The following is a 57,671-nucleotide window of genomic DNA, read 5'->3' on the forward strand; positions in this document are numbered from 1 at the left end:
TGTGTCACAGAATATGCCTTCGGCAGTCTTATTTCCGCGGAAGGGCTGTGGATCGGAGTAATCAGCTGATCGACAGGGCTCCAGTTTTAAAAGCCTTCTCCACTGTATAAGCAGTATCCATACCAACACCGATAACGAATGTGCCGGCCCGTTGCCCGCTAGTTATGTTGCGGCTGCTTTCTGTCCTTTCCAGACGGCGACTGCACATCAATCAGCCAGTTCCATTCACCTTGCTTGAACATCGACGTCGTTGATATGCCCTGGAAATTGTGAAAGTTGTCACACACCTGACAAAAACCAACTCCAGCAGTGAAAAAAATGACTTTTGCGACATGCGGCGATCACTCCCGGTGCTTATCATCATCGGGCGACATTGCCGCGAAGACGGTGAACAACAGCTTGCCCGGAGTTTGTGTGAGGTATGGCAAATGGGGCATCCAACCAGCTATCCCAATCTGAGGAGTACAACATGGCAAATGAAGAGCAGTCCAACGAAGAGGGTTCCAACAGCTTTCTCGATGGTTTTATGGATCAGGAGAGTTCCGCCCCGCAGCAAAACAACTCGTTGACTGGTGACGATTTCGAAAAGTCGGTTATCGGTAAGAACATCAAGTTCCGCGGTGAGCTGATCGGTAACGAGAGCCTGCATATTGAAGGGACCATCGAAGGCACCGTCATCATGGAGGGCCACAATCTTTCCGTCGGTGCTGGTGGTGAGCTGAATGCCAATATCCACGCGAAAAATATCACTGTCGAAGGGGCCCTGACCGGGGATGCGCTGGCAGAGGAACTGATCGAGATCCGCCGTACGGCAGTTGTGAAAGGCAACCTGACTGCACCGCGCATCCAGCTGGATGATGGTGGTAAGTTCCGCGGCTCCATGGATATGGTAGACACCGACTCGGAAATGAAAGAGCGAATCAACGGCTTCAAGGAAAAATTGGTGCACCCGAGCCTGCCGCCGAGAGAGGGCCAGGAGGCGGCAGCTCCATCGACAGCGAGCGCTTCCTCCAACACCGGCATCTTCGCCGGCTCCAATGAGTATGAAGAAGAGGAAGCGGAAGTCTGATCGCCGAAACGGTAGCGAATTCGTCGAGCAGCACCCGGTGCTGCTCGGTCTCTACTCCATTGGCGATGTGGAATGAGGTATATGCAACATCACTCATTGGGCCTGGCGGCGCTCAGCCGGGAGATCATCCAGCCGGGCTACCGTATCCTGGACCTGGGACCCCTGGCGGTCGGGACCACCCAGGCATTCCTGCAGATGAACTGCCCCTGTTATATCGAGGACCTGGTGGAGTTCTTTACAGAGAACCAGCAGGCGCCGGACCTGAAGCCTGCCCTGGAGCAGCACTTGATTGCCAAGCCGGAGAAGGTCAAGTTCGATGTCGTACTGTGCTGGGATTTGCTCAACTTTCTGAGTGTTGACCTGATCGAGCATCTAATTGGCCTGCTGCAGCCCAACCTGAAGCCCGGAACCCTGTTGCACGCGATGATGTATACCGGCTCCTCGATGCCGGACAGGCCGGCAAAGTTCCGGTTGTTACAGGACTTTACCTACGAGACGACGGACGATCCGGATTATCCGCAGGTGCCCTGCCAGGGACATTCGACAGTTGCACTGATGAAGAGCCTCGGGCGTTTTAATCTCAGTAATTCGTTGCTCCAGCGGCAGGGGATGCGCAAAGACCTGGTCGAATATTTTTTCGAGTACGACGGTGACAGCGCCCACGGCAAGGTCCGGCCGGGAGATGCATCGGATGTTGCGACCTACTTTTCCCGGCAGGATTCCAGTGCGTCACTTCCCCTGCCCGGCCTGTCGACGGCCATGCGCGCCGCGCGAAAGTCTCCGGTCAGTGAGGTGGCAGACTGCGGCCCGAGGAATGGGCGCAATATTGGTGCGTTGGAAAAGCAGGTGGGCGAGCTGTTCCTACTGGATCTGCACGCGGCCATACAGTGGCGTAAGCGCCGCGGAGAAAGCGGTTGCGACGCGATACGCTCGGCGTTCAGTAAATTCGCGGACCTCGAACCCTGTGATGCAATCCTGGCTTGGGACCTGTTGATGTTCTACAGCCCCGAAGAGGCGGAAGTGCTCAGCGAGTTACTGGTATCCAGACTCAAGCCGCAGGGGATGTTGCATGTGATTTTCGGCAAACGGGAGCGGCTGCCCCGGGAGCCGGCGTTGTTCGAGGTCCAGTCGGATGAAAATGTTCGCGTCAGGGAATCGGCGCTTGGTAACGAAGCGCCACACTTCACCAATACGGCGGAAATTATTCGCGTGCTGCCGCGGATGGAACTGATTGACCAGGGGCACGGCAAACTTCCCAGTGGTGCCTTTTACCACGAGCTGACGTTAAAGAAACTCTCCGAGGTATAGTGGATGTCGGGATTGTTACACCAGGTGTTCCTGGCGCTGACACCAGCGCGGGTCACCGACTATTTTCTTGTTCTGATGCTGTCGATCTTCGCCCTGGCGCTGATGCTGCGCTTTACCGGGCGGGGGCGGGAGTTTGTGGAGCAGGGGCCCGGCTTCCTGACCTCGCTGGGCATTCTCGGTACTTTTATCGGCATCATCATCGGTCTGTACGAGTTTTCCCTGGAGGAAATCGATCGCAGTATTGCCGACCTGATGGCCGGCCTGAAGACCGCTTTTATTACCAGTGTGATTGGCCTGGCGTTGTCGCTGCTGCTGCGCGTGTTCACCCGCATGATCCGCCTGCCATCCGACCCGGTGGAGGACACGGCGAGCATCGACGACCTGAACCGCAACCTGATCGAACTGCGCGATTCTTTCGACGGGTTTTCCCGGGACGTGAGTGCGGAACTGGTCGCCGGCCTCGAGCGTGTGGTGTCGGAGTTCAACCAGCGGCTGCAGGTCCAGTTTGGCGACAACCTGCAGGCCTTCTGTTCCCGGCTCGCCGAACTGGGACCGGCGCTGGACTCCGCCGCGCAGGCCTACCGCGACCATGCTCAGCAGGTTGAAACCTGGGGCCAGCGCGCAGAGGAAAGTCAGCGCACCCTGGCGGAACAGCAGGGTATGCTCAGGCAGATGTACGACAGAATTGCCGCACTGCCGCAGCTCTATCGCGGGTTGGACGAATTGCTGGAGCGCCAGGGTCAACAGGCGCAACAGTTGACCCAGTTGCTGCAGAGCCAGGCGGATTCGGCGCAGCAGCTCACGGAACTGGTGCCACAGCTGCCGCAGAATATGGAGCGCCTGTCGCAGGGGCTGGTCGCCGCCCAGGAGGGGGTCGACGAAAACCTGGCTGCCCTCAACCGATTGTTACAGGGACAGACGGAATCCCTGGCGCAGGGCTTTGGCGATTTCTCAGCTGCGCTGGAGAATCTGCAGGCGCTTGATCCCCGGGCGATGGAGCAGCTGGTTTCGGCATCGGCGGAAACGCACCGGGAATCGATGCGCGAGCTGGCGCAGATGCTGGCCACCACTCACCGCGAGATGCTGCAGGCACTGACCGAGGTTATCCGCCGGGAGTTGAAAGATACCGATGTATCCATTCGCCGCCAGTACGAACAGATAGACCGCCTGATGGCCACCCAGGTGGAGCAGGTGCTCGCGGCCATGGGCGAGGCACTGGCGACTGTCGGCGGCAGTTTTACACGCGACTACCAGCAACTGCTGGCACAGGTAAAGCGGCTTCGGGAGCGGACAGCGGAATATGCGGAATAGTCTCACCCTGTCGCGCAACCCGCCGGAAGAGGGGGAGTGGCTCAGTGTCTCCGACCTGATGGCCGGATTGATGATGGTGTTCCTGTGTATCTCCATCGTGATGATGCGCTCTATGATCGAGGAGCGAGAAAAAATTCGCGCGATGGCGCAGTCGTTTCGGGATAACCAGCTGGCTATCTACCAGTCGCTGGTGGAGGAGTTCGAAGACGACCTTCCCCGCTGGGGGGCGACCATCGACCGCGACCAGTTGACGATCGCCTTCAACGACTCGGACGCGATGTTCCAGACCGGGGATGCAGAACTGGACCCGGAGGCGCAACGGGTGATGCGGAACTTTTTCCCGCGGTATATCGCCGCGCTGCAACCCTATCTGGGATCCATCCGCGCCATCCATATCGAGGGGCATACCAGTTCCGAATGGGGTGCGGGCGGTAGCGAAAAGGAGAATTACTTCAATAACCTGCGCCTGTCGCAGAACCGTTCGCGCGAGGTTTTGCGTTTTGTGCACGGATTGGTCCCGGCGCAGGAAGTGCCCGGCATGCTGCAGCTGGTGGCGGCGGTCGGTTACTCATCGGCGCGGCCGGTGTTGCGGGCCGACGGCAGAGAGGATCCGGAAAAATCCAAGCGGGTCGCTTTCCGGGTGATCACCAATGCCGAGGCGCAGATTCATCGAATACTAGAGGAGGCCCTATAGTGGCACTTTGGAAACAGGCTCTGGCAAAACTGCGTGGGTCGGGGGATGAGGTGCCGGCCGCGGGAGATACCGGTGCGACCGAAGAGGCCGCCACCGGGGAGCCGGCCGCGGTTGAACACGAAAGTGACGAGAGCGCCGGGGCACCGGTCGCGGATGTGTTGGCGCGTGAACTGGAAGCGGGTATCCAGGTTAGTATCGGTGACCTGCAGACTTGCCGTGCGGGCTGGCGTTATCGCGGTCATCCGGTCATGCTGTTCGGTCCCGATGCCCCGGAGCTGAACGACCCGAAAAGGCGCCGGGCATTTGCCTCCCGGGTGCATCTGCATCCCTGCAGTTCCGCGCTGGAGGAAGAACAGCGCGGTGCCTGGATTGCGAGCAGCGACCTGGCAACCATCAACGCATCCCACGACGGAGGGCCCTTCACCTTCTGTGGAGACTGCCTGCAGGCTGCTGCGGGGCAGGGCGCCAGTACCCCGGGTTTCGATTTCCTGTCCCATGTCCGCAATTGCGGTGACAGCTACTTTGCCAAGAAGCCGCAGTACTGGCAGGCAGGGGCCGAAAGCCGGCCGTTGCAGGGGCCGGCCGACGGGAGCCGGGGCAGTTGTCCGAAGTGCGGATGCGCCGCGGAAGCGTCGCACTGGCAGTTGAATGCCGATGATGCTCGGCTGTTGTCCTTGCCCGAGGGAATCTGCCTGTTGTGCGCCGAGCGGCAGGTGCAGGGGTGTCTGTATATCAGTGAGGCCGAGTTGCTCGACGCCGCGCGTGCGCGCTATGGCGACCTGCTGCAGAAGGCGGCGAAAGCGCCCGCACCCTCCTGGAAACTGGCGGAAGCCATGCTGCCCCTCGGCTGGCAGCCGCTGCTGCGTCGCCTGCAGCGGATGCTGCCACCCCCCGAGCTGTTTTATTCCTGTGGCCATTCGGCCCGGGTGGCGATACTCGCCTGGCCGGATCGGGCCAGGGGGGTGATCGAGCACCGCGGCGAAACGGAGTCGGAGGGCGATGGCGACTGGCGTTTCTGGACCCGCACCCAGATCGAATCGGAGTTGGGTTTCAGATTGCGTTGAGTGACGGGGTGCCGCTTCGTTTTTTAAACCGGCAATAAAAAATGCCCCGCGGATGCGGTACTGCCGGTCAGTTAAGCCACATTGTCGCCGCAAAGGCCCTGATGCCGGGTGCAGCCTTGCGAGACTGTCTGCGAGAGGGACCTCGCAGACAAGCCTACAGGGATGTATATACGGCGTGTCTCGCAAGGCTGCACCCCGGTAGCAGGGCCGCCCCGAAGCCAGCCAAAGCCCCGTACAATCTCATCTACCAAGCATTCAGTTGCTTAACTGACCGGCATTACCGTGGATGCGGGGCATTTTCGTCTAGGCTCCGGCGGCGTTTGCCGACAGCTGCCTGCGACCGCGCAGCCACAGCCAGCCGGCGGCCAGCAGGATCGCAGCCTGTACGCCGATGCCCTCCCAGGTGGAGTAGATGCCCAACCAGTCGAACGCAAAGCTGACCGGTATTGGTGAGTGGCTGATCAGCGCCGCTTCCTGCAGGGCGGCGACCGCCTTGCCGGCCAGCACGAAAGACAGTGCCAGCAGGACTACAGTGGTGACCGAGAAGAACCTGCCGATCGGCAGGCGCGCCGAATAGCGCACCATCGCCCAGCCCAGTGCCGCCAGCAACACCGCCGCCGCGGCGACACCGCCCCACAAGGCACTGTACTGGCCGCCGGAAGTCTGGGTCAGCAGCGCCTGGTAGAACAGGATGGTCTCGAAAATCTCGCGGTAGACGGCGATAAAGGCAAGGCCGGCGATGCCCCACAGGGTGCCGGTGGTCAGGCTGCGGTCAACGTTTTTCTGGATATATTTCTGCCATTCCTGTGCGTGGGTCTTGCTGTGCATCCAGTAACCCACGTAGAAGAGCACCGCCGCGGCCGCGGCGGCGGCCACACCCTCCATCACCTCGCGGCTGGCGCCGCTGATATTGATCAGCTTCTGTGCGGCCACCCAGGTGGCAAAGCCGGCGACGAAAGCGGCGATCCAGCCGATGTGGACATACTTCAGCGCATCGCCGCGCCGGGATTTGATCAGGATGGTGGTCAGTGCAATCACCACCAGCAAGGCCTCCAGCCCTTCGCGCAGCAGGATGATCAGGCTGGCGACAAACAGCGAGGTGTCGGAGAGACTGGAGCCCTCGATCAGGGCCTGGGCCTCGTCCAGCCGTTCCAGAACCGAAGTGACTTGTTGCTCCACCTGCTGCGGGTCGCTGTCCGCGTTCAGCCGGGCCCTCAGGTTCAGCAGGTCGGTCTCGATGGAGCGGCGCAGGCTGGCATCGCGGGAATCGAGGGTGCTCTCCGCCAGCTCGAAGCCGTCCAGGTAGGCGCTGATCGCCAGGGTGCGCGCACTGTTGTAGTCGCCCTGCTGGTAGGCCTCGAGGGATTTCTGCAGCTGGCTGCGGGCCGTATCGATCGGCCGGTCCCCGCCCCGGGCGGCTTTGTCGAACAGCGGGGAGGGATCGGCGCGCAGCGCGGCGATGGATTCCAGCGGGGCCTCCGGGTTGTTCTCGCGTAGCACCTGCGGGCTGTACATCACCAGGTCCTGCAGTTGCAGGTCGGTGCCCTTTGCCGCCGCCGTGTCGGCTTCGAAGGCCATGCCGCCGACGTAGAACGCCAGGGACCAGCGCTGCTGCTCGGACAGTTGGTCGAATGCGACCATGGAGGTGCCATCGAGCCCCTCGCTGATAGCATCGTAGAGCCCCAGCAGGGAGCGGTTCTCGGCGCGCTCGCGATCGTGGAAGTTGATCGGCGGCGGGTCCAGGCTGGCGGCCAGCGCGCCGTCGCCCATGCCGCTGGCGCCGTGGCAGGCGGCGCAGTGCTGCTGATACAGGGCCTCGCTCTCGGCACTGTCCAGCAGTTGCCGCGGCAGCGACAGGGCCGGGGACAGGGACAGCAGGCCGTGGCGCAGTCTGGCGGTGTGGGCCTTGACCCGCGCCAGGTTGGCCCTGTCGGCAATCGATGCCTGCAGGGCCTCGGCCTCGGCGCGGATCGCGTCGGCCTCCGGCGAGCCTTGCAGACGCGCGCTGTTGTCCGCGATCAGTCGCGAGAACTCCTGCATTTCGGCGTATTCGTCGCCGTTGACGACCTCGCCACCGCGCACCGCCTCCGAATAGTCCACGCCGATATATTCGGCCATCTGCATCATCTGGCGCAGCTCCTGTTCACTGAGACCGCCCTGCTGCGCCTGGGCGCCGGCTGCCAGCAGGGTGGAGAAAAGGGTGAACAACAGGTAGCGGGTAAGTTGACGCATGGAAAGGCTGTCCCTTCTTGGGTGTGCAAATCAGGGGCGTCATAATATTGATAATTATTCTCGTAATAAACTCATTCGGGGTGATTGGCTCCCTTAATTAACACTTGTTTACGCTTGATTTTTAGTGGTGCACAATTAAATTGTGCAAAATTGATTAGGTAAACCCCTAGGAGCTGTTTCGATGAGCGATCTTTATTCCATTCCGGTAAAAACCCAGGACGGCCGCGAGACGACCCTGGAGGAGTACCGCGGCAAGGTGCTGCTGGCGGTCAATACAGCCAGCAAGTGTGGATTTACTCCGCAGTACAAGGGGCTGGAGGCGCTGCACGAGAAGTACCGGGACCGCGGCCTGGTGATCCTCGGATTCCCCTGCAACCAGTTCGGCAAGCAGGAGCCGGGCAGTGACGACGAAATCAGGGAGTTCTGCGAACTCAATTTTGGGGTCAGCTTCCCGCTTTTCGCCAAGCTGGATGTCAACGGGCCGGACGCGCACCCGCTGTTTGTCGAACTCAAGCGGCAGGCGCCGGGTATCCTGGGCACCGAGGGTATCAAGTGGAATTTCACCAAATTCCTGGTCAACCGCGATGGCCAGGTGGTCGAGCGCTTTGCGCCCAAGGACAAGCCGGAAGACCTGGCGGCCGAGATCGAGTCCCTGCTGTGAGCCGCGAGAGCGCACTGCCCTGCGGGGACGGCGATCCGCTGGCGCTGAACCGCCAGCTGTGTTTTGCACTCTACGCCGCGTCCCGCGCCATGACCCGCGCCTACCAGCCGATGCTGCGGGAACTGGATATCACCTATCCCCAGTACCTGGTGCTGCTGGTGTTGTGGGAGGCGGAGCAATCCGGCGCTGCGGGGGACGTCGGCGTCGGTGCCCTGGGCCGGCAGTTGATGCTGGATTCGGGCACCCTGACGCCGCTGCTCAAGCGGATGGAGGGCAGCGGCCTGTTGACCCGCCGGCGCGACAGCCGCGACGAGCGCATCACCCTGGTGGCGTTGACCGAGGCCGGCCGCCGGTTGCGCCCGCGCGCCCGGGACTGGGTCGAGTCGCAACTGGATGGTTCGGGAGTCAGCCGCGCCGATGTGGAGCAGCTGCGTGCCGGCCTGTGGCGCTTGCTGGAAGAGATTGGACCTGTTGGCCAGTGATTTAGGATGGTTTTTTCGTGTTTGTTGTTTTTTATCCGCTTTTTTAATTTTTTATCTCTGCATCAGGCTTTATTTAGGATGTTTGTTGATGTCGGCCGTGAACGCTCGTATAGTTGCCTGAACTGACATTCAATTCCGATCCGACTGCTATGCACACCGCATGCCCCTCACATTGCCTCCCAGATCATCTGGAGTCCCGCGCGCTAGCTTCCTCGCTACGACTGCCGCGCTGCGGCACATAATTTTATTTCCGTTCCCTCCCACAGAATTCCACACTTATTTGGCAACCGGCGCGTAGACAGCGATTCGAGCGCTGTTTAGCCTCGAGCCAGAGCTAGGAGACAGGCCAGAAATGAGTACAAATAACGATAAATTAGTCATTTTCGATACAACCCTGCGCGACGGTGAGCAGAGCCCCGGCGCCTCCATGACCAAAGAGGAAAAGATCCACATCGCCAGGATGCTCGAGCGCATGCGCGTCGATGTGATCGAAGCCGGTTTCGCCATCGCCAGCCAGGGCGATTTCGAGGCGGTGCAGGCGGTCGCGGAGACGGTGAAAGACTCCACCGTGTGCAGCCTGGCCCGCGCCGTGGGGCCGGATATCATCCGCGCCGCCGAGGCACTGAAGAAGGCCGAGGCCCCGCGCATTCACACCTTTATCGCCACCTCGCCGATCCACATGAAATACAAGCTGCAGATGGAGCCGGATAAGGTGTTTCAGCAGGCGGTGGACGCGGTCAGCCACGCGCGCCAGTACACCGACGATGTGGAGTTCTCCCTCGAGGACGGCAGCCGTTCCGAGCCGGAGTTCATGTATCGCATCATTGAGGCGGTCATCAATGCCGGCGCCAGCACCATCAATATTCCCGACACGGTCGGCTACGGCGAGCCGGAAGAATACGGCGCCATGTTCCGGCGCGTGATCGAGAATGTGCCCAACTCCGACAAGGCCATTTTCTCCACCCACTGCCACAACGACCTGGGCCTGGCGGTGGCCAATTCCCTGGCCGCGGTGATGAACGGCGTGCGCCAGGTGGAGTGCACCATCAACGGCCTCGGCGAGCGCGCCGGCAACGCCTCGCTGGAGGAAATCGTCATGGCCGTGCGCACCCGCCAGGACCTGTATCCGGTGGATACCCGCATCGATACCACCCATATCGTGCCCACCTCGCGCTTGGTTTCCTCGATCACCGGTTTCCCGGTGCAGCCGAACAAGGCCATTGTCGGCGCCAATGCCTTTGCGCACGAGTCCGGTATTCACCAGGACGGCGTGCTCAAGCACCGCGAGACCTACGAGATCATGCGCGCGGAAGACGTGGGTTGGGGCAACAACCGGCTGGTACTGGGCAAGCATTCCGGTCGCGCCGCGGTGAAAGCGCGCTACGAGGAACTGGGCTACACCTTCGAGGACGCCGGCGAGTTCCAGGTGGTATTCCAGCGCTTCAAGGACCTGGCGGACAAGAAACACGAGATCTTCGACGAGGACCTGCAGTCAATTGTCGCCGGCGCCGAGGAGCCGGTGGAGCACTACCGCCTGGCCACCCTGCACGTGCAGAGCCGCAGCGGCCAGCGCCCGCAGGCACAGCTGCAACTGCTGATCGACGGCAGTGAGGTGTCCGCGGAATCCGAAGGTAGCGGTCCGGTGGATGCCATCTTCAAGGCGATCGAGTCGGTGGCCAGCAGCCAGGCCGACCTGAAACTCTACTCGGTCAACGCCGTCACCCAGGGCACCGAGGCCCAGGGCAGCGTCACCGTGCGCCTGGAGCGCGACGGGCGGCTGGTCAACGGCGTCGGTGCGGACACGGATATTCTGGTCGCATCCGCACAAGCCTACCTGGATGCTTTAAACTTGCTCGCCGGTGGCAGCAAGAACAAGGCGCAGGGCGTCTGAACGGAGGAATCGAGTGAACGAGTTGCAGCGCGCGGAATACCTGTCGGCACTGGGGATCCCCAGCTATATGCCGCGCTTCGTGCTGCCGCTCGCGCCCGAGCCGCGCCAGGCGGAACTGCCGGTTGAGCGGGACTCGGGACTCGGGACTCGGGACTCGGGGCGAGAGGTCTCGGCGGCAGGACCTGGATCGAAACCCGAAGTGTCAACGTCGCCCGTCACCAGACTTGCAGATGCCGGGATACTGGATGTGGCAACCACCGAGTCCCGGGTCCCGAGTCCCGAGTCCCGGAATCCTGTCGAACCGCACAAACCCGCTGTCTCCGCTGCGATACAACCGAAGCCCGTTCCCGTTGCACCCTTTGTACTCAGTGGCTGGTGGCTGGGCGGCGAACTGCTGGCGGTGGACAGCCGCGAACCCGGTGCGGCGCTGCCGGTGGAATCCCTGCTCAACAATATTGCCCGCGCGCTGAACTGGCACGAGCTGCCGCGAGAGCAGGACCGCATGCGCTGGCCGCTGGCGGAGAACCGCTTCGGCCCGGCCGCGTCCGCCGACCAGGCGCGGGATACCTGTACCAGCTGGCTGGAGGCCGCCAGCGCGCGCCGGCCGGTCAAATCCATCTGGTTGATGGGGCGGCAGGCGCAGGATTTCTGTGCGCCGGTCGCGATGACTGAAGCCGTTCACGACTGGAACGGTATCCGCGTGATCGCCATGCCCAGCCTCTCCGAACTGCTGCAGCAACCGGAGCGCAAGCGGGAGCTCTGGCAGCTGCTGCGCCGGACCTACCCCGAACAGACCCGCGCCCGGTGAGCTTCGCCGGTATCCCCGGCGCCGTATTGCGACCGGCCTGCGACACCGACTGCACAGCGCTGGCCAGACTGGCGCGCAGCGCCCACACCCACCCCTGGACCGAAAAACAATACCGGCACAGTCTGCAGGCCGGCCACGGTTGCTGGCTGCTGACCGGCGACGGCGGCGAGGTGATCGCCTGCTGCGTGATGTCGCAGTTGTTCGACGAGGCGGAGATTCTCGATGTGGCAGTCGCCCCGGCCTGGCGGCGCCGCGGCGTTGCCCGGGCGCTGTTGCGGCGGGTGGTGGCCGAACTTCCCGCGGACATCGTTCGCGTGTTGCTGGATGTCCGTAGTTCCAATTGGCCGGCGCGGACGCTCTATCGCTCGCTGGGTTTTACCGAGGACGGTGTACGCAGGAATTACTATCCGGCGGAGCAGGGCGCGCGCGAGGATGCGGTGCTGATGAGCCTGCTTCTGCCGCGTCACCTGTAGTCCTGTTAGTTCTGTCTAGAATGGGCAAAGCGCAGCGTGCCCATCAACCATGAATGATGGGCCTACCTACCCTATAGATAGAGGCTCGTCAGGTAGCCGCCGCCCCAATTTCCCCACCGCGCTGCCGCCATTTATCCCACAGCCAGATGGCCAGCATCGTCACTCCCGCCAGCGGCAGCAATACCGCCAGTGAGATCAGCGTCCACTTCAGCCCTGTCGGCACGTCGCCCTGTACCGCTCTCACCCCGGCCGCGCGCGACCGGCGGCGCCACCACATCAGGCAGCCGGTGGTCGCCAGGGCCACCAGCACCAGCAGTGCCGCCAGGTTCAGCATCTGGTTGGCGCTGCCGAACAGGCGCCCCTCGTGCAGCGCCACACCGATGGCGGTGGCGCGGCCGACGGCGCCCATGTCCGGCCAGCGGATCTCGCGCAGCAGTTCGCCGGAATACTGGTCGATAAAGAAATAGGCCGTGTCCTGCGCCTCGCCGCCGCGGCGCAGCGGGAATACGGTAAAGCTGCCGCGCGGCCCCCACGGGTAGTCGATGCGGTAGGCGTGGTTGAACTCCAGCCCGCCGACTATTGCCATAACGCCATTCAGGTCCAGGCGCGCCCGCCCCCGTGGCTCGCCGGACTGCGGGCGCGACTGGAACACCGCTTCCGGCAGCGCCTCGCCGGCGATCTCGCCCCCCTGTTTCAGCAGTCCGCCCCAGACCACCGACCACGGCAGGCCGGTGGCAATGATCACCAGTATCCACAGCCCCAGTAGCGCCCCGGGTATCGCATGCAGGTCGCGCAGCGCGGCGTTGCCGGAACGCGGAATCAGCGTGCCGCGCAGCCGCCGGCTGCGCGGCCACCAGAGATAGAGTCCGGATACCGCCATCAGTATGGTCCAGCAGGCCACCAGTTCCACGATCACCTCGCCGGTGACACCCGCCATCAATCCGCCGTGAATTTTTTTGGCCACCGTCGTCAGTCGCAGGCTTTCGTCGACAATCCCCAGTACTCGTCCCTCGCCGGGATGCAGAAATATCGTCAGTGTTTTGCCATTTTGTCTATCGACCAGGAACTGCGCGCTCTCGCCCGGGGAGCGGGCCGGTTGGTAGTGGCGAATGCGGGATTGCGGGTAACTGCTTTCGATCTGTGTCGCCAGCGCGGTGTGATCCACGGCACCGCTGTATGGCTGCTGCAGGTAGAGAAGGTCCGCGTACTGAAGGTCTTCTATTTGCGGTTCCAGCAAATAGATGCCGCCGGTGATCACCATCACCAGCAACAGCGGCGCAATCGCAATACCGGCGCGGGAGTGCCAGCGCCAGATGCGGCGGAAGCCTTGATTCCTGTCGCCACCGCTCGCTGTTTTTTGTGAATCTTTTCTTGTCATTGTGCCTGTCTGCATCCGGGCCGGCGGACCCAGTATAGGAAAATTGCCGCGACAAACAGATGCGACAATTTGTCGCAAACCCCGTGCGCACCCTCTCTTTATACTGCTTTCTATTTATGGAAAGGCGATAAAAAAGGGAGACACCGATGCCCAGCAGAAAATCCAGGTGCGGCAAATGTCGCGTAGCGATACCGCTGTCCCTGTTCGCACTGGCCTGCAGCCAGGCCTGTGGTGCTGAAACCGGGAAACTGGAGACCGTCGAAGTGACCGGCAGCAGCCGGGGATTGGAAAAGGACTCGGCGGAGGTCGCACTGACGCCCGGCGGTGTGAGCCTGGTGGATATCGACAGGGCGCGGGAGGGGAGTCTGTCGAACGTGGCGGACATGCTGCGCTATGTGCCCGGTGTCTGGAGCGCCAGCGCCACCGGCAACGACAATGTCTTCCTGTCCAGCCGCGGATCCAACCTGGACGCGGTGGACTACGACATGAACGGTATCAAACTGCTGCAGGACGGCCTGCCGGTCACCGCCGCGGACGGCAACAACCACAACCGCATGATCGACCCGCTGAGCGCGCGCTATGCCATTTTCGCGCGCGGCGCCAACGCGCAGAAATACGGTGCCAGTACCCTGGGCGGGGCGGTGAACTTCGTTTCTCCCAACGGGCGCGACCTGGCGCCACTGACACTTGCACTGAACGGCGGCAGCCACGGCCTGCTGCAGGCCCGCGCGACACTGGCGGCCAGTGGCGAGACACTCGATGGCCTGGTGACACTGGAGAGCAAGGGCCGGGATGGCTACCGCGAGCACGACCTGCAGTCGCGCCGGGGGCTCTACGCGAATATCGGCGTTCAACTCGGCGAGGGTGTGGATACGCGCTTTTATATCACCGCGGTACAAAACGACCAGGAGCTGGCCGGCGCCCTGTCGCGGGACCATATCGCCGCGGACCCGGACCAGGCCGGCCCCAATGCGATCAGCGGCCACTTTCAGCACGATGTGAATACCGCGCGAATTGCCAACAAGACGGCGTGGCAGATCGATGAAAACCGCAGCCTGGAACTGGGCGTGGCCTACGAAAACCAGGATCTGTACCACCCGATCGTGGACAAGGTCATGGCGCCCATTGACGGCGAACTGGTGGAGGTGTTCAGCCTGCTGATCGATACCCGGCAGAGAGACGCCAGTGCCATGCTGCGCTACCGCCACCGCGCTGGCGATCACGACTGGCTGCTGGGCCTCAACTACGGCGACAACGCGGTGACCGGTGGCAATTACCGCAACGACGGCGGCGAGCGCAACGGCAAAAGCAATGATATCGACAACGCGGCCCGCACACTGGAAGCCTTCGCCATGGATCGCTGGCAACTGAACGAACGCTGGACCGCCATCGCCGGCGCACAACTTGTATCCGCCGGGCGCGAGATCCGCGACCGGAACCTGTCCAGCGGATTGCTGCGCAACCCAGAGGCCGACTATGCCTCGGTCAACCCCCGTCTCGGTTTCGTCTACAGCCTGGACGGCGGCGGCAGCCTGTTCGCCAACCTGAGCCGCATTTTCGAGGCGCCCACCAATTACCAGTTGGAAGACGAGGTGAGTGCCAGCGACGAAACGCTGGAGGCCATGTCCGGGCAGGTGCTCGAAATCGGCAGCCGCGGCGAGGGCGAATTCGGAGGTGGCAACTGGCGCTGGGATCTGTCCGCCTACTACGCGCAGGTTCGCGATGAGATTCTTTCGGTGGATGATCCCGACGCGCCGGGTACCAGCCTCAGCAGTAATATCGACCGCAGCCTGCACGCCGGTGTGGAGGCACTGGTGTCGGCCGGGTTTTCTCTCGCGGACGGCGGGCACAGTCTCAACCCGCTGCTGAGCCTGACCCTGAACCGCTTCCACTTCGACGGCGATCCGCTCTACGGCGACAACCGGCTGCCGGCTGCGCCGAAGCAGGTGGCGCGGGCGGAATTAATGTACCGGCACAGCAGCGGCTTCTACGCCGGACCGACACTGGATTACGTCGGTGAGCGCTACGCGGATTTTGCCAACCGCTACAGCGTGGATTCCTACCGTATCTGGGGTCTGCGCGCCGGTATGGTCGCGTCCGGGTGGCGCGCTTTCGCGGAGATCAGAAACCTGGGCGACAAATCCTACATAGCCCGTCACGGTGTGCGCGACAGGGCCGTCGCCGATGCGGCCATTCTGCATCCGGGCGAACCGCTGTCGGCTTACGCCGGTGTGGAGTGGCAGTTCTAGCCCGGATATTTCACCAGGCCGCTGATATGGCTGTCACTGTCCCCTCGGTCTTTTCTGCAACTTCCGCTGCAGCGTGCGCCGGTGCATCCCCAGTGCCCGCGCCGTCGCGGAAATATTGCCATCGTTTTCTGTCAGCACCCGCTGTATATGTTCCCACGCCAGCCGCCCCACCGAGGGTGGCTGTTGCGCAATCTCCGGTAGATCGCCCTGCGCTTTTTCCCCGGCCAGCGCCGCCGCCAACTGCTCGCCGCCAGCGGGCTTGCAAAGATAGTCGTCCGCCCCCAGTTTGATGGCGGCCACCGCCGTGGAAATACTCGAGTAACCTGTCAGCAGTACAATGCGCGCTGAGGGGTTGATACGGCGTACGCTCCCGATCAGCTCCAGCCCGCTGTCGTTGTGGATTTTCAGGTCCAGCAGCGCGCAATCGAAAGGCCGGCTGTCGATCAGGCTGTTGGCCTCCTCGACGCTGGCCGCGCCGTGGGTATTGAAATTGCGCCGACCCAGGGCGCGGCAGAGTATATCGCGGGCGCTCTGGTCGTCGTCGACGACCAGCAGTTCCTTCTTGTTCACCGGGTTCTGGTTCAAGTCGTCGCCTCCAGTTGGCCGGGCAGCGAATCGGCATCGACGCGATGCAGTGGAATACGGATACTGGCGATGGTACCGCGGGCTTCCGGCCCGCGCGACTCAAAGGTCAGGGTGCCGCCCTGTTGCGACAGGGCCGCCTCGGACAGTATCAGGCCGATACCGAATCCACGTTTCCCGTCGGCAGTGCCGGATTCCAGCCCCGGGCCGCTGTCGATGATCTGTATCTGCAACCGCTCCGCGTCCCAGTCGGCAATTACCTGCACCGGCTGGCTGCCGGCACCGGCGGCCCCACTGGCATCGAGGGCATTGTTCAGCAGGTTGATCAGTGCCTGTTCCAGGGTGTGTGGCAGCGGCGCAGCCATCTGTGGCGGCCCCTGTTTGCGCAGGCTGAAGCGGGCCCCCGGACGCAGCAGTTGCCAGCGCTCGAGACTGCGGTCGAGGAACGCCACCACCGGTTGCGCGCCGCTGTGGCCCTCCGGATCGCGGGCGCGGACCTTGAGCTGTTCCAGCGCCTGTTTGCACTGGCCCACCTGGCGTTGCAGCAGCGCCAGGTCTTCGTCGCCCTCCGGTGACAGGCCGCCGCGCGCCTGCAGCTCCTCCACCAGCAGGCCCATGGTCTGCAGGGGCGTGGCCAGTTCGTGGGCGGTGCCGGCGGCCAGGGTGGCCAGCGACAGTATCTGCTCGCGCCGCGCCTGCTCCTGGCGCAGCTGGTGCAGGTGGCGGTCGCGCTGGTGCAGCGACGCGGCCATGCTGTTGACGAACCCCGCAATCAGCAGCGCGGAGAAGGCGAAAGTGGCCCACATGCCCAGCAGGTGGTGGTAGAAGTCCCGGTTGCCGGGGTGGCCGCCGTGGCTGGTGCCGGGAAAAAACAGGATCAGCCCGGTGTAGATGGCGATGCTCAGGCCCGCCATCAGCCAGCTGTAGTTGCGCGGCAGGGTGGCCGCGGCGATCGACAGCGGCACCAGCAGGTAGGTGACAAAGGGATTGGCGGCGCCGCCGCTGACCGCCAGCAGCGGCGGCAGCCAGAGCCAATCCATGAGAAGATGGCCGAAGAATTCCCACTGGTGCAGCGGTTGCCGTTTGCGGCTGCGCCAGCCACTGATCAGCGCCGTGCAGGCGCCCAGCAGCAGGAACAGCGGTGCCGAGGCCGTGATGGCGCCGGTCAGCAGCCCCGCGAGCAGAAAACCGGACAGAGCAATGGCCCGCAGTGCCGTCAGGCGGCGCAGGTTGGTGATGGCGGTCCGGTGCAACGGGCTCATGGGCAACATATCCGGATGCAGATCTGGTGGGTCATACGGAAAGTCCGAGCGGCTTATAACCGTTTTTTAATTGAGAGTTACATGGCTTTAACCACGAATTCACCGCGGCTTACCGAAGGCCCCGTAGCGGCGCACCTGCGCCGGCTGGCGCTGCCCATGGTGTGGGGCATTCTCGCCACCATGTCGTTCAACGTGGTGGACACCTATTTTGTCGCGCAACTGGGCAGTGCGCCACTGGCGGCGATGAGTTTTACCTTCCCGGTCGTGATGGTGATCAACAGTTTCGCCATCGGCCTGGGCGCCGGCACCTCGTCGGCGGTGGCGCGGGCCTACGGCGCCGGCGACCTGGACAGGGTACGGCGGCTGGTGACCGATGCGTCGCTGCTGGCGCTGCTGGTGGCGCTGGCGATCAGCGCGATCGGTCTCGTCACCATTGAGCCACTGTTCCACCTGCTGGGCGCCTCTGCGGAAATGCTGCCGCTGATCGCCGACTATATGGTCCCCTGGTATCTGGGGGCGGTATTCGCGGTGGTGCCGATGGTGGCACTGTCATCGCTGCGCGCCATCGGCAACAGTGCATTGACCGGGCGCATCATGGTGGCGGTGGCTTTTTTCAATCTGATACTGGATCCGCTGCTGATCTTCGGCCTGCTTGGGTTTCCGCGCCTGGAGTTGCAGGGCGCGGCCCTGTCCACGGTGATCGCGCGCGGGGTCAGCTTTGTCGCCGCACTTTATTTCCTGATCCGCCGCGAGCACCTGATGGCACCGCCCCGCCTGTCCAGGCTGTTGGATTCCTGGCGCACGGTGCTGGCGGTGGGGCTGCCGGCAACCGCCACCAATGTGATCATTCCAATGGCCGGCGGCGTAGTGGTGGCGCTGGTGGCGGTGCACGGCGCCGACGCGGTGGCCGGCCTGGGGGTGGCGCTGCGTATCGAGCCGCTGGCGCTGATCGTGTTCTATGCGCTGTCGTCGGTGGTGGGGCCGTTTATCGGCCAGAACGCCGGTGCCGGCGAGACCGGGCGGATGCAGCAGACTGTCAGTGTGTTGGCCCGTTTCTGTATCGGTTTCGGTGCGGCGCTGGCGGTGCTGTTGTATTTCGCCGGCCCGGCGCTGGTGCGCCTGTTCAGCGACTCGCCCGAAGTGCTGACGGTGGCCATCGCCTACCTGACGCTGGTGCCGTTCAGTTACGCCGGCTACGGTTTCGTGATGTCCGCCAATGCCGCTTTCAATGGCCTGGGGCGGCCACTACCGGCCACGCTGATTTCCTTCCTGCGGGTGCTGGGTATCTATCTGCCGCTGGCCTGGGTGGGGAATCAGTTGTGGGGCATTACCGGCCTGTTTGCGGCCACCGCGGCGGCCAACCTGCTGCTGGGGGCACTGGCCTGGTGGTGGTTGCGGCGGGATATCGGCGGACGCGCCGCCCGCTCCGCCGGTTTGCAGCAGGCGTAGCCCGGATGGAGCGCAGCGGAATCCGGGACCGTGTCGGCTTCCCGGATTCCGGCGCTGCGCGCCTGCATCCGGGCTACGTCAGATTGCCTGGGTGTTCTCCTCCAGCCACGCCTGCGTCTTCTCGTTCACCAGCGGCATCAGCGTCTCCCGCACCCGCTGGTGGTAGCGGTTCAGCCAGGACTTTTCCTGTTCCGTCAGCAGTTCCCGCTTGATCAGCCGGCGATCTATCGGTGCCAGTGTCAGTTCCTCGAACTCCATAAAGCCGCTGTGCCGCTCGCTCTCCTTCACGAACACCAGGTTCTCGATGCGGATGCCGTACTGCCCGGTGAGGTAGAAGCCCGGCTCGTTGGAGAGGATCATGCCCGGCTGCAGCGCCACGCCGCTGGCGGCCTTGCCAATGCGCTGCGGGCCCTCGTGCACGCTGAGAAAACTGCCGACGCCGTGGCCGGTGCCGTGGGCGTAGTCCAGGCCGGCATCCCACAGGGATTTGCGCGCAAAGGCGTCGATCTGTTCGCCGCAGGTGCCCTTGGGAAAGCGCAGGGTGGCGATGCCGATATGGCCCTTGAGGACGCGGGTAAAGTGATCGCGGGCGTGTTCCGGGAATTCGCCCAGGGGCACGGTGCGGGTCACGTCGGTGGTGCCGTCCGGGTACTGGCCGCCGGAGTCGATCAGGTAAATGCCTTCGGCCCTCATCGGCAGGCTGGATTCGCGGCTGACGCGGTAGTGCACGATGGCGCCGTTGGGGCCGTAGCCGGAAATGGCATCGAAGCTGTCGTCCCGGAAGCCCTCGCGCTGTTCGCGCTTGTCCCTGAGCAACTGCACCGCCTCCAGTTCGCCGAAGCCGTTATCGGGAGCGCCCGCGGCGACTGCGTCCGGCAGTTCGGCCAGGAACTCGCACAGGGCGGCGCCGTCGCGCTCGTGGGCGGCGCGGCTGCCGGCCAGTTCCACCGCATTCTTGCAGGCCTTGGCGGCAGTGATCGGATCCCGGTCGGCCAGCAGCTCGATCTCCTGTGCCCGCAACCGCTGCAGTGTCCAGCAATTGGCGATACGCGGGTCGACCCAGATTCTGGAGACATGGTGGCGCTTGGCGGCGTCGAACAGCGCCTCCTGGTTGTTGACGATATCCACCTCACTGTTCAGGTGTTCGATCAGTGCTTCGCCCACGGCCTCTTTGGCCAGGTACAGCGTCGCGGTGCCGTCGCGGTAGAGCAGGGCGCTGGCCAGCGCCACCGGCAGGTGCGGCACGTCTTCGCCGCGGATATTGAACAGCCAGGCGCAGACCTCGGGGTTGGGCAGCCACAGGGCGTCGGCGCGCCGGTCCGCCAGCAGCGCGGCGATGCGCTGGCGCTTCTGCGCCGAGTGTTCGCCGGTAAAGGTGTGGGGGTGCGGCCGCGCAGCGCCACAGGGGCTGGCCGGGCGATCGGTCCAGACGGCGTCGATCGGGTTTTGCTCCAGCGGGCGCAGGGCGATATCCCGCTCGCCCAGGCGTTTTTCCAGCAGCGCCAGGCCCGGTTCCGTGTGCAGGCGCGGGTCGTAGCCCAGGGCCTGGCCCCGCTTCAACTGCTCGCACAGCCAGTCGGCGATGGCATTTGGATCCAGTGTCTCCAGGTCGATCGGCTGGTCGCCGAGCTGCTGCTGGGCCTGCAACGTGTAGCGGCCATCCACGAACAGCGCCGCGTGCTCCGCGCCTACCGCCGCCATGCCGGCGGAGCCGGTAAAGCCGGTGAGCCAGGCCAGGCGCTCGTCGGCGGCGGGCACATACTCGTTCTGGTACTCATCGCCGCGGGGCACCAGGAAGCCCTGTACCTGCTGGCGCGCCAGCTCCTCCCGCAGGGCCTGCAATCTCTCCCGACTCATGGTCCACTTCTCCTTTAAAACGTCTTCCAGCCCGCACGGCGCCGTAGGGTGCGCCGTGCGCACCGCTAAAATCGGCAGTCTACCAGCCCCCGGAGCGGTCTGCCGCCGTGTATAATGCGCGCCTGTTTTTTGCACCAGGCCGAGTTTTCAAATCTAGATTATGGCTCAGAGTTCCTCCCCGGCGGGTGTCGCCGGCCGCCGCACCTTCGCGATCATCTCCCACCCGGACGCCGGCAAGACCACCGTGACCGAAAAGCTGCTGCTGTTCGGGAACGCGATCCAGCTGGCCGGCTCGGTCAAGGGCAAGAAGGGTCCGCACGCGCGCTCCGACTGGATGAGCATGGAGCAGGAGCGGGGTATCTCCGTGACCTCGTCCGTGATGCAGTTTCCCTACAAAGACCGCACGGTCAACCTGCTGGACACACCGGGCCACGAGGACTTCTCCGAGGACACCTACCGCGTACTGACCGCGGTGGATTCCGCGCTGATGGTCATCGACGGCGCCAAGGGCGTCGAGGACCGCACCATCAAGCTGATGAACGTCTGCCGCCTGCGCACGACGCCGATCCTGTCGTTTATCAACAAGCTGGACCGGGATATCCGCGACCCGATCGAGGTGATGGACGAGATCGAGGAAGTACTGGATATCCAGGCCGCGCCGATCAACTGGCCACTGGGATCGGGCCAGCACTTCAAGGGCGTCTACAACCTCTACACCGATACCATTCATGTGTTCAGGCAGGGGCAGGGCCACACCATCCCCGAAGATACCCGGATCCAGGGCCTGGATTCCGCCGAGGCGACCGAACTGCTGGGCGAGGACGCCGATGATCTCCGCGAGGAAATCGAGCTGGTGCGCGGCGCCACCCACGAGTTCAACCTGGAAGACTACCTGGCCGGCAGGCTGACGCCGGTGTTTTTCGGCACCGCGCTGGGCAATTTCGGCGTACGCGAAATGCTGGATGGTTTCGTCGAATGGGCGCCGGGCCCGCAGCCGCGGCAAACCAACGAGCGCACCGTCGAGCCCACCGAGGACAGGTTCTCAGGCTTCGTATTCAAGATCCAGGCAAACATGGATCCGAAACACCGCGACCGCATCGCCTTTATGCGCGTCTGCTCCGGTACCTACAACCGCGGCATGAAAATGAAGCATGTGCGCCTGGGCAAGGACATCAAGATCGCCGATGCGGTGACCTTTATGGCCGGCGACCGCACCCATGTGGAGGAGGCCATCGCCGGCGATATCATCGGCCTGCACAACCACGGCACCATCCAGATCGGCGATACCTTTACCGAGGGCGAAAAACTCAAGTTCACCGGCATCCCCAACTTCGCGCCGGAGCTGTTCCGCCGCATCCGCCTGAAGGACCCGCTGAAGCTGAAGCAGCTGCAGAAGGGCCTGCAGCAGCTTTCCGAAGAGGGTTCTACCCAGGTGTTCTTCCCGCTGGACAACAACGATATCGTCGTTGGCGCCGTGGGGGTGTTGCAGTTCGAAGTGGTGGCCTATCGCCTGAAAGACGAATACAAGGTGGAAGCCATTTACGAAAACGTGAATGTACAGACTGCCCGCTGGGTGGACAGCGATAACGCCAGGGAACTGGACAACTTCAAGCGCAAGGCCAGCACCAACCTGGCCCTGGACGGCGCCGGCCACCTGACCTACCTGGCACCGACACGGGTCAACCTGCAACTGGCGGAAGAGCGCTACCCGGAAATCGAGTTCTTCGCCACCCGGGAGCATTGAAATACGGGACTCGGGACTCGGGACTCGGGACTCGGGACTCGGGACTCGGGACTCGGAACTCGGAACTCGGATGCGCCGTGCGCACCGCCCAACAGGCACACTCCACGGCGCTACAGGCACAAGCCGCCAATACAGAATCGAGAGAAGCATCGACGTGAGCATTCCAAAAAACCTGCCCGAAGAAATGCCGCGCATCGGCAACTGGTTCACCAAAAGTATCGGCCTGTTGATCGTAAAAATGCTCGGTTGGCGCATCGAGGGTGAATTCCCGCCCGAGAAGAAGTTGATGGTGGCGCTGGCCCCGCACACATCCAATTGGGATTTTGTGGTGGCCATGCCGTTTATCATGGCGCTGCGGTTGAAGGCTTCCTGGCTGATGAAACAGGAAGCCTTTTTCTTTCCGTTCAAAAACCTGTTCAAATGGCTCGGTGGCATCCCCACCGACCGCTCGGCCGCCGGCGGCATGGCCAAGCAGGTAGCCAGCCAGTTCCGCGAAAACGAAAAGATGTGGGTGGCGATCACCCCGGAAGGCACGCGCAAACGCAACGACAGATGGAAAAATGGTTTCCTGCGTATCGCCTATGCGGCCAACGTGCCCATCCTGCTGGTGGCCTGGGATTTCCCCAACAAGCGTATTCGCGTGGATTCGCTCTACCGGCCCACTGGTGACCTGGAAACCGATATGCGCGAGATCCGCAGGCGTTTCAACCGCTACCAGGGGCGCTGTCCGGAAAACCAGAGCGTGTTCGAGGAGTAAACAACGATACCGTGGCTGCACTGACCGGCGACCTGACCCCGACCATCTACCTGATCCTGACAGTGGTCGCGTTTGCCGCGGGCTTTATCAGTGCCATCGCCGGCGGTGGTGGCATCATTACTCTGCCGGCACTGTTGTGGGCCGGTATTCCACCGCTGGATGCACTGGGCACCAACAAATTCCAGAGCGTGTTCGGCACCCTGTCCTCGGCGATCAATTTCTTCCAGAAGGGCTATCTGGACCTGCGCCAGCTGTGGCCGGGGCTCGTTGCCGCCGTCTGTGGTTCCGCCCTTGGTACCTGGAGCGTAACCCGGCTGGGCGGTGAGCAGCTCGATACGCTGCTGCCGGTGTTGCTGATCGGTATCGCGCTCTATTTTGCCTTTTCCCCGCGCATCGCCGATGTGGATGCAAAACCGCGGATGCCCCACGGGCTGTTCAATCTGGTGGTTGGTGGCGGTATCGGCTTTTACGGCGGCTTCTTCGGGCCGGGGATGGGCTCCATCTACGCACTGGCATTTGCCGCGCTGCTCGGGTACAACATGCGCAGGGCCACGGCCCATACCAAGCCGCTGGTGCTGGCAACCAACGCCACCTCGATGTTCATCTTCATGGCCGGCGGCCACCTGCTGCTGGGGCTGGCCGTCAGCATGTCTGCAGCCCAGTTTGTCGGCGCGCGGCTGGGTTCGAACCTGGTGATCGCCCGCGGCGCACGCCTGATCAGGCCGATCATCATCATTGCCACCATTGCCGTGGCGGTGAAGCTGTTGATTGATCGAGGCTGAAGGCTGGTATTGAAGAGTTCTTTCTGGTGAGCCGAAGACTTTTTCTAGTGAGCTGAGGGCTCTCTCTGACGAGCTGAGGGCTCTTCTGGGTGAGCTGAAGGCTCTTGGAGCATTGATTCGTGACGGTGCTGATTACGCTGCTGCTTTCCTTTTGTTTCTTCGCCCTGATAATCTGGGCGTTGATACATATGCGCACGCCGCGCTTCCGCATGGACCGCGAGCAGTTTGTCCGCGGGCTCGAGGATGTGATCACCGGCCAGGCAGACGACAACGAATGGCGCGTGCTGACCGGCTACCCGATGCGCCACGACCCGGAACTGGAGCGCCTGCGCCTCGAGTGCCTGGAGATCGAAGAGGCGGAATACACCGGCGGTTCGCCCTACCTCTTCACCCGCGCGGGCATCGAGCGCCTGCGCACTGTGCGGGAGCAGTTGCTGCCGCAGGACAATGACAAGACAGATGGGCACCGCTAGAAAGCAGGCGCCCACACAACACAAAAGAGCTTAGAGGGACACACAATGTTCAGACCACTGCAGACCCTGACCGGTGGCTTGATCGCGGCGTTGGCCGTGACTGCCGCCTACGCCAAACCGCTGAGCCAGGAGGATCTCTCCGTGGCGGAAGTGCTGCGCGACCGCGCCCTGGAATCCTCCGATGCCTACAGCATCGTCGAATCCCTGACCGTGGAAGTCGGCCCGCGCCCCACCGGTTCCGACGGCGACCGCCGGGCCGTGGCCTGGGCACAGGAGAAGATGAAGGAACTGGGCTTTGATCGCGTCTACACCGAGCAGATCGAAGTGCCGCGCTGGGACCGCGGCCACGCCCACGCACGGGTGGTGGCACCTTTCCCGCAGCCGCTGGTGGTCAGCTCCCTCGGCTACAGCGTCGGAACGCCGGAAGGCGGGGTCACCGCCGAGATCGTCGAATTCTCCGATGTGGAGGAACTGATCGAGGCGCCGGCCGGAAAAGTGAAAGGCAAGATTGCATTTATCAACAAACGCATGGAGCGGGCCCGTACCGGTGAGGGCTACGGCCCGGCGGTGCAGGGCCGCAGCCGCGGCATGGCCGCCGCCGCGGAAAAGGGCGCCACGGCACTGATGATCCGCTCTGTGGGTACCGACTCCGACCGCTTCGCCCACACCGGCATGATGCGTATCGAAGGAGTCGAGGACCCGGTACCGGCCCTGGCCCTGTCCGCGCCGGACGCCAACCTGCTGGAAGCCATGCTCGAGCGCGGCAAGCCGGTCGAAGTGCGCCTGGATGTGCACAACCAGCGCCTGGCCGACGGCCCGTCCTTCAATGTGATCGGCGAGATTACCGGCCGCGAAAAGCCCGAGGAGGCCCTGATCATCGGTGCCCACCTGGATTCCTGGGATGAAGGCACCGGCGCACTGGACGACGGCGCCGGCGTCGGCATCGTGCTCGAAACCGCGCGCATGATCGCCGAACTGCCACAGCGCCCGCGCCGCACCCTGCGCGTGGTTTTATTCGGAGCCGAGGAAATCGGCCTGGTGGGTGCCAAGCAGTATGTCGAGGCGCACCGCAGCGAGCTGGACAACATTGTCGCCGTTTCCGAGTCCGACTTCGGTGCCGGCAAGATCTGGCGTTTCGACACCCGCCTGCCGGAAACCAAGTTCGACATCGCCGACCAGATGATGCAGGTCCTCGCCCCGCTGGGCATTGAGCGCGGCAACAACGAATCCCATGGCGGCCCCGACGGCAGCGTCTTCGTCGCCCAGGGCGTACCCGCCTTCGGCCTCTACCAGGACGGCACCGACTACTTCGACTACCACCACACTGCCAATGACACCCTGGACAAGGTGAAGCCGGAAAACCTGAAACAGAACGTGGCTGCCTGGGTGGTGATGTCATTCCTGACGGTGGAGATGGAGGGGGATCTGGGGCGAGTGCCGACTGAGCACTGAGGCCTCTCCGTTTTCCGACGGCGGCCGTTCCTATCAGCAGCCAATCCACCGGGACCCCGCCAACTGGCGGGGTTTTCCGTTGCTGGAAAAATCATGATAAAGACCCCTGAAAAAGAGGTGCCAAACTACTTTGTTTGCGGCGGTGGATACTGGGACAGCCTCAATCAAGAGTTTGAGCCGTATGCGAGAGAAGCCTCTCGTACGGCTCTTGGGGAGCTGGGGCGGCAACGGCTTCCGGCTATTCGACGAATCACTTAGGTTTCAGAGATTTATGAATAATAAACTGATCTTTATAATGACCGTCTCCGTGGCTGCGTCCGGGTTGGGGTGTGCGAGCCAAGAAGACCTGCTGTATGCCGATCTCTGGTCGGGCAGACCAAGTACAAGTGTGCTTGGTAACAGTAAAGATATCCAAGATTCAGGAAAAACGCCTAGAGATAGAATGTTAGAGCAAAGAGAAATTGACGAAGAGCGAAAGGGCAGAACATTAAAAGATGGATTTATTGATAGTTTGATTCTTGGGAAGGATGAGAAAATTAACTTTTAAAATACAGGAAGTATGCCTTAAGTTGGGGCGTTTCAAAAAAATATAAAGGTAACTTTGTTATTCGGTGTCGACCATTATGGAGCACAGAATCCGCCCTTGAAATAATTGTCAGAATATTCAAGAAGATAGCTAATTCTATCCACCCGAATATACCTCTGTCTCCCGTTTGTATAAAAACACGAACAGCGTCTACATTGCTAAATATTTGAATAAAATATGAATAAAAGAAAAGCAAGGGTTGTCATTATTAGCCTCTATGGATCCTGTTTAATTGCCTGTCTGGCTGAAGTTTTGGCCATATTCAATGGCTGGGGGAATCTCAGTGGTTTTCGTGCTGTGTGGACAGTTGTTTTTTTTCTCCTGTTCTGGCATTGGATTTACTATGAGTCGGATTCCCAAGAGTTTGACAGGCCTTATAATTTTGGATTGTCAATAAATACCTTCTGGTTCATATATGTTCCTTGGTATTTTATTTCAACTAGAGGTGGCAAGGGAGTCTTAACCATGCTTGGTTTTTTGTTGTTATTTTGGTTGCCTTTTATAGTTGGCTTGTTTCGGTAGTGTCGGAAGATGTGGGTGTATGCACAATAAGCATGATGCATGCTAGTGGTCCATGCGGAAAGTTGTGTAACTGTTCGCGTCGCCAAAGCGTCCAGCTCTGCGTTGGAGAAAGCTTGAAATAGAACCACTATTCCTGCGCTTTCTCGCCTTGATCTGAACACTTTGGCTGTGCTCCTTAGTCACCAAACTTTCCGCATGGACCACTAGGGTGGTAATTTAATCATCTTTATGGCTTTTGAAATTTTTTAAGAGGTTGGCAAGAGTTTCATTTTCCTTGTGAATTTAAGTATCTCACTACAGTCAAATGATTTGTCTGAGTAAAGAGGCAAACTCTTTATAGCTGTCCAGAAAGTCGGATATCCATTTTGACGGGGCGGGAAATAAGAGGTTCGAAAAGGTGCTGCCATTCATAACTGACAAGGGGGGTTCAATAAAATTTATTGAATATGGAAAGAGCTGAAATAATTAAGCCTGGTTTTTCTACAGCAGATGTAGGTTGTCCTCAAATTGAAATGGTTGAAAGTAAGCTGGTTCTCAGATTTAAAGATTGGAAAGGTAATGAAGTGATGGTTATTTTTCCTGAAGTGGTTGCATTTAAGTGGCATATGATAGAGAGGCTTATTCCTGGCGAGGATTTCGACGGAAGTCATTTGATTGTAGATTCTGAATGGCTGATGGAGCATTTAAGGCAAGAGAAGATAGGTTCTCAGGAAGGCTGCGAGCATTATAAGTTCAATTTTAATGATAGTGGACAACTTGAAGTAATTAGTCATTCCTTCATAGTCAAAAATTAATGCTGGGTGTCACGTATGATGGTTTGACATTGCTCTGTCCTGCCTGAATTCGGTTCACGATTGAAAGGGTACGTTTTTGCGAATTCTGCATGCGCAGGATGAATAACAGTTATATCGTAATAGTGGATTCCAAAAAATTTATGGAAAAGTTGATCAGTATATTGAGTCGAGCGAGTGAGCAGCTTGAGGAGGGCTGGCTATATCTTCCCAAAGACGAAGCTTGGAGCCTGGATACTCTTGGCCTGATGATAGATATTGAGGCGCTTGAGGATGGCGATATGGATGAGAACGATGTGCCGGTTTTCGCTAAGGAAAACGGACTTATGTTCACGCTCGAAGCCGGCGTCATTGAGAGCATAGTCCTGTATGCTGAAGGTCTGGGGTATGAGTCTTCGGACATATTCCTGCTTGAGTCTTTTCTCTATTATTATAAATACGATGCATTTCTTTCTGCTCCACAAAAGGAAAGTCGGAGATAGCTGCTCTGATTTTTATGAGTATTCATGAATAGGGCGAGCAGAAAGATTCTGATAAGGTCCTTGTTTCTGAATATTATGATATTTTACGGTTTGCGTTCATATGAAAGAATTCGACTTTCCGAAAAATACCCTGTTCTATATCAAGGAGTTTGACATCCCATTGGCCTATATCCCTGGCGAAGGCTGGTTCAATTTTTTTGGCGGAAAGCCCAGGAAATATGATGTCAGGGGGTTGAAAGTTGACAACAACTGGCCGGCGGAATCGTTTCGTGAATGGGCCGGAGTCCTGGACGATTCAATGAAGTAGTATTATCCAAAGTATGCAGTTGACCCGGGGCGTGGGTTGGTGTCATACCTGACAGTGAAAATTTTTGATGGGATTTAGAGGCAAGGAGATAGGGCGATCAATGGACATCCGCCGAGTACAACCAGAAGACTTCGACAGGATCTGGCCGATATTTCGCGAAATCGCCCGGGAAGGAGAAACCTATGCCTATCCGGTTGATATAAACCGGGATCAGGCTTGCCACCTGTGGATGGATGTACCAAGGCAAACCTATGTGTTCGAACACGATGGCGAGGTGCTGGGAACCTACTATATCAAATCCAATCAGCAGGGGCCCGGTGCCCATGTCTGCAACTGCGGTTATATGGTCTCTTCGTCCGCCAGGGGCAGGGGGGTTGCAAGTGCAATGTGTGCACATTCCCTGCAGGTGGCCAGGGAGCTGGGCTATAAGGCCATGCAGTTCAATTTTGTCGCGTCCAGTAACGAGGGAGCGATAAATCTTTGGAAAAAGCTCGGCTTTGCTGTCGTTGGGCGACTGCCAAAAGCCTTTGATCATCCCGCCATGGGGTACATCGATGCCCTGATTATGTACAAGTGGCTGGAAGCTTTGTGAATCCCTGGAGTATAAAAAGGACTGGAGAAAAATATTTCGGCGGCCATTATTTCCCTGGCAGCCGCACCTGAAAGGGATCGTCATATCCCTGGATGAATATCGCGTATTTCCCGCCAGTATCCCTTCACGACTGACGATCCTGCACTATCGTTTTCTCTGTCTTGTTCTCTCTTGACTCGGATGTTTCAAGCGACAAACCAGAGGATCCAGCGCCGTGAAAAAAGACGACCAGAACCGCACAACGAACGATGCCGGTATCCCGGTAGCCAGTGATGAATTCTCCCTGACGGTGGGACCGGACGGCCCGATCATCCTGCAGGATCACTACCTGATCGAGCAGATGGCCAACTTCAATCGCGAGCGGATTCCGGAGCGGCAGCCCCATGCGAAGGGCTCCGGGGCCTTCGGCCATTTCGAAGTGACGAGGGATGTCAGTGCCTATACCAAGGCCGCGGTATTCCAGCCGGGCACCAAGACAGACACTCTGATCCGCTTTTCAACCGTCGCCGGCGAACGCGGGAGCCCCGATACCTGGCGCGATCCGCGCGGCTTCGCATTGAAGTTCTACACCAGCGAAGGCAACTATGACATGGTGGGGAACAATACGCCGGTATTTTTCATACGGGACCCGATGAAGTTCCAGCACTTTATCCGCTCCCAGAAGCGCCGTGCGGACAACGGCCTGCGCGATCACGATATGCAGTGGGACTTCTGGACTCTGTCGCCGGAATCGGCACACCAGGTCACCTGGTTGATGGGGGATCGCGGTATTCCGAAAAGCTACCGCCATATGAACGGCTATTCCAGCCACACCTATATGTGGGTCAACAGGGACGGCGAGCGGTTCTGGATCAAGTATCACTTCAAGACGGACCAGGGGGTCGAGTGCCTGACGCAGGAAGAGGCCGACCGGCTGGCGGGCGAGGATTCGGATGTGCACCGCCGGGATCTGTTCGACGCCATCGCCAGGGGCGACCATCCCTCCTGGACCCTGAACGTGCAGATAATGCCGTTCGAGGAGGCGAAGGATTACCGTTTCAATCCCTTCGACCTGACCAAGGTCTGGCCCCACGATGATTACCCGTTGCAGGAAGTCGGGCGGTTGACGCTGGACCGCAATCCGACCGACTTCCATACGGAAATTGAGCAGGCCGCCTTTGAGCCGAACAACGTGGTGCCCGGTATCAATTTCAGTCCCGACAAAATGCTGCAGGCACGCGTCTTTTCCTACGCCGATGCGCACCGGGCGCGGATGGGCGTGAATTACAAGCAGATACCGGTCAACCGGCCCAAGTGCCCGGTACACAGCTACAGCAAGGATGGCGCCATGCGGGTGGAGAATGTCTCCGACCCCGTGTACGCCCCCAACTCCAAGGGCGGCCCTGCGGCCAATCATACCTACACCGAGAAATGGGAGGCCAGTGGCGAGTTCGTACACGCGGCCTATACACCGCACAGGGAGGACGATGACTTTGTCCAGCCCGGCACGCTGGTGCGCGAGGTCATGGACGATGCGGCGCGGGACCGGCTGGTATCGAACGTGGTCGGTCACCTGAAAGACGGTGTGTCCGACGAAGTCCTGAAACGCGCTTTCGAGTACTGGCGCAATGTGGACAAGAACATCGGTGACCGGATCGAGAAAGGCGTCAAGGGCAACTGAATTCCGCCTTTGAGCGTTCGGGGGACATTCAGCCGGAAAGCGCTTCGGGGACCGCCGGTGATTTGAGCCGGCGCGCAGCGGTGTAATCGACCACTTCGGTGGTGGCCAGCAGCAGGTGGTAGAGGGTGCTGGCCGGTGCCATGCCCCGGATCACCCGGTTGCCGGCGTCCAGTTGATCGATATACAGGCCCGGCACCTCGTCGGAAAAATAGTATTCGAACAGGGTTTCGATGGCCCGCGCCGCCCGCTGTTCGGCCAGTGGATCGCCCTCGGCCGCGCGACACAGGCTGGCCTTGACCAGTTCCGTCAGCGGCCAGCAGCGTTTGCTCGTTTTCAGCGGCTGGCCGCCAGTCGTCACTGCGTCGAACAGCAGGCCCGTGTGGGCTTCCCGACCCATTGCCAGCGCGTTGTCGTAGAGTGGGCGGGTATAGCGGGCCACCGGTGCGCCGCTGCGACGGCTGTAGTGATACAGCAGCCAGACCCATTCCAGCATATGTCCCGGCTCCACTGCCTGCCCCTCGGCTTCGGTCAGCGGCGTCCAGTCCCGGTGGAAGTATTCCAGCAGCACGCCCCTGCGGCTGTCGTAAAAGCAGTTTTCAAACAGCGTAAAAATTTCGCCGGCTCTCGCCAGCCAGCGGCCGCTGCGGGTGGCATCGTAGAGGGCAAGAAAGGCTTCCAGCAGGTGCATGTGCGGATTCTGCCGGCGGCAGGGTGCATCGTAATCGCCCTCCAGCCAGCCGCCCTGTGGCCCCTTGATATGGGTGTCCAGGTGTTGGATCAGGTGCTCCGCCTCGCGCAGGGCCGCAGCCTGCCCGAAAGCACGGAAGCGCCAGGCGCAGGCGAGCAGGAAAAAGGCGATGTCGTAGACATCCTGGCGGGCATCGACGATTTCGTTCCGGCTGTCCAGGATATGCACGTAACCTTCCGGCGCGCTCGGGTGGCGGGCGTAGCGGGCAACGTATTGCTCCAGTTGCGCGACGCGCTGCTCGCCGCCGTCGATCCAGCCGCGTAGGCTGGCACAGGCCAGCACAAACATCTGCCGTGCCTGCACCCGCACCCGCCTGTCGCAGCCGGTGTCCGCGCGACCGAACTCATTCAGTTGTTCATAGGCGCTGCCGGTGGCGGTGTCGAAGCCGTTGTCCAGCCACAGCGGCAGGGCGGATCGGGTCATCCACTCTTGCAGGCGGTCGGACCACAGGCTGAGCTCTTCGAGCATCTGGTCGTTTCTGGCGGAAAGTAACATGTTTGTAACCGGTTACACTTGATGCACTTGAGTGGGTTGTCCATCGGTCTTTACAGGGATTATTGTGCAGTGCAGTGTAACCGGTTACAAGATGAGTTTTTGCAAATCAGTGTATTCGGGCGTGGATGTCTTCCATTCGGGACCTGGGGGAGCGGTTGCGGCCGGGCTGCACCACCGGAGCGGGTCAGCGCGGCGGTGCCGGGGTGCTCCTGCGCACCACAAACTCGTAGGGCAGCACGGTTTCCGTCTGCCGCAGTTCCTTGCCCTCGATCAGTTCCAGCAGCGTGTTGAAGCTCGTGCGGCCCAGTTCCTCTGCCGGCTGGGCAATGGTGGTCAGCGGCGGGTCGCTGTAGCGGGCGAACTCGATATCGTCGAAACCGGTGATGGACATCTCCTCCGGCACGCGGATGCCGGCGGACTTGAGCCCCTGGATACAGCCGATCGCCATCTCGTCGTTCATGGAGAAAATGGCCGTGGGGCGCTCTTTCATGCGCGCGAAATGGCTGGCGGCCATCAGCCCCGAGCCCATGGTGAAGTCGCCGTTCACCAGCAGGTCCGGATCGAAGCCGATACCGGTGGCCTCCAGGCTCTGGCGGTAACCCCGCAGGCGGTCGTTGGAGTGGGGATTGTCCGGCAGGCCGGCGAGCACACCGATACGGCGGTGGCCCTGGGAAATCAGGTAGTCCACGATCTCCCGCGCGGCGCCGGCATTGTCGATACGCACCGACGGATAGGGTGTGTTCTCGCAACCACAGGCGGAAACCATCGGAATGCCGTTGTGGGGCTCCAGGGATTTGCCCGGGGTATGCGGGCGCAGTTGCAGGATGCCGTCCGCCTGGCGGGTTTCCACCAGGCGCGTGTACTCCTGTTCGCGGGAGCTGGAATCGCGCGTATCGCCGAGTAGCACGCCGTAACCTTTCTGTTGCGCGGCGTCCTCGATGCCGCGGATCACGGTCGCGAAGAACAGGTTGGAGAGGTTGGGAACCAGCACGACGATGGAATAGGCGCGGATAGCGCGGAAATTGCGCGCCATCATGTTGGGGCGGTAGCCGACTTCCTTGATCGCCGCGTACACCTTCTTCAGCGCCGCTTCCGACACCTTTTCCGGGGTGCTGATGGCCCGGGACACGGTGGCGATAGAGACCCCGGCTACTCGGGAGACTTCCCTGATGTTCGACATGCTGCTGAATCACCGCTGACTGGACTGGCCCGCTGGCTGCCCCGGAACTCTGGCAAAGATCCGGGTTAGCGGCCCCTGAAGCCGGAAAAAGTTACCGGAATTCGGGCGAAACCGCCAGTGCGCCAGCGGCCGGCTTCCCGCAGGTTGCCGCGCGTTGGGCGAGCGCGGGCAATCCGCGGCTGTGTATGCTGCGCGGACTGCGGCGGATCCCGGCTCCGCGGGGGCCGCTGGCATCCGCCGATCGGGCGGGGCTGGTAAATTGATTTGTAACCGGTTACATTTGGCCTTGTGCGGTACTGTTATCCGGCCGGACGCTATCGCGGCAGCCGGCTCCCGCGTGCCGATACCGACAAGAACGCAAACAGAATAAGAGCACCCGCTCGAGTGGTGCCCGATAACAAGAGAGAATTGCGATGAGTCTCGCCCCCGTGGATCTGCTGGTCATCGGTGTCTACCTGCTCGCCTCGCTGGTGATTGGCATCTGGGTCTCGCGCAAGGCGTCCGCGAATATCCAGAGTTACTTTCTCGGCGGCAACCGGCTGCCCTGGTACTACCTGGGGTTGTCCAATGCCTCCGGCCAGTTCGACATCTCCGGCACCATGTGGATGGTGTACCTGCTGTTTATCTACGGCCTAAAAAGCGTCTATATCCCGTGGCTGTGGCCGGCCTTCAACCAGGTTTTCCTGATGGTTTTCCTGTCCCTGTGGCTGCGCCGCTCGGGCGTGATGACCGGCGCGGCCTGGATCCGCTTCCGCTTTGGCGAGGGGCGCGGGGCCGAACTCTCGCACCTGATCATCGTCGCCTTCGCGCTGCTGGTGGTGCTGGGCTACCTGGCCTACGGCTTTGTCGGCATCGGCAAGTTCGCGGCCGCCTTCATGCCCTGGCAGCTGTCCGCGGATACCCACACCAACGAAATCATTTACGGCCTGATCCTGACCGCCATCACCGCCGTGTATGTGGTGAAGGGCGGCATGTTCGGCGTGGTGCTGACGGAGGTCATGCAGTTTGTGGTGATGACCATTGCCTGTATCGCCATCGGCCTGATCGCGATGGTCCAGGTGTCGCCGGAGATGCTGGCGGCGGCGGTGCCGGAGGGCTGGTTCAGTATGGGAATCAGCCACACCCTCGACCTGGACTGGAGCGGCCTCCTGGAGACGGCCAACCGGCGCATCGCCGACGATGGCTGGTCGCTGTTTTCGGTGTTCTTCATGCTGGTATTGTTGAAGGGCATCCTGCAGAGCCTGGCCGGCCCGGCGCCCAACTACGATATGCAGCGCATCCTGTCCGCGCGCACACCGGCGGAGGCGGCAAAAATGAGTGGCCTGGTGAGCCTGGTCATGCTGTTCCCGCGCTACATGATGATCACCGGCCTCACCGTTCTGGCGCTGGTCTTCTTTACCGACGAGCTGCGCGCGATGGGCGACGCGGCGGACTTCGAACAGATACTGCCGTTTGCGCTGGCCAATTATGTCCCCGAGGGATTGCTGGGGCTGGTCATGGCCGGCCTGCTGGCGACCTTCATGTCCTCCTTTGCCGCCACCACCAACTCCGCGCCGGCCTATGTGGTCAACGATATCTACAAGCGCTATTTCAATCGCGACGCCGAACAGAAAACCTATGTGCGGATGAGTTACCTGGTGTCGGTGCTGTTCGTGCTGCTGGGCACCGGTATCGGCCTGTTTGCGCCGTCGCTGAACGACATCATCCTGTGGATCGTGGGCGCGCTCTATGGCGGCTATACCGCGGCCAATATTCTCAAGTGGTACTGGTGGCGGATGAACGGCTTCGGCTACTTCTACGGCATGCTCGCCGGCCTGCTCGCGGCGGTGCCATTGATGTTTACCGAGCTGTCGCCGCTGTACGCCTTCCCGGCCCTGTTTGCGCTCTGCATGGCCGCCTGTATCGCCGGTTCGTTGCTGACCGAGGCGGACGACATGGAAACCCTGAAGGCGTTCTATTTCAAGACGCGGCCCTGGGGATTCTGGGCGCCGGTGTACGAGGCGCTCAGGCGGGAGCAACCGCAATTGCAACGCAACCCGGATTGCGTGCGGGACCTGGTCAACTGCGTTGTGGGGATCGTCTGGCACACAGCCCTGACTGCCGCGCCTATCTTTCTGGTCATCCAGAAATGGACGGCGTTCTCCATCGCCATGGCCACAGTCGCACTGACCAGCGCATTCCTCTGGAAAAACTGGTACCGGCGGCTGCGCAGCGACCCGGATGCCGACACCGATACTGGCGGCGGCGAAATCCATGGCGGTGCCAGCGGGCAGCGGCCCCCGGTAACCGCGAGTTGATAGCGCTGAAAAACCGATAATTTCTGACAGGTTATTTATGACAACCCACCTCGATAAAGTGCGCGCCCTGTTGGCGCACCAGGAACAGCTGCTCGGCAGGGAAAATATACCGGCCGGGGATGACAACGGCATTTTCCGGCGCTGGCGGAATCCGGTCGTCACCCGCGAACATGTGCCGGTGCACTGGCGCTACGATCTGCACGAGCCCAGCAATCCGCACCTGATGGAGCGCCTCGGTATCAACGCCACCTTCAATGCCGGCGCGATCAAACTGGATGGCAGCTACCTGCTCGCGGTACGCGTGGAAGGCGTGGACAGGAAATCGTTTTTCGCTATTGCCGAAAGTGACAGCGGCGTGGATGGCTTTCGCTTCCGGGACAAACCGGTGCAGATGCCGGAAACCGGGGATCCGGATACCAATGTCTACGATATGCGCCTCACCCGGCACGAAGACGGCTGGATCTACGGTCTCTTCTGCACCGAGCGCAAGGATCTCAGTCAACCGGGAGATGCCACTGCCGCCGTCGCCCAGTGCGGCATCGCCCGCACCCGCGACCTGGAAAACTGGCAGCGGTTGCCGGACCTGGTGACCCACAGCGGCCAGCAGCGCAACGTGGTGCTGCACCCGGAATTCGTCGACGGGAAATACGCGCTCTACACGCGGCCCCAGGACGGTTTTATCAGCGTCGGCAGCGGCGGAGGCATCGGCTGGGGGCTGACCGACTCGATGGAAGGGGCCGAGGTACTCGATGAAACCCTGGTGGATTCCAGGCAATACCACACCATCAGCGAGGTCAAGAACGGCCAGGGCCCGGCGCCGATCAAGACCGGAAAGGGCTGGCTGCACCTGGCACACGGCGTGCGCAACACCGCCGCCGGCCTGCGCTACGTGCTCTACCTGTTCATGACGCACCCGGAGCGGCCCTGGGAGGTGATCCACCGCCCCGCTGGCCACTTTATCGCACCGCAGGGCGGCGAGCGCGTGGGGGATGTCTCCAACGTGGTATTCAGTAACGGCTGGATCGAAGACGGGGGCCGCGTGTTTATCTACTACGCCTCCTCGGACACCCGCCTGCATGTGGCCACCACGACCGTGGATCAGCTGCTGGACTACTGTCTGCACACCCCGGAGGACGGGTTGCGCTCGGCCAGTTCGGTGGCCAGCAGGATCGAGCTGATCGAGCGCAACGCTGCGGTACTCAGGGATCTCTGAGTGGCGACTATGGAGGATGTATTGATTCAATCGAGCGGGGAGGAAGCGGAGAGCGGCCTCGAGCACCTGTTACCGGAATTCGACAGCCATCTTCTGTCCATTGCCGGGTGGTGGAAAGACCACGCGGTGGATCGCGAGCGCGGCGGCTTCCATGGCGAGGTCAGTGTGCACAATGTGCCGCGCGCGCAGGCGGACAAGGGCGTGGTGCTGAATGCGCGTATCCTGTGGTTCTTCAGCGAAGTGAGCCTGTACCTGGAGCGCAACGGGCGCGATGCGACTGATTACCGCGCGCTGGCGGAGCGCGCCTGCAACTACCTGCTGGACCATTTCGACGATCGCGAACACGGCGGCGCTTTCTGGGCGCTGGATTACCGCGGTCGGATGACAGAGAGCAGGAAGCAGACCTACGCCCAGGCATTCTGCATCTATGCGCTGGCGGGCTATCACCGCCTGACCGGCTGCGGGCGCGCGCTGGAAAAGGCCATGGCGTACTTCCACCTGGTGGAGACACACTGTGTCGATCGCGAGCGCGGCGGTTACCTGGAAGCGGTGGCCAGAGACTGGTCCGCGGTTTCCGACTATCGCCTGAGTGAGAAGGATCTCAACGCACCCAAGACCATGAACAATCACCTGCATGTGCTGGAGGCCCTGACGGGACTCTGCCGTGTGCACCCGGTCGGCGAAGTCAGGGCGGCGCTGCACAACAGCATTGTCTGGTTCTGCGAAAAAATCATCGATGCACAGAGCGGCCACCTGCGCCTGTTCCTGGATGCCGACTGGCGGGATATCTCCCCGGGCTATTCCTACGGCCACGATATCGAGGGGAGCTGGCTGCTGATGGAGGCGCTGGAAATGCTCGGCGACCGCCAGCTGTTACGGCAATACGAACCCCTGGCGCGGGCCCTGGGAGAATCCTGCCTGCGGGAGGGCGTCGGCAGCATGGGCCAGTTGCTGGACCACTTCGATTTTGAAATCCGCTCGCGCTGTGTCGACGCCGAGTGGTGGGTGCAGGCAGAGGCGTTGGTGGGATTCCTGAATCTCTGGCAGATGACCGGTGACGGCCGCTACCGCACCGCTTTCGAAAATGTATGGAAATTTATCAAGGCCTTCCAGGTGGATCGGGAGGGCGGCGAGTGGCTCTACCATGCCTCGCTGGTGACCGCAGTCCGCGCCGACCAGCGCTACAAACTCGGTTTCTGGAAGGGGCCCTATCACAACGGTCGCGCAATGATGGAAGCGTATCGGCGAATCGAACGTTTGCAAATGAAAAAAGAGAAACAGCCGGGGAGGGCAGAGAGCCGTGAACCATTGGATTAACCTGGCCGGGCTCAGCCTGGCACTGATCGCGGCGGGGGCCGGCGCTTCAACCGATGGACTGCCGGATCACTGCCGGGTGCCGGAGTTGCCCGGCAGTGAGCATCGCGCGCCGGATTTCGATGGCTTCGAGCATTTTATCACCCGCGACGGCTACCGCTTGATGGATGGCGGGCAGCCATTGCGCTTTATCGGCCTGCACGCCACCGAGTTGCACCGGATCGAGGACGATGTCGCCTCGGCCTCCAGCACCCTCGGCAAGGCCGATCATTTCCGCTGGCCGACCGCGCGCGAGCAGGACAACTGGATCCGCTCGCTGGTCTACAGCGGCCACACGGCCACCCGGATTTACACCCTGTCAGTGGACGATATCGCGCTGCCGCAATCGGTGCGTGCGAACATGCCGGCGCATATCGTGCGGGATCCGGACAGCGGCGAGATACGGTTGGATGAGACCGCAATGCGGGTGTTCGACCGTATGGTGTACCTGGCGGGCAGGCACGGCCTGCGATTGATCGTGCCGGTCATCGATCACTGGAGCTGGTGGGGCGGCCGGCGCGAACTGGCGAAAATGGTCGGCGAGGCGGACCGGGTCACACAGGAATCCGGCCCGCTGTACGATGTCGACAGCAAAACCTATGCGGCCTACCGGCGTATCGTCGAACAGTTGCTGACCCGGAAAAATACCTGCACCGGCCGCGAATACCGCAAGGAAAAAGCCATCATGGCCTGGGAGACCGGCAACGAGCTGCGCGGCACCAACCGGGAATTCCTGGCCAGGACCGCGGCGCTGATCAAACGGCTGGCGCCGGACCAGCTGCTGATCGACGGCGACCAGCAGGCGGACAACACCAATCCGGCGGACGTGGCGACGGTGGAAAACGGCGAGTTTCTCGGCCTGCTGGATCCGAATGTGGATATCCAGTCCAACCACTACTACGGCAGCTATATGTCGCCGGACGTGGTGCGACGCCAGGCGACGCTGGCGAAAAAATTCAACAAGCCGCTGTTTATCGGCGAATACGGCCTGGAAAAAATGGCCGCTATCCGCGCGGTAACCGAGGCCTGGGTGAGCGAGCCGGCGGTGGCCGGCGGCCTGGTGTGGGGATTCCGCGGCCGGCGGGAGACCGGTGGCTTCTACTGGCACCGGGAATTCAACGGCCATATGAGTTATCACCTGCCCGGGTTCCCGGCCAACCGGGACAACCAGGAGGCGCCGGTGATCGGCCTGATTCGCGAGATGCAGGCGCGGATTACCGGCGACGCGCGCGCGAAACATTTCGCCGCGCACTGGCCCGAGCCGGCGGCGCCACTGTTGCACCCGGTGGGGCCGAACGGTGAGATCAACTGGATGGGAGCGCCCACCGGGCAGAGTTATCGGCTGTATCGCTCTGACGATGGCGGCGAAAGCTGGGCGCTGCTGGAGCGGGAACTGACCGACGGTCGCAATGGCTGGAATCCGGCGGAAATGGATCTGTACCGGGACGAGGCGGTGCCGGAGGACGGTTGCTATCGCTATCGGCTGGTGGCGGTCAACGAAGCGGGCAAATCGCCGCCGTCCAATATGCAAAGCTATTGCGGCAATTAAGCGGATCCAGTTTTGGGACACGGCACAAAGCTGATTTTGCCTGTGGGAGCCTGCAGGCAAAATCAGATTCGTAGGATGGGCAAAGCGCAGTGTGCCCATCGCTGCGGACTGATGGGCACGTCGCTGCGCTCCTTTGCCCATCCTACAAGGCTGCCTGCAGGCGAAAATCCGCAAGGCCGTGTCAATTATCGCCGAGCGCACCCAGCGTCTGCGCATGTGCCTGGATAATCCCGAGCGTTTCCGTATCGGTATCGAATACTGAATTGAGACCCTGCGGTTCCTGTGGTGGGTCGCCGATAAAGTCGTCGCCCGGGCGCCACAGATAATCTTCGCTGTCGCTGCGGCCGTAGCCGCCGAAAGTCCAGATATTGGAGCCCACCAGCGGGCCGCCGTTGCGGCTGTTGTGCTCGATCACGCCGTAGACTTCCCGCAGGAACGAATCCCGGTAATCGGTACTGCTCTGCGGCGAGAAGCTGCCGCCGTCGCGTTCAACCCCGAATTCCTCCAGCACCAGCGGTTTGTCCAGTTCGCCGGCGACCTCGATATGCTGTTGCAGGTAGTCGCGGGATTTCTCCAGCGCATCGGGAAAGGTTTTCTCCGGATTGTGGATATCGAACCAGCCCCAGTTTTTTATCCACAGGTGGACGGTCAGGTAGTCGATGGCCGGCGTGTCATGGGCGCGGATATAGAGGGACCTGCGCTCCTGGCTGCCAAACACGCCCTCGCTGCCGCTGCTGACCAGCTGCTTCGGTGCCATCGCCCCGATCGCTGCGGCGGAGTCGTGCACCCAGTCGATATAGTCCCGGGCGTGCTGCGGCCGGAAGGTGGCGCCGCCGGGCCTGGGTTCATTGGCCAGTTGCCAGGCCATGATGGTGGGGTCGTCGCGGTAGTGCAGGCCGCTGATGGTATTTTCCCGCTCGGTCAGTGTGCGCACGGCGGAGAGGTACTGATCCTGGCAGGGGTCGCAGCGGTAGAAATCCGACGCGCTATCCATATAGGCATCCCAGCGGCCGCTCTCGTCCGGGTCGATGATTTCGGTATCCGTGTGCCAGGCCAGGTACTGTGTCATGCCGCCGGACCACTGCCAGAAGTTGGTGAGGTAGAGAACCGCCTTCATGTCGCGCTTGCGCAACTCGACCAGCAGCCGGTCCAGCCCCTGCTGTAATGGTTCATCGAACTTGCCCGGTGCGCGGATCACTGCCGGCGAGACGCTGCGGGACTGGGTGCTGTCTTCCGACAGCGCCAGCACGCGCAGGTTGACGATGCCGCGGTCGCGCAACAGGTCCAGTTCGCGCGCCAGGCGTTCGGGATCCGTGGCCGCCAGGTAGCCGCCGTGCCAGTAGTTGGCGCCGGCGTAGCGGTAGGTGTCGCCATCCAGTGTGAACTGGCCGTCCTCCACCCGGACGAACCCCGCTGGCGACGCCAGCAGTTTGCCGGCCAGCAGCAGGCCGGTGGCGAAAGCCAAGAGCTGTTTTATTTTCATTTATTTTCTCCATCACTGGCAGTAACGATTTGTCGGTCTTCTCCCGGTCGCGGGCGCATCGCTGTCGAATCGGCCCTTTCCGCGAGCGGTCGCGCCCATTGAAGCAGATATTTGTAACCGGTTACATTATTTGGCGCCTAATTCATGATTCTTGTTGGTGCCCGCCGCTTTTGCAATTGCACTGATGCGGTGCCTGTAATAAAGTCGAAATGGAACCGGTTACATAAAGCCCTGTTTTACTCGCTGTTGTTACCCGCGACGGGTGAATCGGGTCGGTTTCGGGCCGTTTCCGGCGCCGGATTTCCCATCGGGGGAAATATGCGCCGGGCAGGCTGCAGGCCTGCCGCAGTCGGCGTCAAAATGTAACCGGTTACAATGCGCAATAGCAGGGACGCGCCCGATGCGCACGCGATGATGAGTTACCCCAGTGCCCGCTGCTGGTGCACTGCCAAAAGCAAGATAATAAAGAGGGGAATCAATATGTCGGCCGAGAAATATCTGTCTTCCCGGGCGCTTGACCGCGCCTTTACCTGCACCGCTGCCCGTATCTTTGCCCGCAAGGCTCTGGCAACGGCGGTCTCCGCCTGCGGCCTGGCGGCGGGCGGCGCGCTGGCACAGCAGCCGGGCGCCATGGAGGAGGTGGTGGTGCAGGGCATCCGCCTGTCCCAGGAGACCGCCATCAGTACCAAGCGCAATGCGGATTCGATCGTCGATTCGATCGTCGCCGAGGATATCGGCAAGCTGCCGGACGCGACCATCTCCGACTCGCTGCAGCGCATCACCGGTATCCAGGTGCGCCGCTCGGCGGGCGAGGGCAGCGCCATCAATGTGCGCGGTATGCCGCAGGTGCTGACCACGCTGAACGGCGAATCCTACCTGGGTGCCGGTTCCGTCACCACGGTGCAGCCGAACTTCAACGATATCCCGGCGCCGCTGTTTGCCGGTGCGGATGTGCACAAGTCGCCGACGGCGTCGCAGCTTTCCGGCGGTATTACCGGCGTGGTCGACCTGCGCACCCACCGGCCGATGGATTTCGAGCGCGGCGTGACCACCGCCGCCAGTGTGGAGGCACAGACCGGCCGCGATTCGCAGGAGAGTGACAGCGCCCTGTCCGGCCTGCTGGCCTGGCGCGGCGAGCGGGTCGGTGCGCTGCTGTCCGCCTCGCTGTCGAATGTCAACCTGGCCAACTACTACATGGGCCTGGCCGGCGGCGGTTCCCATGCCGGCTGGTCCGGCATGCCGTCGGAGGCCGGCGACTGGGGCTATGACGTCAACGGCGACGGCGACACGGACGACAGCTTTATCGCCTACCAGGGCCACACCGCCTACAACCAGTTTACCGAGCGCGAGCGCTTCGGCCTGAACGGCTCCCTGCAGGCGGACCTGGGCGAAGGCCTGGATCTGGTGGTGGACTATTTCTACACCGACATGGACGAATTCGATCGCCGCGCCGGCATCTCCATTTCCGACAAGTGGCAGCAGTGGGGCTGGGCCACGCCGCAGCTATCCTCGCCCGGCACCGACACCATCAACACGGTACAGGTCTACCGGGCCGATGGCCGCCGCCTGAAATCCTATTCCGAGATGCGCGGCACCAGGTCCGAGTCCAGCAACCTGAATGTCGAGCTGAACTACGACAACGGCGGCGCCTTTACCGGCGGCGCACGCCTGATCTACGGCGAGGCGGAGCAGGGCAACCTGAACAGCTATGTCGATGTGGACATGGCGGATGGCAGCCAGTGGGGTGTGGACATGCCCAACTATCCGGGCGGCGCCCAGCCCAGTAATCCCGGCGGCTATTCCGATCCCGTCCAGTCCATCGTCGTCGATTACCGCGGGAACACGCCCCACTGGAGCGGTGTGCCGGGGCTGGTATCCGACCTGGACGGCTACGCCATCGGGGCCCTGTCGTCGGAAAACAATTACGACCGCGAAGGCGATTTGACCGTGGCCCGTTTCGACGGCGCCTATGAATTTGCCGGCGGCGGTTTTTTCCAGTCGCTGGATGCGGGCCTGCGCTACTCGGACCGCAACGCGGAGAACGAGCAGTATCACCTGCTGGCACCGATCGGCGACGACGGCTGCCCGGTGCGCTGGAAGGCAACCGACGTGGTATTGAGTGGTAGCCAATGCTCCGCCGGCGATGGCAGCGGCAACTACTACACCGCCGGCCGGCCGATTCCGCTGTCGTCCTTCGGCGACGACGTGCAGTGGGTGACCGACTTCGGCGGTGTCAGCGGTATTCCCGGTGTCTACGCGCTGGACCCGTCGGCGATGGACGATGTGCTCGCTTTCCAGGATTCCCTCTATCCGGGCAACCGCCGCGGCGTGGTGCCCGGCCAGAGCTACGCCGTCAACCTGCAGGAGACTTCCACCTACCTGCAGGCCAACTTCGCCGCCGAAATCGGCGTACCGGTCAGTGGCAATTTCGGCCTGCGCGCGGTGCGCACGGATCTCGAGGTAACCCAGCATGTGGTTGGCAGCGCACGCGACTACGGCGCGCCGGAAGTGGACGGCGGCCCGCTGGTGAGCGAGCGCTCCTTTACCGACGTACTGCCGAGCCTGAACCTGGCGTTTGACCTGCGCGACGACCTCAAGCTGCGCGCCGCCTATGCCAAGACGCTGTCGCCGCTGAACCTGGAGCAGTGGGGCGGTGGCCTGGCCCCGTCCTACGCGCTCAATTCCGAGACCGGTATTTTCGAGGTGATCGGGGCCAGCTCCAACGGCAACCCGGAGCTGGATCCCTGGCGGGCGGACAATTTCGATTTGTCGATGGAGTGGTACAACGGCAATTCCGGCATGGTCAGCGTGGGGCTTTTCCTGGTGGAAGTGGAGAGCTTTATCGAGAGCGGTTCCATTGCCATGGAGTTGCCGGACCAGGACGGCGTGGTGCGCCGCACCACCGACGTACAGACCAATGTGCAGGGCGACGGCGGCGAGCTCAGTGGTATCGAGGTGGCGGCCAAGCAGGCGTTCGACTTCCTGCCGGGCCTGTGGGCCAATTTCGGGGTCGACGCCAACTTCACCTATTCCCCCAGCGATTCCGGCAACGAGGATCTCGACGGCGAGGAGCTGCCGTTTATCGACAACTCCGAGCGGCTGGCCAACTTTGTCGGCTGGTACCAGGGCGAGCGGTTGCAGGCGCGCGTCGCCTACAACTACCGCAGCGAACGGGTAGTGGCGTTCAACCAGGTGTGGGGCACCGAGGGCCTGACCCTGATGCAGGAACCCACCGCCTATGTGGATGCCTCGTTGAGCTACGACGTGACCGGCGATGTCACCGTCTATCTCAACGGCTCCAATCTCACGGGGGAGACGGAAGAGTACTACCTCCAGTGGGAAAATCAGAAGGCGTGGCAGAGCGTCTACGAACCGCGCTATACGCTGGGTGTTCGCGCGCGCTTCTGATTGTACTGTCCGGCCATGCCTTCTATGGCCGCATCTCTTCTTCCATTGTTGATTGGCCTCCGGCAAAGACCGAAAAGGAGAAAAATAAAATGCTATCCCCGATCTACCGGCGGAAAATCCGCGGACTTGTCGCCCTCATCCTGTTCTGCTTTTCCCTGCCCGGGTACGCGGAAAAATTTCCGGGTATCGCCGATACGCCGCAGATGGGCTGGAACAGCTGGAATCATTTCGGCTGCAATATCGACGAGCAGATCATCCGCGATATGGCGGATGCAATGGTCGAGAGCGGCATGAAGGCGGCCGGCTACGAATACATCAATATCGACGACTGCTGGCACGGCGAGCGCGACGAACAGGGATTTATCCAGCCGCACGCCGCGCATTTCCCCTCGGGCATGAAAGCCCTGGCCGACTATGTGCACGGCAAGGGGCTGAAACTGGGTATCTACTCCGACGCCGGCGCCACCACCTGTGCCGGTCGCCCCGGCAGCCGCGGTCACGAATACCAGGATGCACTGACCTACGCCCGCTGGGGCATCGACTACGTCAAGTACGACTGGTGCGATACCGACAACATCAATCCCGAGGGTGCCTATACCACCATGCGCGACGCCATCCATGCCGCCGGGCGGCCGATGGTCCTGAGTATCTGCGAGTGGGGCGACAACCAGCCCTGGGAGTGGGCGCGGGAGATCGGCCACTCCTGGCGCACCACCGGCGACATCTATCCCTGCTGGAACTGCGAACTCGGGCACGGCTCCTGGTCTTCGTGGGGCGTGCTGCCGATCCTCGACAAACAGGCGGGCCTGCGCCAGTACGCCGGGCCCGGCCACTGGAACGATATGGATATGCTGGAGGTGGGCAACGGCATGACGGTGCAGGAGGATATCGCCCACTTCTCCATCTGGGCCATGCTGGCCTCACCGCTGATCGCCGGCAACGACCTGCGCACCATGAGCCGGCAGACGCGGGATATCCTCACCAACGAAGCCGTCATTGCAGTGAACCAGGACGGGCTCGGTATCCAGGCGATGAAGTTTATCGACGAGGGGGATTTCGAGATCTGGGTAAAACCGCTGGCGGAGGGCGACTGGGCCTTTATGTTCCTGAACCGCGCGGACAGCGAAACCCGCTATCGCTACGATTGGAAGGCGCACCGGGTGGAGGACGATATCAGCGATCACGCGCTGGATTTCGGTAGCGAGGCCTACGCCTGGCGGGCCCTGTGGACGGAAGCGCGCGGCGATACCCGCTCGCCGCTGGCGCTCGAGGTACCCGCCCACGGCGTCCGGCTGCTGCGCCTGACGGCCCTGTAGCTCGCCCATTGCCCGATCCGGCCCACGGCCGGATCGGGGCAGCGCGTCGGACTCTGCCCCTAAATCTGCCCCGAAAGTCCATCAAAACCCGCGCTTTTCCCGCCCTCTGGTCCCGCCGGCCGCCATATCATTCTTGAAAATAGGAATGGTTATCAATAATATTCCCTCCTGTTTGACCGGCACCCCGGTGCCAATCCACCCAGTTACCCCGGATAACAAGATATGCCCTCCCTTAAAGACCGCGCGGAAGTCTCCTTCACCTCCTCCGTCCTCAGTGCCGCCATCAGGATCGCCGGCCTCGGCCTGGCCGGACTCTTCGCCGGCGGCGCCCTGGCACAGGCGCAATCGGCCGAGGACGACGGGGACCTGGAACAGGTGGTGGTCACCGCGGACGGCTCCCAGGTGGTACTGCCGGATGCCTATGCCGGCGGGCAGGTGGCCCGCGGCGGCCGCGCCGGGATCCTGGGTAACCTGGACATGATGGATTCGCCGTTTTCCAGCACCAGCTACACCAGCGACCTGATCCTCGACCAGCAGGCGGTCAGCGTGGCCGATGTGCTGCAGAACGACCCGGTGGTGCGCGTGGCCAAGGGCTTCGGTAACTTCCAGGAGCTGTACATGATCCGCGGCTTCCCGGTGTATTCCGACGATATGACCTACAACGGTGTCTACGGCATACTGCCGCGCCAGTTCGTGGCCAGCCAGTTCCTCGAGCGGGTGGAAGTCTTCCGCGGTGCCAGCGCCTTCCTGAACGGTGCCGCGCCGGGCGGCAGCGGCCTGGGCGGCGGTGTCAACCTGGTGCCCAAGCGCGCGCCGGAAGAGGCGCTGACGCGGCTCACCGCCGGTGTCGAGAGCGGCGGCAACACCTACGCCGCGCTGGATGCCGCGCGTCGTTTCGGTACCGACAATAATTCCGGCGTGCGCGTCAACCTGGTACAGCGCGGCGGCGAGACCGCCATCGACGGCCAGGAGCGCGAGCTGAGCGCCCTCGCCCTGGGCTACGACTACAGCGGCGAGCGCCTGCGCCTGTCCGCCGACCTGGGTTTCCAGGACCACCGCATCGATGCGCCGCGCCCGAGCGTCACACCGGTGGCGGGGATTCCGGCGGCGCCGTCGGCGGACACCAACTTCGCCCAGCCCTGGACCTACACCGATGAGAAACAGCTGTTCGGCGTGGTGCGCGCCGAGTACGACCTGACCGATACCACCACCGCCTGGATTGCCGCCGGCATGCGCGACGGTGAGGAGGACAATGTCCTGGCCAATCCGGATGCGCTGGCCGACGGCAGCACCACAGCCAACCGTTTCGACAATGTGCGCGAGGACGAGGTCCTGTCCGGCGAAACGGGTATCCGTACCGAATTCAGCACCGGCGGCGTCGGCCATACGGTTTCCCTGTCCACCGCGTATTTCTCGTCGGAATCCGCTAACGCCTGGGGTATGTCCTCGGGCGGCGTTCTCAGCGACCTGTACAACCCCGTCACCGCCGCGCTGCCGGAATTCGAGTGGACCGGCGGTGATATGTCCTCGCCGCTGGTAACCAGTACCGCGGATATCTCCAGTGTGGCGCTGTCCGACATGCTTTCCCTGCTGGACGACCACCTGCTGGTGACCCTGGGGGTGCGCCAGCAGGAGATCCACACACGCTCCTACGACAACGACAGCGGTGACTTCGTCTCCGGTTACAAAGACGACGCCATGACGCCGGTGGCGGCGGTGGTATTCCGGCCCAGCGATGAAATCTCCCTGTACGCCAACTACATCGAAGGCCTGATGCCCGGCGAAGTGGCGCCGGAACAGGTGAATGGCGAATTGGTTGAAAACGATGGCGAAGTACTGGAACCCTATACCAGCGAGCAGATGGAGGCCGGTGTGAAGTACGACGGCGGCAATTTCGGCGCTACAGCCAGCCTGTACTCCACCACCAAGCCGACGAGCTATGTGCACAACGGTGTGTTCGACACCTACGGCGAACAGCGCAATCGCGGCCTGGAACTGACCCTCTACGGCCAGCCGCTGGAGAGCCTGCGTCTGATCGGCGGTGCGACTTTCCAGAATGCGGAAATGACCCGTACCCAGGGTGGCATCAATCGGGGTAAGGATGCGGTGGGTTCGCCGGAGCTGCAGGTCAACCTCAACGCCGAGTGGGACCTGGCCGCCGTGCCCGGCCTGACCCTGGAGGCGCGTGGCCTGCACACCGGCTCCCAGTACGCCGACGCCGCCAACACCATCGAGCTGCAAAGCTGGAGCCGCTTCGACCTGGGCGCCCGCTATACCACCGAACTCGGCGGCCGCGACATGACCCTGCGGGGACGGGTGGAGAATGTCGCGGACGACGACAACTGGGTGTCCGTGGGCGGCTTCCCGGGCTCCAACTACCTGGTGCTGGGCGAGCCGCGCACCTTCCTGCTGTCGGCCACGTTCGAGCTCTGATTGAGATGGCGCTGTTGCCCGCAGTTATCCTGAGCGCCGCCGGCCTGCTGTGTCTCTACGGCAGCTGGCGCAAACAGCCGCTGTTCCGGCCCTGGGGGGCCTGGGGCGGCTGGGTGCTGCTGTTCGCCTCCGGCTGGGCCTGGAGCCTGGCCGCCGCCAGTGTCGAGCTGGGTATCGTATACGCGCTGCTGGCTCCCACCGCCTGCGCCTGGCTACTGGTGCTGCACAATCGCCAGACCCGCAGCCGCCGCGCGTCGGCCGTGGCCGAGGGTCGGATTTCGTTGCCGGCGCTGCCGGTGGTGGCCAGGCATCTGCTGCTGTTTCTCGGCACGGTGCCGCTGGCCGGTGCGGCCGCGGCCTACGGCAGTACCGCGCTGGCGACCTTCCTGCCCTGGCAACTGGGCAATGCGCTGGTACTGGCGATGCTGGTCATGCCGGTTGTCTGGGGGGCGGGGGCCTACTGGCTCTGCGCCGACCCGAAGCCCTTGCGCCCGACCCTGGGTCTGGCCACACTGCTCGCTTTCGGCGCGCTGGTCCTCAATCTGTAACCCCGTTTATCCCGCTATGAAAATCGGCCTCTCCCCATCGCTGGTCAGGAACTCCCTGTCCGGCCACGCCTGGCTCGGTCTGCTGACCGGCTTCCTGATGTACCTGATCTGCGTGTCCGGCAGCCTGGTGGTGTTTGCACCGCAACTGAAACGCTGGGAGCAGCCGGCCGCCACCGAGTTCGAGTCGCTGTCCCCGGCCGCGGCGGAGCGCGCCTACCGGGAGCTGCTGGAAAACTCTCCGGACGTGTCCGGCGATATCCTGATGATGCTGCCGCGCGAGCAGTTGCCGCGCGCGTCGCTGGTGTCGCGGGCGGGTGTCTGGGCACTGAACGAGGATGGCAGCCGCGGCGGTGCCGTCGCCTCGCCCTGGACCAACCTGATGGTCGGCCTGCACGACGCGCTGCACCTGCCATCCAATATCGGCCTGGTGGTGGTCAGCGCCGTCGGCGCGCTGCTGTGCGGCCTGATCGTGTCCGGTTTTCTCGCCCACCCGCGGATTTTCCGCGATGCATTCAATTTCCGCCTGGGCGGTTCGCGGCACCTGGAGCAGGCGGATATCCACAACCGCCTCAGTGTCTGGGGAGCGCCTTTTCACCTGGTGATCGCCGTGACCGGTGCCTGGTTCGGCATGGCGACACTGATGTACACGCTGTTCGGCAACAGTTTTTTCGATGGCGACCGCGAAGTGGCCATCCAGGCGATTCACGGCCGGGCGCCGGAACTGGAACAGCAGGTGGCACCGGTGGACGTGAAGCGGGCACTGGAGCAGATGCGGACCATCGCCCCGGACGCGCGCCCGATCTACTTCAATATCGAGGGCGCCAACTCGCCGCGGCAGTACCTGCTTCTCGGCGCGCAGCACGACGACCGGCTGATCTACGTCGAGCAGTACCGCTTCGACCAGCAGGGCAACTACCTGGGCAATGTGGGTTACACCGACGGCGAGCCCGGCCAGCGCGCCATCTTCTCCACCTACCGCCTGCATTTCGGCCACTTCGGCGGCCTGCCGGTGATGGTGCTCTACGGGATTTTCGGCCTGGCACTGGCGGTGGTATCTGTCAGCGGCATCAATATCTGGCTGGCGCGGCGGCGCAAGCGCGACGCCATCAACCTTCTCTGGAGCGGCCTGGTCTGGGGTACACCGCTGGCCGTGGCCGTGTCGGCCGCGACCACCGTGTTGACCGGCACTGCCGCGGTATCGGGCTTCTGGATGCCGCTGCTGTGCGCCGCCGGCCTGGCCCGCTGGCTGGGCGACGAGGAGCGCAGCAAAGCCTGGCTGCAGGGCCTCACCGCAGTCGCGCTGGCGGCGTTGGCGCTGGCGCATATGGCGGTGCACAAAACCGCCGCCTTCGCCGGTGTACCGCTGGCCGTGAATACTGTCGCACTGCTGTCGGCGGTTCTGTTCCTGTGGCTGGCCAGGCGCAGCGGTTCAAGGCAGAGTCGCGATTGCCGAGCCGGCCTGGCTCTGCACCGATAGAGTTATTCGTAACGCCACTCCCCACTCTCGTCCACCAGCGTCTTGCCGTTCTGCTCCACCAGCAGGCGACCGGAATCGAGCACCGTGTAGGTGGTGTTGCCGTTTTTGAATTCGTAGCCGAGAAACTGGCAGGGCGTGACGCCGTCGGCACACATCCGGGAGAGGGTTTTGCCCTTCAGGCGCAGTTGATTGCCGGATTTATGGGACTTGGAATGATAGCTGACGTCATCGCAGGTCACGTTGCCCTCACCGCAGTTCTGCTGGATCTCGATCGTATAGTTTTCCGTGACCAGCGTATCGGCAAATACGGGGATGGCCAGCAGGAAAGTGGTGGTGATGGCGAGGATTCTGGAACCGGGCATGAAGCCTCCTGGATATCATTGGCAGCTTGGGGGTGATCGGTAGATTCTAGAGTCCCGGTGGCAATTGGCCAATTGGTGCTGGCATTTGAACTGTATCGCGAAAAGTCGCTTGGCCCCGGGGTAAGCGGTGTGAGTGCCAATATCGCTGTGTTACCATCCGCGCCGCGTTTTTTATGTACAGGGAGTAACCGATGCTGGACCGTCTTTTCATGAAATACCTGAGCAAAACAGGGATCAAACTCTACTGGGCCGGTCAGCTTGTTCTCGATGCCATCTTTATCTACTACCTGTTCGGTATTGCCGGCTATTCGATGGACGAAGACTCGACGCGGAATATCCTTATCGGGGGTGTACTCGCGGTAGCCGTTGCCTGGGGGCTGGTATGCCTGTTGTTCTGGAGGAAGAAGAACCAGGCTCCCGCAGATGGCGCCGAAGAAGAGGCGCCCCGGCAGGCCGGCTGACAGCCCGGCCGTTTTTCCCTCCGTTCATTGTTGTGCTGAATCGCTGATTGTGGCCAGGGTCTGGCGGGAGATTGCGGATCCCCGCAAGCACCGGGACTTCATGTCCGTGTCGAATCCCGGCGGTGTCCCCGTTGCGAAGCGTCGCGATAATCTCGTCGTGCAATGGGTATACCTGGCGGAAATCGACGGGACCCTGCTGCAGTTTTCCGGTCTCGACCAGGTCAGGGAATGCCGGGCCTATTTCGAGCGTAAAACCCACCCCTCGACCCGCTATCGGGCGGCGCCGGTCGAACACTGCTGGCATCACTGGTATTGCCGGCTGCCCGCCGGTATAAAATCGTTGCGCAAACGGAAGAGGGTGTTGAAAGCCCTGGATGAAATCCTGCGTAAATGGAGTAGAGAATAATGTTTGCTATACGAACTCCGGGAATCCGCTGTGTGGGGCTGGTAGCGCTATTCTGTTGCCCGCCGGCGCTCGCGGAGGACGCGAACAATTTCTGCAGCGCGCAACAGCAGTGGTTGCATCGGGAGCTCGTCGGCGGGCCCTATTTCGACGACTGGTGCGTGTCCCGGGAATCCCTGCGCGCCGCCGGCAAAACCGGTGATGGCGGCGCCCTGGTACTTTTCCGGATCGGCAAGTCGGGTTCATTGAAACTCAATACACAGGTGGCCTGCGATGGAAGCGGGTACGCTGTCGAGGATATTACCGGGAACACCGGCCACCGCCTGTCACCGGACGAGGCGCTGGCGGAGATACCGGAGGGCGTATTCGAGGCATTGGACAAGCGGCTCTGCCGTTAACGGAGACCCTGATGAAAGGATATATTGCCCTCTGGGCGTTCCGGCTTTTTATTGCCTGGACCCTGTCGGTGGCGCCGGGCGCGCTGGCGGAAACCCTCTTCTACTGTGAAACCGAGGGCGGCAAGAAGGTGGAGGTGCAGGACCTCGGCAGCCTGATCAACTACCGGTTCGGCAAAAAACTGTACGATCCCGAGATGGAGCTGACGCTGCCGCGCGAGCGGGCGACGACCTATCAGTGGCCGGGGGCCGGCCCCACCGAATCCTACTCTGTTTTTATCCCCAACGGGAAAATCGTCTATATCGTTTACACCTCCCGCGAGCGCAGGCCCGGCGGCGAGATGGAATCCGGTATTCTGGTGCGCGCCGGCGGTGTGGAGCTGGCCACCATCAACTGCAAGCCCGACACGCTCTTTGAAAAGTTGATGGGGGTGGACCTGCCGAAGGAAAGGTAGCCGCCGCCTCTCCCCCACTGCCGGTTTCAGCGCTGTTCGCCGCGCAGCCCCAGCACCTGTTCCTGCAGCGTCTCCGCCCGCGCCGCGGCCGCATCCAGCGGTTTGCCGGCCACCACCCCGACTCTCGACCAGAAACGCCGCGGCCAGGTGGTGAACGCATTGCCGCCCTTGTGACTGAAGAAGCTGCCCCAGAGGCCGCGCAGGGCCATGGGGATCACCGGCACCGGGGTGCGGCCGAGAATCTTCTCGATACCGGCCTTGAATGGCTGTAGCTCTCCGTCCTTTGTCAGTTGCCCCTCGGGGAAAATACACAGCAGGTCGCCGTCCCTGAGTCCCTGTTCGATTTCCTCGAACGCCTTTTCGTAACCCTCGGGATCCTTCTGCTTCGAACAGATGGGGATGGCGCGACCGGTCTTGAAGATAAAGTGCAGCACCGGAATCTCGTAGATCGGCTTGTACATGATAAAGCGGATCGGGCGGCGCACGGCGCCGGCCAGCAACAGTGCATCCACGTAGCTGACGTGGTTGCAGGCGATGATCGCCGGGCCCTCGGCCGGAATCTGTTCCAGCCCTTCGTGCCTGACCCGGTACATGGTGTGGGACAGCAACCACACCAGCAAACGCATGGCGAACTCCGGCACGCGGTTGAAAACGAATACCGCCACCGCCGCGTTCATCAGCGCGATCACCATGAAGAACTGCGGGATGCTGAAATCCAGCACGCTGAGGAACACGATGCCCAGCACCGCCGAGATCACCATAAACAGCGAGTTCATGATATTGGTCACGGCGATCACCCGCGCGCGCAGGGCTTTGGCGGTGCGCTCCTGGATCATCGCGTACAGCGGCACGATATACAGGCCACCGAAGACGCCAATCAGCGCCAGGTGAAACAGGAACGCCTTGGCGCCGGGGCTGTTCCAGAAGGCGGACAGGCTCAATTCCTGCAGCGGCTGCAGTTCGCCGCCGATCAGCGACAGGGCGATACCGGCATAGGTCAGGCCGGCGGCGCCCAGCGGCACCAGCCCCAGCTCGATGCGGCCGCCGGACAGGCGCTCGCAGGCGAGCGAGCCGATGGCCACACCGACGGTAAAGCTGCACAGCAGCAGTGCCACCAGCGGTTCGTCGCCGCCCAGTACATTCTTGCCGAAGCTCGGTATCTGCGTCAGGTAGGCGGCGCCCAGCAGCCAGAACCAGGAGATGCCGACGATGGCGTAGAAGATCGCCGGCGTCTTGGCCACCTCGCGCAGCATGCGCACCGTCTGGCGAAACGGATTCAGGTCGACTTTCAATTCCGGTGCCGGCGCCGGCGCCCCGGGAATGGCGCGGCACACCAGGTAGCCGGCCAGCGCCACGCCGATGATCATGCCGCCGATCCAGGAACTGTTGCTGTCGGCATCGCTGGCGCCGGACAGGATGGTGCCGACAATGGTGCCGCCGAGAATCGCGACGAAAGTGGCCATCTCCACCAGCGCATTGCCGCCCACCAGCTCCGTCTTGCGCAGGTGCTGCGGCAGGATCGCGTACTTGATGGGGCCGAAAAAGGCTGACTGCACGCCGAGCATGAACAGCACCACCAGGCACAGCGCGTTGCTGCCGCTGACCAGCGCAAACACGCCGACGATACTGATACCGATTTCAGCCAGCTTGATACGGCGGATCAGCAGGCTCTTGTCGTATTTGTCCGCCAGCTGGCCGGCGGTGGCGGAGAACAGGAAGAAGGGCAGGATAAACAGCCCCGCGGCCAGGTTGTTGAGCGCGTTCGCCTGGTCCGCGGCCAGGCGGAAGGCGATCATCACCATCAGCGCGCTCTTGAACACATTGTCGTTAAAGGCGCCGAGCAGCTGGGTCAGGAAAAACGGCAGGAAACGGCGGCTGGCCAGCAGCTGGAACTGATTCTTTGCGGCCATGGATGGGGCTCCTTCTGGATCGACGTGCCTATGGTACTAAGCTTTTCCCTGTAGCACAGCTCTGGAGGTCGAGTGCCACACGGAATACAACGAGGGCGGTTGCCGCTGGCCCTGCTGCTGGCATTGGCGCCATTTGCATTGATTCAGGCGCAACCGGCGGTGGAGCCGGAACCGCGGCAGGTGGAGGTCGGGCTCTATATCAGTCCGCCGTTCGTGATGGAGGAGCAGGGCGGGTATACCGGCATGGCCGTCGAGCTGTGGCGGGAGGTGGCCGCGATGCAGAAGCTGCAGTCCCGCTACCGCGTCTTCGACAGCCTGCGCGAGCTGGTGGAAGCCACCGCCGCCGGCGATGTCGATGTGGCCGTGACCAACCTGACGATCACCGAGGGGCGCGCCGAGCGTATCGATTTCACCCAACCCTGGTTCGATGGCGGCCTGCGCATCATGGTGGACAAGAGCCAGGGGGGTGGCTTCTGGGCGCTGTTTCGCGGCCTCAGGGATTCCGGGCACCTGACCGGTTACCTGTGGCTGATCTCGATCATCCTGCTGGTCACGGTGCTGTTCACGCTGTTCGACCGCCGTTTCGACAGCGACTTCCCGCGCCGCTGGCGCGACGGCCTGGCGGAGAGCTTCTACACCGTGATGTCGATCGCCACGTCCGGGCGGGTGGAACGCAAGAACCTGTTCGGCTGGATCGGGCGCATCTGGGGCGGGCTGTGGCTGGTGTGCGGCGTGGCGGTGGTGTCCTATATCACCGCATCCGTGACCAGCGTCATGACGTCGCTGACGCTGACCAGCCAGATCAACGGCGTGCGGGACCTGCCGGGCAAGACGGTGGGTGTGTTCAGCGGCAGCGTGGCCGAGGAATTCGTGCGGCGGGAGGGCATCGCCTCGCGGGATTTCAAGGATATCGACGACGCGGTGCAGGCGCTGTCCGAGGGGCGCATAGAGGCGATTGTCGGCGACGCCCCGGTGCTGGCCTACTTCGCCCATAGCCATCCGGAGTTGCCGCTGCTGCTGGTGGGCAGAATCTTCGAACCGGACAAGTACGGCTTCGGGCTGCCGCTGCGGAGCGACCTGGCGCGGCCGATCAGCGTGGATATTATCGGCGCCTACGAGAGCGGCCGGGTCAAGGAACTGCGCGAGAAGTATTTCGGTTCGCGGCGCTGATCAACGGTCGTCGACGGCGTTGTCGCGCAGCAGGTCGTGGACAAAGCTGATCTTGCCCACCACCGGTGGGATAAACAACTCCGGCACATAGTCGATCAGGCCCATGGCGCGGTTCATCTCGTTCATGGCGATGCCGAGGCGGCGGTAGCTGTCCATCATCGCCGTCAGCGAGGCGCTGCGGATATCCACCGGCGGTATCAGTTGCATGTGGCTGGCGGTATCCAGCGCGCTGATCATGTCCAGGTAGGTGGCGAAGGTCTCGGCAAAATCCTCCCAGGGGTGCATGCTGGCGTAGGCGCTGACGAAATGGTTGCGCCAGTCCCCGGGCGGGCCCTCGCGGTAGTGCCGCTCCAGCGCCTGCTGGTAGGTCGGGTTGTCGTGATTGCCGAAGATTGTGATGCAGCTGTCCTCGCATTGGTCCTTCACCAGCAGGTCCCAGTAGTAGTGCCCGATCTCGTGGCGGAAGTGGCCGATCAGGGTGCGGTGGGTCTCGTCCAGTTCCAGGCGCATCTTTTCGCGTTCCAGCTGGTCCGCCTCGCGGATATTGATGGTGATCTTGCCGTTGGCGTGGCCGGTGTAGACCCGCTCGCCCTCGCCGGTGGTGGTGCGCCACAGGCCCTCGTCCGGCAATACGTCCGCCTTGAAATCGAAGGAGATGGGCTCCTTGCCCTCGAGCGGGTGCGCGCGGCTGGGGCGCGGCAGGGCCAGCAGGTCGAGGGAAAAGACCAGGCGCCGCTTGGCGGCCTCCAGCCGCGCCCATTTCTGCCAGTTGCCGGGCATCGACAGGTCCGGGATGGTGTCGTTGTACTCGCAGCTGTCGCAGAGCTGCGCGCCGTTGTTGGCGGTCCCGGCGAGCAGGCCGCGGTTGCAGACATTCTCCAGGGCGTAGTTGTCGCATTTCTGCAGTAGCGCACCGCAATCGCCGTTACCGCAGCGGTACTGTTGCGGCGACTCGGCGATCCAGGCCGTGATGGCGCGACACTGCGGACACCAGCCCACCGGCGTGCCGCAGGCGAGGCAGGTCACGCTGTCGAAGAACAGGGTGTTGCCGCAGATACAACTGAAGGTTCTCATGCTGGTAAGGTTAGCCGCTACGCCGGCTGAGGGGAGGATGGCGCCGGTTGCGATAGCGAATAGCTTGGCGGGGAACGGTTTTCAGGGGAGTTGAACCCAATGCAATCGGAAAAGGACAAGATGCTGGCCGGCCAGCCCTATGTGGCGACGGATCCGGAGCTGGTGGCGGCGCGCATGCGCGCCAAGTCACTGTGCCACCGTTTCAACCTGGCCGACCCCACCGACCTGCCGGCGCGCATGGCGCTGCTGCAGGACTTGCTGGAGCTGGCCGGCGACGCGCATATCGAGCCCAATTTTTTCTGCGATTACGGTTTCAATATCCGTATCGGGGAAAATTTCTATTCCAACCACAACCTGACGATACTGGATGTCTGTCTCGTGGAGATAGGCGCAAACGTGCTGTTTGGCCCCGGCGTGATGCTGTCCGCGGCCACGCATCCGCTGGATCCGGTGGAGCGGTTGACAACCGAGTCCGGTGCGCCGATACGGATCGGCGACAGCGTGTGGCTGGGTGGCAATGTGGCGGTGCTGCCCGGTGTGACCATCGGCGACAACTGCGTGATCGGCGCCGGCAGTGTGGTGAACCGGGATATCCCGGCGAATTCGCTGGCGGTGGGGAATCCGTGTCGGGTGGTGCGGGGAGTCTGAGTTGGGGCTTCAGAAAGTTTTGAGCGGGTAGGGTGCGCTGTGCGCACCGGGGGAGCCACCGCTGACCAGTTACAGAAATGCCCTGCGGAGCAGGGCTTTCCCGGCGCGGGCAGCGGGCCCGCAACGGTTACCAGATAACGACGCGCTCGTCTTCCGGCAGGTACATGTCGTCGCCTTCCTTCACGTCAAACGCTTTGTAGAAAGCGTCGACATTCGGCAGTACGCCCAGTACCCGGTACCTGGCCGGAGAGTGGGGATCGGTCTTCATCTTGGTGCTCAGGGCCTCGTCGCGGATCTTGCCGCGCCACACCTGGGCCCAGCCCATGAACAGGCGCTGGTTGCCGGTAAAGCCGTCGATCACCGGCGACTCCTCAC

The 57,671-nt window shown here is 62.2% G+C and carries 51 protein-coding genes (1 of these 51 running past the window's edge); 39 read left to right on the plus strand and 12 right to left on the minus strand.

From position 1 onward, the window contains the following. Positions 1–469 precede the first annotated feature (469 nt). From MWN76_RS19785 to MWN76_RS19805, 5 genes are all read left to right on the plus strand, one after another. The gene (locus MWN76_RS19785; RefSeq protein WP_250464717.1) at positions 470–1,069 is read left to right on the plus strand and encodes a bactofilin family protein; all 600 of its coding nucleotides are present in this window, start codon (positions 470–472) and stop codon (positions 1,067–1,069) included. 81 nt (positions 1,070–1,150) lie between these two features. Next, on the plus strand, positions 1,151–2,377 hold the full coding sequence (locus tag MWN76_RS19790; protein WP_250464719.1) for a hypothetical protein: 1,227 nt from the start codon (positions 1,151–1,153) through the stop codon (positions 2,375–2,377). 3 nt (positions 2,378–2,380) lie between these two features. Further along, positions 2,381–3,688, plus strand: coding sequence for a MotA/TolQ/ExbB proton channel family protein (locus tag MWN76_RS19795; RefSeq protein ID WP_250464721.1), 1,308 nt, complete (start codon positions 2,381–2,383; stop codon positions 3,686–3,688). Further along, positions 3,678–4,382 carry an OmpA/MotB family protein gene (locus tag MWN76_RS19800; RefSeq protein ID WP_250464723.1) on the plus strand — a complete coding sequence of 235 codons (705 nt, stop codon included), beginning with the start codon at positions 3,678–3,680 and terminating at the stop codon, positions 4,380–4,382. Before MWN76_RS19795 ends, MWN76_RS19800 begins: the two co-directional genes overlap by 11 nt. Beyond that, positions 4,382–5,446, plus strand: a complete 1,065-nt coding sequence (locus MWN76_RS19805; RefSeq protein WP_250464725.1) for a hypothetical protein — start codon at positions 4,382–4,384, stop codon at positions 5,444–5,446. Before MWN76_RS19800 ends, MWN76_RS19805 begins: the two co-directional genes overlap by 1 nt. A 303-nt stretch (positions 5,447–5,749) precedes the next feature. Here the strand turns inward: MWN76_RS19805 and MWN76_RS19810 are convergent, their stop codons facing one another. After that, entirely contained in the window at positions 5,750–7,678 is a 1,929-nt protein-coding gene (locus tag MWN76_RS19810; RefSeq protein ID WP_250464727.1) for a cytochrome c/FTR1 family iron permease, read from the minus strand. A 181-nt stretch (positions 7,679–7,859) separates the two neighbouring features. On the opposite strand from MWN76_RS19810, the gene MWN76_RS19815 reads away from it, so the two are divergent. The 5 genes from MWN76_RS19815 to rimI all read left to right on the plus strand — a co-directional run bounded on the left by MWN76_RS19815 (position 7,860) and on the right by rimI (position 11,993). Beyond that, positions 7,860–8,339, plus strand: coding sequence for a glutathione peroxidase (locus MWN76_RS19815; protein WP_250464729.1), 480 nt, complete (start codon positions 7,860–7,862; stop codon positions 8,337–8,339). Beyond that, positions 8,336–8,821, plus strand: coding sequence for a MarR family winged helix-turn-helix transcriptional regulator (locus MWN76_RS19820; protein WP_250464731.1), 486 nt, complete (start codon positions 8,336–8,338; stop codon positions 8,819–8,821). The genes MWN76_RS19815 and MWN76_RS19820 overlap by 4 nt, the downstream gene beginning before the upstream one ends. A gap of 352 nt (positions 8,822–9,173) precedes the next feature. Then, positions 9,174–10,712 carry a 2-isopropylmalate synthase gene (locus MWN76_RS19825; protein WP_250464733.1) on the plus strand — a complete coding sequence of 513 codons (1,539 nt, stop codon included), beginning with the start codon at positions 9,174–9,176 and terminating at the stop codon, positions 10,710–10,712. Between the two features lie 13 nt (positions 10,713–10,725). Continuing rightward, the gene (locus tag MWN76_RS19830) at positions 10,726–11,520 is read left to right on the plus strand and encodes a uracil-DNA glycosylase family protein (protein ID WP_250464735.1); all 795 of its coding nucleotides are present in this window, start codon (positions 10,726–10,728) and stop codon (positions 11,518–11,520) included. After that, positions 11,517–11,993 (plus strand): ribosomal protein S18-alanine N-acetyltransferase, encoded by a 477-nt coding sequence (gene rimI / locus MWN76_RS19835; RefSeq protein WP_250464738.1) that lies wholly within the window; start codon positions 11,517–11,519, stop codon positions 11,991–11,993. The genes MWN76_RS19830 and rimI overlap by 4 nt, the downstream gene beginning before the upstream one ends. An 88-nt stretch (positions 11,994–12,081) precedes the next feature. On the opposite strand, the gene MWN76_RS19840 is transcribed toward rimI, so the two are convergent. Beyond that, a complete protein-coding gene (locus tag MWN76_RS19840; RefSeq protein WP_250464740.1) occupies positions 12,082–13,371 on the minus strand; it encodes a PepSY-associated TM helix domain-containing protein in 1,290 nt (429 codons plus the stop codon). Between the two features lie 146 nt (positions 13,372–13,517). On the opposite strand from MWN76_RS19840, the gene MWN76_RS19845 reads away from it, so the two are divergent. Continuing rightward, the gene (locus MWN76_RS19845; protein WP_250464743.1) at positions 13,518–15,620 is read left to right on the plus strand and encodes a TonB-dependent receptor family protein; all 2,103 of its coding nucleotides are present in this window, start codon (positions 13,518–13,520) and stop codon (positions 15,618–15,620) included. Between the two features lie 33 nt (positions 15,621–15,653). On the opposite strand, the gene MWN76_RS19850 is transcribed toward MWN76_RS19845, so the two are convergent. Continuing rightward, the gene (locus MWN76_RS19850) at positions 15,654–16,205 is read right to left on the minus strand and encodes a response regulator transcription factor (RefSeq protein ID WP_250464745.1); all 552 of its coding nucleotides are present in this window, start codon (positions 16,203–16,205) and stop codon (positions 15,654–15,656) included. Beyond that, positions 16,202–17,464 (minus strand): ATP-binding protein, encoded by a 1,263-nt coding sequence (locus MWN76_RS19855; protein WP_250464747.1) that lies wholly within the window; start codon positions 17,462–17,464, stop codon positions 16,202–16,204. The genes MWN76_RS19850 and MWN76_RS19855 overlap by 4 nt, the downstream gene beginning before the upstream one ends. A gap of 81 nt (positions 17,465–17,545) precedes the next feature. Between MWN76_RS19855 and MWN76_RS19860 the strand changes: the two genes are divergently transcribed. Further along, complete coding sequence (locus tag MWN76_RS19860; RefSeq protein WP_250464749.1) at positions 17,546–18,913, plus strand: MATE family efflux transporter; 1,368 nt, start codon at positions 17,546–17,548, stop codon at positions 18,911–18,913. A 78-nt stretch (positions 18,914–18,991) separates the two neighbouring features. Here the strand turns inward: MWN76_RS19860 and MWN76_RS19865 are convergent, their stop codons facing one another. Next, positions 18,992–20,770: an aminopeptidase P family protein gene (locus MWN76_RS19865; RefSeq protein ID WP_250464751.1), complete on the minus strand. Its 1,779-nt coding sequence runs from the start codon at positions 20,768–20,770 to the stop codon at positions 18,992–18,994. A 160-nt stretch (positions 20,771–20,930) separates the two neighbouring features. On the opposite strand from MWN76_RS19865, the gene MWN76_RS19870 reads away from it, so the two are divergent. The 12 genes from MWN76_RS19870 (at position 20,931) to MWN76_RS19925 (ending at position 30,918) form a co-directional block, all read left to right on the plus strand. Continuing rightward, positions 20,931–22,514: a peptide chain release factor 3 gene (locus MWN76_RS19870; protein WP_250464753.1), complete on the plus strand. Its 1,584-nt coding sequence runs from the start codon at positions 20,931–20,933 to the stop codon at positions 22,512–22,514. A gap of 154 nt (positions 22,515–22,668) precedes the next feature. Further along, entirely contained in the window at positions 22,669–23,271 is a 603-nt protein-coding gene (locus tag MWN76_RS19875) for a lysophospholipid acyltransferase family protein (protein ID WP_250464755.1), read from the plus strand. Positions 23,272–23,282: 11 nt separating this feature from the next. Then, positions 23,283–24,053, plus strand: coding sequence for a TSUP family transporter (locus MWN76_RS19880; RefSeq protein WP_250464757.1), 771 nt, complete (start codon positions 23,283–23,285; stop codon positions 24,051–24,053). A 119-nt stretch (positions 24,054–24,172) separates the two neighbouring features. Next, positions 24,173–24,526: a hypothetical protein gene (locus MWN76_RS19885; RefSeq protein WP_250464759.1), complete on the plus strand. Its 354-nt coding sequence runs from the start codon at positions 24,173–24,175 to the stop codon at positions 24,524–24,526. 45 nt (positions 24,527–24,571) lie between these two features. Next, positions 24,572–25,978 (plus strand): M20/M25/M40 family metallo-hydrolase, encoded by a 1,407-nt coding sequence (locus MWN76_RS19890; protein WP_250464761.1) that lies wholly within the window; start codon positions 24,572–24,574, stop codon positions 25,976–25,978. Between the two features lie 271 nt (positions 25,979–26,249). Then, positions 26,250–26,525, plus strand: coding sequence for a hypothetical protein (locus MWN76_RS19895; protein WP_250464763.1), 276 nt, complete (start codon positions 26,250–26,252; stop codon positions 26,523–26,525). Positions 26,526–26,741: 216 nt separating this feature from the next. Further along, entirely contained in the window at positions 26,742–27,086 is a 345-nt protein-coding gene (locus MWN76_RS19900) for a hypothetical protein (RefSeq protein WP_250464765.1), read from the plus strand. 446 nt (positions 27,087–27,532) lie between these two features. After that, positions 27,533–27,880, plus strand: a complete 348-nt coding sequence (locus MWN76_RS19905) for a hypothetical protein (RefSeq protein WP_250464767.1) — start codon at positions 27,533–27,535, stop codon at positions 27,878–27,880. A gap of 140 nt (positions 27,881–28,020) precedes the next feature. After that, a complete protein-coding gene (locus tag MWN76_RS19910) occupies positions 28,021–28,359 on the plus strand; it encodes a DUF7716 domain-containing protein (RefSeq protein ID WP_250464769.1) in 339 nt (112 codons plus the stop codon). Positions 28,360–28,459: 100 nt separating this feature from the next. Continuing rightward, positions 28,460–28,666 (plus strand): hypothetical protein, encoded by a 207-nt coding sequence (locus MWN76_RS19915; protein WP_250464771.1) that lies wholly within the window; start codon positions 28,460–28,462, stop codon positions 28,664–28,666. A gap of 100 nt (positions 28,667–28,766) precedes the next feature. After that, positions 28,767–29,258, plus strand: coding sequence for a GNAT family N-acetyltransferase (locus MWN76_RS19920; RefSeq protein ID WP_250464773.1), 492 nt, complete (start codon positions 28,767–28,769; stop codon positions 29,256–29,258). Between the two features lie 214 nt (positions 29,259–29,472). Further along, the gene (locus tag MWN76_RS19925) at positions 29,473–30,918 is read left to right on the plus strand and encodes a catalase (protein WP_250464775.1); all 1,446 of its coding nucleotides are present in this window, start codon (positions 29,473–29,475) and stop codon (positions 30,916–30,918) included. A gap of 28 nt (positions 30,919–30,946) precedes the next feature. Here the strand turns inward: MWN76_RS19925 and MWN76_RS19930 are convergent, their stop codons facing one another. Together MWN76_RS19930 and MWN76_RS19935 are read right to left on the minus strand one after the other, a co-directional pair. Then, positions 30,947–32,134 carry an AGE family epimerase/isomerase gene (locus MWN76_RS19930; RefSeq protein WP_250464777.1) on the minus strand — a complete coding sequence of 396 codons (1,188 nt, stop codon included), beginning with the start codon at positions 32,132–32,134 and terminating at the stop codon, positions 30,947–30,949. Between the two features lie 211 nt (positions 32,135–32,345). Then, positions 32,346–33,341 carry a LacI family DNA-binding transcriptional regulator gene (locus MWN76_RS19935; protein ID WP_250464779.1) on the minus strand — a complete coding sequence of 332 codons (996 nt, stop codon included), beginning with the start codon at positions 33,339–33,341 and terminating at the stop codon, positions 32,346–32,348. A gap of 413 nt (positions 33,342–33,754) precedes the next feature. Here MWN76_RS19935 and MWN76_RS19940 point away from each other — a divergent pair, with 413 nt between their 5' ends. The 4 genes from MWN76_RS19940 to MWN76_RS19955 are packed head-to-tail and all read left to right on the plus strand — an operon-like array spanning position 33,755 to position 39,753. After that, entirely contained in the window at positions 33,755–35,638 is a 1,884-nt protein-coding gene (locus MWN76_RS19940) for a sodium:solute symporter family protein (RefSeq protein WP_250464780.1), read from the plus strand. Positions 35,639–35,675: 37 nt separating this feature from the next. Further along, the gene (locus tag MWN76_RS19945; protein ID WP_250464782.1) at positions 35,676–36,851 is read left to right on the plus strand and encodes a glycoside hydrolase family 130 protein; all 1,176 of its coding nucleotides are present in this window, start codon (positions 35,676–35,678) and stop codon (positions 36,849–36,851) included. A 9-nt stretch (positions 36,852–36,860) separates the two neighbouring features. Continuing rightward, positions 36,861–38,168 (plus strand): AGE family epimerase/isomerase, encoded by a 1,308-nt coding sequence (locus MWN76_RS19950; protein WP_250464859.1) that lies wholly within the window; start codon positions 36,861–36,863, stop codon positions 38,166–38,168. Further along, positions 38,152–39,753, plus strand: a complete 1,602-nt coding sequence (locus tag MWN76_RS19955; protein ID WP_250464786.1) for a cellulase family glycosylhydrolase — start codon at positions 38,152–38,154, stop codon at positions 39,751–39,753. Before MWN76_RS19950 ends, MWN76_RS19955 begins: the two co-directional genes overlap by 17 nt. A 181-nt stretch (positions 39,754–39,934) precedes the next feature. Here the strand turns inward: MWN76_RS19955 and MWN76_RS19960 are convergent, their stop codons facing one another. Beyond that, a complete protein-coding gene (locus MWN76_RS19960; RefSeq protein ID WP_250464787.1) occupies positions 39,935–41,236 on the minus strand; it encodes a glycoside hydrolase 5 family protein in 1,302 nt (433 codons plus the stop codon). Positions 41,237–41,716: 480 nt separating this feature from the next. On the opposite strand from MWN76_RS19960, the gene MWN76_RS19965 reads away from it, so the two are divergent. From MWN76_RS19965 to MWN76_RS19985, 5 genes are all read left to right on the plus strand, one after another. Beyond that, positions 41,717–44,644, plus strand: coding sequence for a TonB-dependent receptor (locus MWN76_RS19965; protein ID WP_250464789.1), 2,928 nt, complete (start codon positions 41,717–41,719; stop codon positions 44,642–44,644). Positions 44,645–44,733: 89 nt separating this feature from the next. Next, entirely contained in the window at positions 44,734–45,960 is a 1,227-nt protein-coding gene (locus tag MWN76_RS19970; protein WP_284500764.1) for a glycoside hydrolase family 27 protein, read from the plus strand. Between the two features lie 222 nt (positions 45,961–46,182). Continuing rightward, entirely contained in the window at positions 46,183–48,393 is a 2,211-nt protein-coding gene (locus MWN76_RS19975) for a TonB-dependent receptor (protein ID WP_250464790.1), read from the plus strand. Between the two features lie 14 nt (positions 48,394–48,407). Beyond that, the gene (locus MWN76_RS19980; protein ID WP_250464793.1) at positions 48,408–48,941 is read left to right on the plus strand and encodes a hypothetical protein; all 534 of its coding nucleotides are present in this window, start codon (positions 48,408–48,410) and stop codon (positions 48,939–48,941) included. Between the two features lie 16 nt (positions 48,942–48,957). Further along, positions 48,958–50,418, plus strand: coding sequence for a PepSY-associated TM helix domain-containing protein (locus tag MWN76_RS19985; protein WP_250464794.1), 1,461 nt, complete (start codon positions 48,958–48,960; stop codon positions 50,416–50,418). A 2-nt stretch (positions 50,419–50,420) separates the two neighbouring features. On the opposite strand, the gene MWN76_RS19990 is transcribed toward MWN76_RS19985, so the two are convergent. Beyond that, entirely contained in the window at positions 50,421–50,780 is a 360-nt protein-coding gene (locus tag MWN76_RS19990; protein ID WP_250464796.1) for a hypothetical protein, read from the minus strand. A gap of 191 nt (positions 50,781–50,971) precedes the next feature. On the opposite strand from MWN76_RS19990, the gene MWN76_RS19995 reads away from it, so the two are divergent. The 4 genes from MWN76_RS19995 to MWN76_RS20010 are packed head-to-tail and all read left to right on the plus strand — an operon-like array spanning position 50,972 to position 52,494. Next, on the plus strand, positions 50,972–51,241 hold the full coding sequence (locus MWN76_RS19995) for a hypothetical protein (RefSeq protein ID WP_250464798.1): 270 nt from the start codon (positions 50,972–50,974) through the stop codon (positions 51,239–51,241). Further along, positions 51,204–51,647 (plus strand): hypothetical protein, encoded by a 444-nt coding sequence (locus tag MWN76_RS20000; RefSeq protein ID WP_250464800.1) that lies wholly within the window; start codon positions 51,204–51,206, stop codon positions 51,645–51,647. The genes MWN76_RS19995 and MWN76_RS20000 overlap by 38 nt, the downstream gene beginning before the upstream one ends. Further along, on the plus strand, positions 51,647–52,042 hold the full coding sequence (locus MWN76_RS20005; RefSeq protein ID WP_250464802.1) for a hypothetical protein: 396 nt from the start codon (positions 51,647–51,649) through the stop codon (positions 52,040–52,042). Before MWN76_RS20000 ends, MWN76_RS20005 begins: the two co-directional genes overlap by 1 nt. An 11-nt stretch (positions 52,043–52,053) precedes the next feature. After that, complete coding sequence (locus tag MWN76_RS20010; protein WP_250464804.1) at positions 52,054–52,494, plus strand: hypothetical protein; 441 nt, start codon at positions 52,054–52,056, stop codon at positions 52,492–52,494. Between the two features lie 26 nt (positions 52,495–52,520). On the opposite strand, the gene MWN76_RS20015 is transcribed toward MWN76_RS20010, so the two are convergent. Then, positions 52,521–54,404, minus strand: a complete 1,884-nt coding sequence (locus MWN76_RS20015) for an MFS transporter (RefSeq protein WP_250464806.1) — start codon at positions 54,402–54,404, stop codon at positions 52,521–52,523. Between the two features lie 72 nt (positions 54,405–54,476). Here MWN76_RS20015 and MWN76_RS20020 point away from each other — a divergent pair, with 72 nt between their 5' ends. Further along, positions 54,477–55,574 (plus strand): transporter substrate-binding domain-containing protein, encoded by a 1,098-nt coding sequence (locus MWN76_RS20020; RefSeq protein WP_250464808.1) that lies wholly within the window; start codon positions 54,477–54,479, stop codon positions 55,572–55,574. Here the strand turns inward: MWN76_RS20020 and MWN76_RS20025 are convergent, their stop codons facing one another. Beyond that, positions 55,575–56,648: a zinc-binding metallopeptidase family protein gene (locus tag MWN76_RS20025; RefSeq protein WP_250464809.1), complete on the minus strand. Its 1,074-nt coding sequence runs from the start codon at positions 56,646–56,648 to the stop codon at positions 55,575–55,577. It lies immediately after the preceding gene. A gap of 99 nt (positions 56,649–56,747) precedes the next feature. On the opposite strand from MWN76_RS20025, the gene MWN76_RS20030 reads away from it, so the two are divergent. Continuing rightward, positions 56,748–57,296: a sugar O-acetyltransferase gene (locus tag MWN76_RS20030; protein WP_250464811.1), complete on the plus strand. Its 549-nt coding sequence runs from the start codon at positions 56,748–56,750 to the stop codon at positions 57,294–57,296. 127 nt (positions 57,297–57,423) lie between these two features. Here the strand turns inward: MWN76_RS20030 and MWN76_RS20035 are convergent, their stop codons facing one another. Beyond that, positions 57,424–57,671, minus strand: the final stretch of a protein-coding gene (locus tag MWN76_RS20035; RefSeq protein WP_250464813.1) for a M13 family metallopeptidase. The gene runs 1,837 nt beyond the window's last position; 248 of the gene's 2,085 nt are visible here — the last part of the coding sequence; its start codon lies beyond the right edge, outside the window; the stop codon is at positions 57,424–57,426.

This window comes from Microbulbifer litoralis (assembly GCF_023634065.1).
In the GTDB taxonomy this organism is placed as follows: domain Bacteria; phylum Pseudomonadota; class Gammaproteobacteria; order Pseudomonadales; family Cellvibrionaceae; genus Microbulbifer; species Microbulbifer litoralis.

Excerpts from the sequence above, each read along its gene's own strand:
- MWN76_RS19915 (WP_250464771.1), top strand. The coding sequence starts at position 28,460 with ATGAAAGAATTCGACTTTCCGAAAAATACCCTGTTCTATATCAAGGAG.
- MWN76_RS19945 (WP_250464782.1), top strand. The coding sequence starts at position 35,676 with ATGACAACCCACCTCGATAAAGTGCGCGCCCTGTTGGCGCACCAGGAA.
- MWN76_RS19920 (WP_250464773.1), top strand. The coding sequence starts at position 28,767 with ATGGACATCCGCCGAGTACAACCAGAAGACTTCGACAGGATCTGGCCG.
- MWN76_RS20000 (WP_250464800.1), top strand. The coding sequence starts at position 51,204 with ATGGCGCCGAAGAAGAGGCGCCCCGGCAGGCCGGCTGACAGCCCGGCC.
- MWN76_RS19975 (WP_250464790.1), top strand. The coding sequence starts at position 46,183 with ATGCCCTCCCTTAAAGACCGCGCGGAAGTCTCCTTCACCTCCTCCGTC.
- MWN76_RS19860 (WP_250464749.1), top strand. The coding sequence starts at position 17,546 with ATGGCTTTAACCACGAATTCACCGCGGCTTACCGAAGGCCCCGTAGCG.
- MWN76_RS20025 (WP_250464809.1), bottom strand. The coding sequence starts at position 56,648 with ATGAGAACCTTCAGTTGTATCTGCGGCAACACCCTGTTCTTCGACAGC.
- MWN76_RS19950 (WP_250464859.1), top strand. The coding sequence starts at position 36,861 with ATGGAGGATGTATTGATTCAATCGAGCGGGGAGGAAGCGGAGAGCGGC.
- MWN76_RS19810 (WP_250464727.1), bottom strand. The coding sequence starts at position 7,678 with ATGCGTCAACTTACCCGCTACCTGTTGTTCACCCTTTTCTCCACCCTG.
- MWN76_RS19990 (WP_250464796.1), bottom strand. The coding sequence starts at position 50,780 with ATGCCCGGTTCCAGAATCCTCGCCATCACCACCACTTTCCTGCTGGCC.
- MWN76_RS19870 (WP_250464753.1), top strand. The coding sequence starts at position 20,931 with ATGGCTCAGAGTTCCTCCCCGGCGGGTGTCGCCGGCCGCCGCACCTTC.
- MWN76_RS19845 (WP_250464743.1), top strand. The coding sequence starts at position 13,518 with ATGCCCAGCAGAAAATCCAGGTGCGGCAAATGTCGCGTAGCGATACCG.
- MWN76_RS19910 (WP_250464769.1), top strand. The coding sequence starts at position 28,021 with ATGGAAAAGTTGATCAGTATATTGAGTCGAGCGAGTGAGCAGCTTGAG.
- MWN76_RS19895 (WP_250464763.1), top strand. The coding sequence starts at position 26,250 with ATGAATAATAAACTGATCTTTATAATGACCGTCTCCGTGGCTGCGTCC.
- MWN76_RS19815 (WP_250464729.1), top strand. The coding sequence starts at position 7,860 with ATGAGCGATCTTTATTCCATTCCGGTAAAAACCCAGGACGGCCGCGAG.
- MWN76_RS19995 (WP_250464798.1), top strand. The coding sequence starts at position 50,972 with ATGCTGGACCGTCTTTTCATGAAATACCTGAGCAAAACAGGGATCAAA.
- MWN76_RS19790 (WP_250464719.1), top strand. The coding sequence starts at position 1,151 with ATGCAACATCACTCATTGGGCCTGGCGGCGCTCAGCCGGGAGATCATC.
- MWN76_RS19900 (WP_250464765.1), top strand. The coding sequence starts at position 26,742 with ATGAATAAAAGAAAAGCAAGGGTTGTCATTATTAGCCTCTATGGATCC.
- MWN76_RS19905 (WP_250464767.1), top strand. The coding sequence starts at position 27,533 with ATGGAAAGAGCTGAAATAATTAAGCCTGGTTTTTCTACAGCAGATGTA.
- MWN76_RS19865 (WP_250464751.1), bottom strand. The coding sequence starts at position 20,770 with ATGAGTCGGGAGAGATTGCAGGCCCTGCGGGAGGAGCTGGCGCGCCAG.
- MWN76_RS19985 (WP_250464794.1), top strand. The coding sequence starts at position 48,958 with ATGAAAATCGGCCTCTCCCCATCGCTGGTCAGGAACTCCCTGTCCGGC.
- MWN76_RS19855 (WP_250464747.1), bottom strand. The coding sequence starts at position 17,464 with ATGAGCCCGTTGCACCGGACCGCCATCACCAACCTGCGCCGCCTGACG.
- MWN76_RS19800 (WP_250464723.1), top strand. The coding sequence starts at position 3,678 with ATGCGGAATAGTCTCACCCTGTCGCGCAACCCGCCGGAAGAGGGGGAG.
- MWN76_RS19825 (WP_250464733.1), top strand. The coding sequence starts at position 9,174 with ATGAGTACAAATAACGATAAATTAGTCATTTTCGATACAACCCTGCGC.
- MWN76_RS19890 (WP_250464761.1), top strand. The coding sequence starts at position 24,572 with ATGTTCAGACCACTGCAGACCCTGACCGGTGGCTTGATCGCGGCGTTG.
- MWN76_RS20015 (WP_250464806.1), bottom strand. The coding sequence starts at position 54,404 with ATGGCCGCAAAGAATCAGTTCCAGCTGCTGGCCAGCCGCCGTTTCCTG.
- MWN76_RS19940 (WP_250464780.1), top strand. The coding sequence starts at position 33,755 with ATGAGTCTCGCCCCCGTGGATCTGCTGGTCATCGGTGTCTACCTGCTC.
- MWN76_RS19785 (WP_250464717.1), top strand. The coding sequence starts at position 470 with ATGGCAAATGAAGAGCAGTCCAACGAAGAGGGTTCCAACAGCTTTCTC.
- MWN76_RS20030 (WP_250464811.1), top strand. The coding sequence starts at position 56,748 with ATGCAATCGGAAAAGGACAAGATGCTGGCCGGCCAGCCCTATGTGGCG.
- MWN76_RS20010 (WP_250464804.1), top strand. The coding sequence starts at position 52,054 with ATGAAAGGATATATTGCCCTCTGGGCGTTCCGGCTTTTTATTGCCTGG.
- MWN76_RS19795 (WP_250464721.1), top strand. The coding sequence starts at position 2,381 with ATGTCGGGATTGTTACACCAGGTGTTCCTGGCGCTGACACCAGCGCGG.
- MWN76_RS19840 (WP_250464740.1), bottom strand. The coding sequence starts at position 13,371 with ATGACAAGAAAAGATTCACAAAAAACAGCGAGCGGTGGCGACAGGAAT.
- MWN76_RS19930 (WP_250464777.1), bottom strand. The coding sequence starts at position 32,134 with ATGCTCGAAGAGCTCAGCCTGTGGTCCGACCGCCTGCAAGAGTGGATG.
- MWN76_RS20005 (WP_250464802.1), top strand. The coding sequence starts at position 51,647 with ATGTTTGCTATACGAACTCCGGGAATCCGCTGTGTGGGGCTGGTAGCG.
- MWN76_RS19970 (WP_284500764.1), top strand. The coding sequence starts at position 44,734 with ATGCTATCCCCGATCTACCGGCGGAAAATCCGCGGACTTGTCGCCCTC.
- MWN76_RS19965 (WP_250464789.1), top strand. The coding sequence starts at position 41,717 with ATGTCGGCCGAGAAATATCTGTCTTCCCGGGCGCTTGACCGCGCCTTT.
- MWN76_RS19935 (WP_250464779.1), bottom strand. The coding sequence starts at position 33,341 with ATGTCGAACATCAGGGAAGTCTCCCGAGTAGCCGGGGTCTCTATCGCC.
- MWN76_RS19960 (WP_250464787.1), bottom strand. The coding sequence starts at position 41,236 with ATGAAAATAAAACAGCTCTTGGCTTTCGCCACCGGCCTGCTGCTGGCC.